Annotated in this window: 37 protein-coding genes, 2 pseudogenes and 1 other annotated feature; of the genes and pseudogenes, 11 read left to right on the forward strand and 28 right to left on the reverse strand. The window is 36.2% G+C overall.

The genetic code is table 11. The features are described 5' to 3' along the window. The 10 genes and pseudogenes from nikC to BTHG_RS14600 all read right to left on the reverse strand — a co-directional run. Window positions 1-890 (reverse strand): nickel transporter permease (gene nikC, locus BTHG_RS25055; RefSeq protein ID WP_010677463.1); only part of this gene is annotated, 890 nt, incomplete at its 3' end. Window positions 891-909: 19 nt separating this feature from the next. Beyond that, complete coding sequence (locus tag BTHG_RS14555; RefSeq protein ID WP_010677464.1) at window positions 910-1,914, reverse strand: ABC transporter permease; 1,005 nt, start codon at window positions 1,912-1,914, stop codon at window positions 910-912. A 266-nt stretch (window positions 1,915-2,180) separates the two neighbouring features. Continuing rightward, complete coding sequence (locus BTHG_RS14560) at window positions 2,181-3,815, reverse strand: ABC transporter substrate-binding protein (RefSeq protein WP_010677465.1); 1,635 nt, start codon at window positions 3,813-3,815, stop codon at window positions 2,181-2,183. A 95-nt stretch (window positions 3,816-3,910) separates the two neighbouring features. Further along, entirely contained in the window at window positions 3,911-4,876 is a 966-nt protein-coding gene (locus BTHG_RS14565) for an ABC transporter ATP-binding protein (protein ID WP_010677466.1), read from the reverse strand. Further along, on the reverse strand, window positions 4,848-5,864 hold the full coding sequence (locus BTHG_RS14570; RefSeq protein ID WP_010677467.1) for an ABC transporter ATP-binding protein: 1,017 nt from the start codon (window positions 5,862-5,864) through the stop codon (window positions 4,848-4,850). Before BTHG_RS14570 ends, BTHG_RS14565 begins: the two co-directional genes overlap by 29 nt. Before the next feature lie 297 nt (window positions 5,865-6,161). Next, complete coding sequence (locus BTHG_RS25060; protein ID WP_010677468.1) at window positions 6,162-7,433, reverse strand: hypothetical protein; 1,272 nt, start codon at window positions 7,431-7,433, stop codon at window positions 6,162-6,164. A gap of 432 nt (window positions 7,434-7,865) precedes the next feature. Beyond that, on the reverse strand, window positions 7,866-9,614 hold the full coding sequence (locus BTHG_RS14585) for an ABC transporter ATP-binding protein (RefSeq protein WP_010677469.1): 1,749 nt from the start codon (window positions 9,612-9,614) through the stop codon (window positions 7,866-7,868). A 277-nt stretch (window positions 9,615-9,891) separates the two neighbouring features. Further along, the gene (gene ntdP, locus BTHG_RS14590) at window positions 9,892-10,422 is read right to left on the reverse strand and encodes a nucleoside tri-diphosphate phosphatase (RefSeq protein WP_010677470.1); all 531 of its coding nucleotides are present in this window, start codon (window positions 10,420-10,422) and stop codon (window positions 9,892-9,894) included. A gap of 219 nt (window positions 10,423-10,641) precedes the next feature. Continuing rightward, window positions 10,642-10,896, reverse strand: coding sequence for a YgaB family protein (locus BTHG_RS14595; protein WP_010677471.1), 255 nt, complete (start codon window positions 10,894-10,896; stop codon window positions 10,642-10,644). A gap of 304 nt (window positions 10,897-11,200) precedes the next feature. Next, window positions 11,201-11,368: pseudogene (locus BTHG_RS14600) on the reverse strand (gamma-type small acid-soluble spore protein); the annotation flags it as partial. Window positions 11,369-11,563: 195 nt separating this feature from the next. Between BTHG_RS14600 and BTHG_RS14605 the strand changes: the two are divergent. Next, entirely contained in the window at window positions 11,564-11,785 is a 222-nt protein-coding gene (locus tag BTHG_RS14605) for a hypothetical protein (RefSeq protein ID WP_010677473.1), read from the forward strand. A 26-nt stretch (window positions 11,786-11,811) separates the two neighbouring features. Here BTHG_RS14605 and mutY read toward each other — a convergent pair whose 3' ends face one another. After that, complete coding sequence (gene mutY, locus BTHG_RS14610; RefSeq protein ID WP_026021831.1) at window positions 11,812-12,891, reverse strand: A/G-specific adenine glycosylase; 1,080 nt, start codon at window positions 12,889-12,891, stop codon at window positions 11,812-11,814. A gap of 221 nt (window positions 12,892-13,112) precedes the next feature. Here mutY and BTHG_RS14615 point away from each other — a divergent pair, with 221 nt between their 5' ends. The 3 genes from BTHG_RS14615 to BTHG_RS26305 all read left to right on the forward strand — a co-directional run bounded on the left by BTHG_RS14615 (window position 13,113) and on the right by BTHG_RS26305 (window position 14,659). After that, window positions 13,113-14,096: a metal-dependent hydrolase gene (locus BTHG_RS14615; protein WP_010677475.1), complete on the forward strand. Its 984-nt coding sequence runs from the start codon at window positions 13,113-13,115 to the stop codon at window positions 14,094-14,096. A gap of 198 nt (window positions 14,097-14,294) precedes the next feature. After that, window positions 14,295-14,453 carry a small, acid-soluble spore protein K gene (locus tag BTHG_RS14620; RefSeq protein WP_010677476.1) on the forward strand — a complete coding sequence of 53 codons (159 nt, stop codon included), beginning with the start codon at window positions 14,295-14,297 and terminating at the stop codon, window positions 14,451-14,453. Between the two features lie 53 nt (window positions 14,454-14,506). After that, window positions 14,507-14,659: a YpzG family protein gene (locus BTHG_RS26305; protein ID WP_010677477.1), complete on the forward strand. Its 153-nt coding sequence runs from the start codon at window positions 14,507-14,509 to the stop codon at window positions 14,657-14,659. Between the two features lie 52 nt (window positions 14,660-14,711). On the opposite strand, the gene BTHG_RS14630 is transcribed toward BTHG_RS26305, so the two are convergent. Both BTHG_RS14630 and recX read right to left on the reverse strand, forming a co-directional pair. Next, complete coding sequence (locus BTHG_RS14630) at window positions 14,712-15,026, reverse strand: YfhH family protein (protein ID WP_010677478.1); 315 nt, start codon at window positions 15,024-15,026, stop codon at window positions 14,712-14,714. A 1-nt stretch (window position 15,027) separates the two neighbouring features. Then, complete coding sequence (gene recX / locus BTHG_RS14635; RefSeq protein ID WP_010677479.1) at window positions 15,028-15,843, reverse strand: recombination regulator RecX; 816 nt, start codon at window positions 15,841-15,843, stop codon at window positions 15,028-15,030. Between the two features lie 146 nt (window positions 15,844-15,989). Between recX and BTHG_RS14640 the strand changes: the two genes are divergently transcribed. The 6 genes and pseudogenes from BTHG_RS14640 (at window position 15,990) to BTHG_RS27690 (ending at window position 19,742) form a co-directional block, all read left to right on the forward strand. Next, window positions 15,990-16,910 (forward strand): TIGR01777 family oxidoreductase, encoded by a 921-nt coding sequence (locus BTHG_RS14640; protein ID WP_010677480.1) that lies wholly within the window; start codon window positions 15,990-15,992, stop codon window positions 16,908-16,910. Window positions 16,911-17,229: 319 nt separating this feature from the next. Further along, window positions 17,230-17,787, forward strand: a complete 558-nt coding sequence (locus BTHG_RS14645; protein WP_010677481.1) for a GNAT family N-acetyltransferase — start codon at window positions 17,230-17,232, stop codon at window positions 17,785-17,787. 324 nt (window positions 17,788-18,111) lie between these two features. After that, window positions 18,112-18,231, forward strand: a complete 120-nt coding sequence (locus BTHG_RS26310) for a YfhE family protein (RefSeq protein ID WP_010677482.1) — start codon at window positions 18,112-18,114, stop codon at window positions 18,229-18,231. 108 nt (window positions 18,232-18,339) lie between these two features. Next, on the forward strand, window positions 18,340-18,528 hold the full coding sequence (locus BTHG_RS14655; protein ID WP_010677483.1) for a YfhD family protein: 189 nt from the start codon (window positions 18,340-18,342) through the stop codon (window positions 18,526-18,528). Between the two features lie 164 nt (window positions 18,529-18,692). Beyond that, window positions 18,693-19,205 (forward strand): annotated as a pseudogene (locus tag BTHG_RS27430) (peptidoglycan recognition protein family protein); the annotation flags it as partial. Between the two features lie 72 nt (window positions 19,206-19,277). Continuing rightward, window positions 19,278-19,742 (forward strand): peptidoglycan-binding domain-containing protein, encoded by a 465-nt coding sequence (locus tag BTHG_RS27690; protein WP_269719508.1) that lies wholly within the window; start codon window positions 19,278-19,280, stop codon window positions 19,740-19,742. Between the two features lie 164 nt (window positions 19,743-19,906). On the opposite strand, the gene larC2 is transcribed toward BTHG_RS27690, so the two are convergent. The 10 genes from larC2 to BTHG_RS14710 all read right to left on the reverse strand — a co-directional run bounded on the left by larC2 (window position 19,907) and on the right by BTHG_RS14710 (window position 33,250). Next, the gene (larC2, locus tag BTHG_RS14665) at window positions 19,907-20,380 is read right to left on the reverse strand and encodes a nickel pincer cofactor biosynthesis protein LarC2 (protein ID WP_010677485.1); all 474 of its coding nucleotides are present in this window, start codon (window positions 20,378-20,380) and stop codon (window positions 19,907-19,909) included. 21 nt (window positions 20,381-20,401) lie between these two features. Continuing rightward, window positions 20,402-21,634, reverse strand: coding sequence for a multidrug effflux MFS transporter (locus BTHG_RS14670; RefSeq protein ID WP_010677486.1), 1,233 nt, complete (start codon window positions 21,632-21,634; stop codon window positions 20,402-20,404). A 429-nt stretch (window positions 21,635-22,063) separates the two neighbouring features. After that, on the reverse strand, window positions 22,064-23,566 hold the full coding sequence (locus tag BTHG_RS14675) for an MFS transporter (RefSeq protein WP_010677487.1): 1,503 nt from the start codon (window positions 23,564-23,566) through the stop codon (window positions 22,064-22,066). A 438-nt stretch (window positions 23,567-24,004) separates the two neighbouring features. Next, window positions 24,005-25,477 carry an MFS transporter gene (locus BTHG_RS14680; RefSeq protein WP_010677488.1) on the reverse strand — a complete coding sequence of 491 codons (1,473 nt, stop codon included), beginning with the start codon at window positions 25,475-25,477 and terminating at the stop codon, window positions 24,005-24,007. 640 nt (window positions 25,478-26,117) lie between these two features. After that, a complete protein-coding gene (locus BTHG_RS14685; protein ID WP_010677489.1) occupies window positions 26,118-27,593 on the reverse strand; it encodes an MFS transporter in 1,476 nt (491 codons plus the stop codon). Between the two features lie 440 nt (window positions 27,594-28,033). After that, window positions 28,034-29,107: a Gfo/Idh/MocA family protein gene (locus BTHG_RS14690; protein WP_010677490.1), complete on the reverse strand. Its 1,074-nt coding sequence runs from the start codon at window positions 29,105-29,107 to the stop codon at window positions 28,034-28,036. Between the two features lie 159 nt (window positions 29,108-29,266). Beyond that, the gene (locus BTHG_RS14695; RefSeq protein ID WP_010677491.1) at window positions 29,267-30,127 is read right to left on the reverse strand and encodes a sugar phosphate isomerase/epimerase family protein; all 861 of its coding nucleotides are present in this window, start codon (window positions 30,125-30,127) and stop codon (window positions 29,267-29,269) included. Next, window positions 30,124-31,134: a Gfo/Idh/MocA family protein gene (locus BTHG_RS14700; RefSeq protein WP_010677492.1), complete on the reverse strand. Its 1,011-nt coding sequence runs from the start codon at window positions 31,132-31,134 to the stop codon at window positions 30,124-30,126. Before BTHG_RS14700 ends, BTHG_RS14695 begins: the two co-directional genes overlap by 4 nt. A gap of 82 nt (window positions 31,135-31,216) precedes the next feature. Further along, on the reverse strand, window positions 31,217-32,377 hold the full coding sequence (locus BTHG_RS14705) for a Gfo/Idh/MocA family protein (RefSeq protein WP_010677493.1): 1,161 nt from the start codon (window positions 32,375-32,377) through the stop codon (window positions 31,217-31,219). A gap of 15 nt (window positions 32,378-32,392) precedes the next feature. Continuing rightward, a complete protein-coding gene (locus BTHG_RS14710; protein ID WP_042342114.1) occupies window positions 32,393-33,250 on the reverse strand; it encodes an AraC family transcriptional regulator in 858 nt (285 codons plus the stop codon). 311 nt (window positions 33,251-33,561) lie between these two features. Here BTHG_RS14710 and BTHG_RS14715 point away from each other — a divergent pair, with 311 nt between their 5' ends. After that, window positions 33,562-34,752 carry an ROK family transcriptional regulator gene (locus BTHG_RS14715; RefSeq protein ID WP_010677495.1) on the forward strand — a complete coding sequence of 397 codons (1,191 nt, stop codon included), beginning with the start codon at window positions 33,562-33,564 and terminating at the stop codon, window positions 34,750-34,752. A 40-nt stretch (window positions 34,753-34,792) separates the two neighbouring features. Here BTHG_RS14715 and BTHG_RS14720 read toward each other — a convergent pair whose 3' ends face one another. The 5 genes from BTHG_RS14720 to BTHG_RS14740 all read right to left on the reverse strand — a co-directional run bounded on the left by BTHG_RS14720 (window position 34,793) and on the right by BTHG_RS14740 (window position 40,169). Continuing rightward, window positions 34,793-35,716, reverse strand: a complete 924-nt coding sequence (locus tag BTHG_RS14720; RefSeq protein ID WP_010677496.1) for an AEC family transporter — start codon at window positions 35,714-35,716, stop codon at window positions 34,793-34,795. Between the two features lie 95 nt (window positions 35,717-35,811). After that, window positions 35,812-37,209 (reverse strand): glucuronate isomerase, encoded by a 1,398-nt coding sequence (gene uxaC, locus BTHG_RS14725; RefSeq protein WP_010677497.1) that lies wholly within the window; start codon window positions 37,207-37,209, stop codon window positions 35,812-35,814. 249 nt (window positions 37,210-37,458) lie between these two features. Continuing rightward, a complete protein-coding gene (locus BTHG_RS14730; protein ID WP_010677498.1) occupies window positions 37,459-38,637 on the reverse strand; it encodes a DEAD/DEAH box helicase in 1,179 nt (392 codons plus the stop codon). Window positions 38,638-38,801: 164 nt separating this feature from the next. Then, window positions 38,802-39,527, reverse strand: coding sequence for a polymer-forming cytoskeletal protein (locus tag BTHG_RS14735; RefSeq protein ID WP_010677499.1), 726 nt, complete (start codon window positions 39,525-39,527; stop codon window positions 38,802-38,804). A gap of 15 nt (window positions 39,528-39,542) precedes the next feature. Next, window positions 39,543-40,169, reverse strand: a complete 627-nt coding sequence (locus BTHG_RS14740) for a YhbD family protein (RefSeq protein WP_010677500.1) — start codon at window positions 40,167-40,169, stop codon at window positions 39,543-39,545. Window positions 40,170-40,512: 343 nt separating this feature from the next. Next, window positions 40,513-40,751 (forward strand) — a binding site (T-box leader). Window positions 40,752-40,797: the final 46 nt, after the last annotated feature.

The following is a 40,797-nucleotide window of genomic DNA, read 5'->3' on the forward strand; positions in this document are numbered from 1 at the left end:
TATTGTTTCATTTTTGGATCTAATGCATCCCGCAAGCCGTCCCCCATTAAATTAAATCCAAGCACTGCTAACATAATTGCAATTCCTGGAAAAATCATTGTCCATGGTGCCTGTGTTAAATAATTTTTTGAATCGGCTAACATTTTTCCCCATTCTGGATTTGGAGGTTGGGCACCCATTCCTAAAAAACCAAGTGCAGCCGCCTCAATTATTGCTGTCGCAATCGCCAATGATGCCTGGACAATAATTGGCGCCATACTATTTGGTAGTATATGATGAAATAAAATTCTACGATCCTTCATCCCAACAGCCTTTGCTGCGGTTATATATTCCTCTTCCTTTACACTTAACACCCTCGAACGAATTAGCCTTCCGAAATTTGGTACATTGATAATTGCAATTGCAATCAAGGCATTTCTTAGTGATGGCCCCAAAATCGCAACAATTGCAAGGGCTAGTAAAATACTTGGGAAAGCGAGTAAAATATCAAATATGCGACTGATTAGGTTGTCTACCCATCTACCGTAATATCCTGCTAGGATTCCAAGCAGACTTCCAACTATCGCTGAACCCAAAACTGCAAAGAAACCAACCCGTAAGGAAATACGTGCCCCATAAATGATTCTTGATAAAATATCTCTCCCAAAATCATCTGTTCCAAGCCAGTGGTCAGCTGAAGGCGGTTGAAGTCTATTTGCTAAATTTTTTTCATCAATCCCTTGAGGGGCGATGAGCGGTGCAAAAATTGCTAGTAGAATAAAAAGAAAAACAATACAAGTTCCAACTAATGCTAACTTATTTTTTCGAAAGCTTCGCCACGCTTCCTTCCATGGTGACACAGCCCCATCGCTGTTTTTTAACGTTGCATCCGTTTGTGCTAACTCAGCCATTATCTCACCCCTTCCTTTTTTAACGGTATTTAATTCGCGGATCGATGACCGCATATAAAAGGTCTACGATTAAATTAATAAAAACAAAGAAGGTGGCGACCACTAAAATACCTGACTGAATGACTGGATAATCTCGGTAATTAATTGCTTCATAAATATATCTCCCGATTCCTGGCCAACCAAAAATGGTTTCCGTTAGGATGGCTCCTCCAAGCAAGAGACCAGTTTGTAAACCAATGACCGTTAAAACAGGGATAATCGCATTTTTCAGGGAGTGCTTGTACACGACCCAAAACATTTTTACTCCCTTTGCACGCGCTGTTCGTACGAAATCTGAACGCATTACTTCAAGCATACTCGAACGTGTAATACGTGCGATTATTGCCATTGGAATGGTTGCTAGCGCAATACTTGGGAGAATCAAATGTTTTAACACGGTTACAAATTGGTCGGTTCTTCCGTTCATAAGTGTATCTATTAAGTAAAGACTAGTAACCGAATCAACAGGATCACGCACATTTTCTCTACCTGTTGTTGGAAGTAGATCAAGTTGAATCGCAAACGCCCATTGCTCCATTAATCCTAGCCAAAAAATTGGCATCGATACACCAATTAATGCAAGAACCATTGCAATGTAATCAAACCATGAATTTTGAAACCAAGCGCTAATGATGCCTGCGTTAACTCCGATTACAATTGCAATAATCATCGCAACAATGGTTAGCTCGATTGTTGCTGCTAGGTATGGCCAAATTTCTTCACTTATTGGTGTCTTAGTTCGGATTGATTCCCCTAAATCTCCAGTCAACAACCCTTTAATATACTCGTAGTATTGAATGTATAGGGGTTGGTCGAGACCCAGTTTCGTTGTGAGTGCGGCAATGGATTCCTCAGTAGCGCGCTGGCCAAGAATGATTTGTGCCGGATTTCCCGGAATTAAGTGAATAATCGAAAAAACAACGAGTGTCATGCCGATTAACACAGGAATAACCATTCCAATTCTTCGTAGCGTATATGCGAACAAGGTTATCACCCCTTTTGTTTAGACAGTAAAGGGGAGGCTATGAATGAAGACTCCCCTTTTAACAAGAATCAAATGCGCCTTGGCGTGTTTGTTGCCCGATTTTTTTCGACTTGATCGAAAAATTACCTTTGAAAAATCGTGGCATCCGCCGGAGGCTTTAACTTTATTCAGTCTTAATTTGAACTCCCTACTAAATTATAAAATCTATTTACATTCAGCCCACCACTTATAGAAGGAGAAGACTTCTGCTGAATAAAGTTAAACTACTATTTGAATTCAACCTTTGTTAAATGATCAGAACCAGTTGGGTGTGGTAAGAAATTCGTAATGTTTTTCTTACCAGCGAGTAGTGGTGTTGAGTGTACAAGTGGTGCCCATGGTGCATCTTCATGGATAATTTCTTGTGCTTTTTTGTACAAGGCATTGCGTTCTGCTTGATCAGTAATTGTTTGGGCTTCAATTAAAATATCATGGAGTTCGTCATTGCTATATCGGGAGTAATTGTTACTTCCGATTGCATCTTTATCTAATAATGTATAAATAAAGTTATCCGGATCCCCATTGTCCCCTGTCCATCCTAGCATGAAGGCATCAAAATCACCTTTTGCGGCTTGCTCTAAATACGTCCCCCAGTCAACCGACTTAATTTCTGCTTTTACTCCAATCTCAGCGAAGCTTGATTGAAGGACTTCTGCGACCTTCATTCCATCTGGCATATATGGACGTGGAACAGGCATTGCCCAAAGTTCCATTTCAAATCCATCAGGATAGCCAGCTTCTGCTAGTAATTCCTTCGCTTTTTTCAGGTCATATGGATATGGGTCAATCTCATCATTGTAGCCTTCTAATGCAGGTGGAAGTGGATTTTTTGCAGGCTCAGCAAGTCCACCGTAGAATGCAGCAATGATTCCTTCTTTATCGATAGCATGGTTAAGTGCTTGACGAACGAGCTTGTTATCAAACGGCTCTCTAGTGACTGTAAATCCTAAATATCCAATGTTCATTGAAGGACGCTCGAATGTTTGAAGGTCAGGATTTCCTTTAATCTGATCAAGGTCCGATGGATTCACACCATCCATTAAATCGATTTCACCCGCAAGCAACGCATTTAGGCGTGCAGAGTTTTCTGGGATGGATCTGAAAATGACCTTTTCTAACTTCGGATATCCTTCCATCCAATAATCAGGATTCTTTTCAAGGACAATTCGGTCGTTCTCCTTCCACTCTACAAATTTGAATGGACCAGTTCCAACAGGATTTTTACTTAAATCATCCCCATACTTCTCAATTGCTGCTGGGCTTGCAATAGCAAATGGAGACATCGCAAGGTTTTTCAAGAATGGAGCTTGTGGACGATTTAATGTAAATTGTACAGTTAACTCATCGACAGCTTTTACCTCTTTAATGACGTGCCCTTCGTCCCCTTTGAATCCGCCAAACATTGTATAATAAGGGAATTGTTCAGCATCCCCATTCATCCAACGTTCAAAGTTAGCTACAACAGCCTCTGCATTAAAATCAGTACCGTCATGGAATTTCACACCTTCACGAAGTTTAAGCGTGTACTGAAGGCCATCTTCAGAAGGTGTCCATTCCGTCGCTAATCCAGGTTGCAATGTTGTATCTTGATCACCATAGTTTAATAATGTATCAAAAATGTTTTTTGTAACTTTAAATGTTTCTCCTTCAGTTGTTGTGATTGGATCTAACGTTACAGAGTCCCCTCCACGTCCGAATACAAGTTCATTTTGTACTTCAGCTGTTGGTGTTTCTTCTTTTGAATTTCCCCCCTCGTTTGAACTTTCATTTCCTTCTTTACTTCCTCCACTACAGCCAACCAATGCTGTCGATAATAGAAGAAGGAATAAAAGTGAGAGTATGACGCCTTTCCTTTTAAACAAAGAAATTCCCCCTTATATGCATTTTTTTATCATGAATGCTGCAAGTCATTCTACTGGTTGTTAAAAAGGGATAAACCGGACTTTTTGAACTTCCTCTAATAGAGATGACAAGCAACATAATGACCATCTTCTACCTCTTTAAATACTGGGCGTGTTGTCTTACAGATTTCCATACAGCTACCACATCTTGTATGGAACGCACATCCTGTAGGTGGATTTGACGGGCTAGGGATTTCACCGGTAATCTCAACCGATTCATTTTTATAATCTGGATCAGGAATCGGCACTGCTTCTAGTAATGCTTTTGTATATGGATGCAAAGGCTTATTGTAAAGTTTCTCGCTATCTGTCAATTCTATGATTCTTCCTAAATACATAACGCCCACTCTATCACTTATATGCCGTACTACCCCTAAATCATGTGCAATAAATATGTAGGTCAGGCCATATTTCTTTTGTAAATCCTCCATCAGATTCAGCACCTGTGATTGAATCGATACATCGAGGGCAGAAACTGGTTCATCGGCAATGATAAGAGATGGATTGGTCATTAATGCCTTTGCAATACCAATCCGTTGACGCTGTCCTCCACTAAATTGGTGCGGATATCGTTTTGCATGATAACTACTTAAACCGACAACCTCTAGCATTTCTTTCACTTTACGGATTCGTTCTTTTTTATCGCCAATTCCATGGACAATAAGGGGTTCCTCTAGTATTCTTTCAACTGTATGTCTTGGATTAAGGGAAGCATATGGATCTTGAAAAATAATCTGCATTTCACGTCTAAGCTTCCTCATTTCTGACATTGATAGTTTTGTAACGTCCTTGTTATCAAATAGAACCTGACCTTCAGTAGGTTCCAAAAGCCGTAAAATAAGTCTTCCTGTAGTGGACTTTCCACACCCACTTTCTCCAACAATTCCAAGTGTTTCGCCCTTATTCACAAAAAAGGATAGTCCATCAACCGCCTTTACGTCTCCTATCTTCTTTCCAAACATGCCACCCTTAATTGGAAAATATTTTTTTAAATTACGAACTTGAAGTAAAGGCTGTATCATGATTACTTTCCTCCTCTTTACTTTGTAAAAAACAGCGAACACGATGGCCCTTATCGTCAACTTCGTATAGTTCAGGGGTATCTGAGAAGCAGCGGTCAAAGGCAAATTCGCACCGTTCAGCAAATCGGCACCCATTCTTAATCGACCCTGGTCTTGGAACATTCCCAGGAATTGAATAAAGTCGTTCATTTTTATTACGGATATCAGGAACTGATTTTAATAATCCTTTCGTATATGGATGCTTTGGATTTTTAAAAATGGATGAGACTGCGCCTTCTTCTACAATTTTTCCGGCATACATGACAACTACTCGTTCACAAATTTGTGCAACAACACCTAAATCATGTGTAATTAGCATGATGGCAGTATTCAATTCGGCGTTCAATTTCTTCATCAACTTTAAAATTTGTGATTGAATTGTAACGTCTAATGCAGTTGTAGGCTCATCGGCGATTAATAGCTTTGGATTGCAAGCCATTGCCATTGCAATCATTACTCTTTGACGCATGCCTCCTGATAGTTGATGCGGGTATTCGTCCATTAACTCTTCCGCTCGTGGGAGGCCTACCCGTTTCATGACTTCAATTGCCCTAGCACGTGATTTTTTCTTATCCCATTTCATATGTATCTTTATTCCCTCTATCATTTGATTTCCAATTGTAAGTAAAGGATTTAGAGATGTCATGGGCTCCTGAAATATCATTGCAATATCATTTCCACGGATTTGACGCATTTTTTTTTCAGAGAATTTGGCGATATTTTCACCATTAAACACAATTTCACCATCGACAATTTTTCCTGGTGGAGAAGGAACTAGTCCCATAATCGATAACGATGTGACACTCTTTCCGCAACCTGATTCTCCAACTACTCCGAGGATCTCGCCTTCTTTTATATAAAAATTAACATGATCAACAGCTGGTATTTCTCCTTCATCCGTAAAAAACGAGGTACGAAGACCCTTTACCTCAATTATCTTTTCCGCCATCTTTCACACCTGCCTTTACAAGAAGTTTTATTAATAAGTTGTCTTAATTATTACAACTACGTAAAAAAAGGATTCGAGTATCAAAGACGTTTTCTACTATTTTTCGACACCATTTCCCTGGAAATAACAAAAAAGGCAGTAATGGTTGAAATTTGCCGAATCAGAAGATAAAAAAAACCGGGCTTAGCCCGGTCCAATTTTAATGTATATCTGATCATTTATACTTAATACTACATACACATTACTTTAGTTTGTTATATCAGTTTCATAAGAAAGGTTTTTCACCATCTTTAGAGACTAGTGATTCTTTTCTACTGTTGATAGTCTTTTGAACGGAAACATCGTTGCTTTCCCTTCTTTACGTTCTATGGCATAAATGAATCTGCTTACCACAATTAATTCAGCTAAAAGTCCAAGTGAGATACCTATTCCGCCAATTATCCCGTTCCATTGAGAAGCAAAATTTACGCCGATAACTAAGGCAATTAACGTAACGATTAGGTTTGCAGACTGAGAAAAAATCGTAATTTTTGTTTGTTTATAGTACATTAATAATCCGTTATAGAAATCTACAAATGGAAACACAAGCGCCATTAGCATTGTGACTTTTAATACTTGGACGCTTGCATCCAATAACCTGCCCTCAACCCCAAGCACATGCTCAAAAAAGAGTCCGCCAAGTGGAGTATATGATAATATCGCAATCAGAATAAAAGGGATAAATCCAATTACAAGTAAAAACTTTTTCACAATCGCGTTATGTTCCCCATAAAAATTGATGACAATTTGGTGGATAAACATAAAAAAACTTAGTACCAATTGGGTCACGCTCATGGCAATTGCATAACTTGCAATGGCGAGCTCAATATCATCTGTTTTCCCTAAAGAAACATTGATTGCAGGCCCAATCATTACGACAATTACTGATGAAAACATCAGTGGACTATAAAACTTAAATATACTTGTCTTCGATTCTACTTGCTGTTCCTCATGCTTCTCAGGCATTTTACGAACCAATTTCCTTGCTTCAATGATGCTGATTAAACACTCAATCATCATGCCTAATAAGAAAATAATCGCACCAGTTGTTCCGGTAATCTGATCACTCTGAATGAAGTATAAGGACAATAAATACATAGCAGCAATCCTTATGACCATTCCTATCGTTAACCATTTAGTTTGTCGGTTATATATAATAACTCCTTGGGCTACACAACGTGATGCGGAGAAAATTGTAACAAAAATAAGGACCTGGTAAATTTCCTTAATTTCATCCACCATGTTCACTTTGGCCCCAAAGATTTTTGAGAAAATAAAATCCCCAACTGGTGTATATGCAACACCAATGGCAATCAGCATTAATCCGAATATTAAGTAAAAGGAAAAACGTAATATTAACTGATACGAAGTTCTATCCCTTACAAGTGAAGAGCAAGTTTGCCGAAGCAAATTTCCCAAACGTTCTGTAATACCAAATAAACTCATAGCGATTGCATAGCTTGCTAGTATAAATTCAGAATTATCCGCTCTAACTAGTGTACTATTGATGATAATATGGGATAAAGTCATAAGACTAGCAGATAATCCTAAGGGAATCTACATTTATTTCGATACTCGAGATATATATTTAAGCAAAATCCCCCCTCTCCTATATCGGAGAAGGAGGAATTTAATTACCTATTAATTAAATATAGTGCTAATTTATTTAATATTTATTATAGTATAAAATTACCAAAAAGGTTAGGAATTTTTTAAATTGGTCTACTACTTTCATTTCCTTATTCCAAAACAATTTGTTTTTCAGCTATATTATTGACTTCATTATATGGTTTTGAACTTTCAACCTCTTTAAAAAGAAATTTACAAAAAAAGACACGGAATTTTGTTTCCATGTCTTGATCCTATCACTTAAATATGCCTTGTCTTATGGCTTTACTGATTTGAATATCTCACGTCTTTAGCAGGAAGTTCAGCCCGGAAAGGGCACCTTAACTGAATTAGTTAATTATCAAGTTGTTGAACTTGGAAAAGGTTAAAATAATGTCCTTTTTCACTCATTAATTCAGCATGTGTACCGATTTCAACAATTTCCCCATGTTCAATCAGAACAATTTTATCTGCATGTGTAATAGTCGATAATCGATGTGCAACGATAAATGTAGTTCGATTCTTAGCGAGTTCCTCTAACGATTCTTGGATGAGGTGCTCACTTTCAAGATCCAATGCTGAAGTCGCTTCGTCCCAAATCAATAATGGTGGATTTTTTAAAAATACACGTGCAATGGCTATCCGTTGTTTTTGTCCACCTGAAAGTTTTACGCCTCTCTCTCCAACTTTTGTATCATACCCCTGTGGGAGATTTTCAATAAATTCATGAGCATTCGCAGCTTTTGCTGCTTCGATTATTTCTTCGTCAGTAGCTCCTGGCTTTCCAAGTAAAATATTATGCTTTACAGATTCACTAAATAAAAAAGTGTCCTGATGGACCATACCAATTTTATCACGTAGACTTCTTACCTTATAGGAACGAATATCGGTCCCATCTAATAGAATTCTTCCTTCCGTTACATCATAGAACCTCGGTATTAAGCTTACAAGCGTAGACTTACCTCCACCACTCATTCCAACTAATGCAACGGTCTCTCCATTTTTTATTTCAAGGTTGATATCCCTTAATACGATTTGGTTATCGTCATCTCCATACGAGAATGAAACATTTTCAAAGCTCATACTTCCGGATACATTCTTACATTCAACAGCATCCGGCCCGTCGACAATATCATATTTTTCATCGATAAATTCAAACACACGATCCATTGAAGCAAGTGCCTGAGTCAATGTAGTCGATGAGTTAACAAGTCTTCTTAACGGGTTATAAAGTCGGTCAATATAAGCGACAAAAGCTACTAGAGTACCGACAGTTAAATTTCCTTGAATGACTTGATAGCCTGCAAACCCAATTACTAGCAATGGAGCGATATCCGTAATCGTATTAACGACTGCAAATGTTTTTGCATTCCAACTGGTATGGTCTATTGCCTTCGTTAAGAAATTGCTGTTTTGTTTATCAAAAAGCTTTTGTTCATGATCTTCTATAGCAAAGCTTCGGATAACCGGAATCCCTTGAACACGTTCATGAAGGTAGCCTTGTACCTCTGCCAATGCCTGTGATCTTGCTCTTGTAAGATGACGAAGTCTCCCGTAAAAATACTTAATCGAAAATCCATAGAGTGGGAACAAAATGATAGATACAATTGTTAAAGGAATATCTAGTGTCAACATAATGCCAATTGCAATAACAATGGTAAAAAGGTCCAGCCATAAATTCATTAATCCGGTAATTACAAATGTTTTCGTCTGTTCTACATCATGAATAACCCTTGAAATAACTTCACCCGCTCTAGTATTCGCGTAATACCTAAGACTAAGCTTTTGAATATGATCAAAAAGCTGATCACGGATATCGTATAGGATCTTACTGCCGACCCATTGTGCATAATATTGACGGTAATACTCAACAGGTGGTCTTAAAACAATGAAGATAAAGAACATGATTCCCATTGCAAGGAAAAGTTTCGATAGTTTTTCGTCCTGCGTAAGATCTGCAGCGATTACATCATCCAACACATACTTTAGTAATAGTGGAGTGAGCATCGGAATTGTAAATTTAATAATACCAATGATAATGGTAATAAGGATTTGAAACCGGTACGGCTTCACAAATTTCATATAACGTCTAGTACTCCCCAAACCCTGACCCTCTTTCTAGTTGTAGTACTATGTATAAAGCTATAAACAATTAAGTTTATAAAATTTGAAAACCTGTTGCTAGTTTCAACAGGTTTGCTTAATCACATGCGCCCAGATTTTTTATGCCCACACGAGGTGGGTCACAAAGACGAAGACATCAGGACGTGGCGCTCTTAGTCTTAGATCCCATGGCTCGAAAAGTTTCCTTTGAAAATCGCATGTCTCCGCCGGAGGCTTAATATTATTAAGCAGAAGTTGGGGATTTTGCTTAATAATGTTAACTTCGATAAGTTAAATAACGCTCATACCAGGTATCGATAAAGTCTGGTGCAAACGGACCTTTTCGACCACGTATCCATTGGATTAGCTTGTCTACATTATTTTTTAAAATCTTATCAATTACATCAGGATAATTCATTTCGCGACGATGTTTTTCATACTCATCCTCGTCTAATAAAATAAATGTCATATCCGGAAATACTTTGATATCCAAATCATAGTCAATATATTTCAACGCTTCATCATCCGAAATGAAAGGTGAACTGATATTGCAATAATAATACACCCCGTCCTCACGTATCATTCCGATAATATTAAACCAATGTCGCGCATGAAAATAACATATAGCTGGTTCACGTGTAATCCAGGTCCTACCATCAGATTCCGTCACAGTAGTACGATCATTTCCGCCAATTACAAGACTTTGTGTGCCTTTAAGCACTCTCGTTTCTTCCCAAACACGGTGAATATGACCATTATGTTTATAACTATGGATTTGTATTTTATCTCCTTCCATGGGAATACCCATTCTCTCTCCCTACTTTCACTATTGGGCAGCTTTGTTTTATACTTTTCTATATTCTTACAAGAAAAATATAGAATTTGTGCTTCTCTCGATAGGGTTTATACCGTCCTCCCATATCGTAAGTATAAATCCAAAGAAAAACCTTTTTCTATTATTATAACGGTAAGTCGGATTTTTTAAAACAAAAGAGCCATCGTTATTTTTCGATGACTCTCTCATTCCTTAAACCGTTTGATGGATTTTCTCCTGATAGGATCGGATGACTTCTTCGGTTTGTTGCTGGAATAATTCATGGATTTGTGCTAACTCCTCATGCATTCGTCGAATTTCTTCTTGTATTGTTTTAAGCTCTGTTTCTTTTTGTAATTCTAAAATTTGCGTTTCGATTTCTTGACATCTTTCAATTTCGGATTGAATGAAAAGTAACTTGTCCATTGTTTTTAGCTGTTCACCAACAAGGTCATTAAAATTGCTCATAATGCTTTTCCTCCTAAATGTCTATGAAGAATCATTACTGTTATAACCTAATATTTCTGTAAATAGACTCAATTTCCTTTGTCTTTGTATGTAGTAATATAGGAGGTTTTGTCAAATAAAAGAAGCAAGTGCCTTCACAAAATACTTTATCTAGGTTATGAAAGACTTATCGGATAGGGTTACTGGTTGGAATGGTCTTCATCTTCCATAGTGGTGGACTGGATAAACGTGAAAAAACACTTCCTTATCGAACAAGGAAGTGTTTTTTCTAGTTAAGTAATTAAGTAACGTGTTTATGTTAGCCTTGGCCTTTGTTAGACTGTGACTGTTGGTTTTGACGTCTTACTTCTTGAGCATTTGTTTCGCTAGCAAACTCAGTACCGAATTGACCAGCACCTTGAGATTGAGCGTTTTGTTGTCTTACTTGTTGTACGTTAGTTCCAGCTGAAGTTTTGTTTGGTTGTTTAGCCATTGTAATCACCTCCACGACCATTAATTTGTCCCAGATACGAATGTAATATCCCAAATAATTTTAATTAAATTTATTAAATCATAGGATAATTTTTCATCGTTTGGATAATCTTATTAATTGAACAAAGTAACTAAATGTGTATGCTTATAAAGCTGGTCATTTTTGGGCATCCAATAAAAAGGAGGGTAATTGAAGATGTATTCTGGTCGTGACATGACTCATTTATCAATGCTCCCAAAAAATGAATGGAAGGAAAGCGAGCTTGCTTTTTTCCACCATTCTTTCCAACAAATTGTTCCATATTTGAATGCGGAGGGTAGGTCCCTTCATAATGAAATCGTCCAAGAAATTGAAGCCAGAGGCGGTTTTTACCGTAACAATGACTATACAAGTGATATTAGATTATCGTACGATTAATCTTTTTTGGTAAACAAAGAGCTTTCTCATTGTAAGAGAAAGCTTTTTCGTATTTTTTGATGGGAAACCGGGAATGTGTACTCATCCAATTCCTCTAAATGAACAAGTTTTAGATTGTCCGTTTCTTGGATAGTATTCACTATTTTCCCTTCAAAAACGGTTATATTCCAAATCAAATGGGAAAACACATGCTGTATGGTTGTAAACGCTTGTCCAATCTTTGCTTCCACCTTATATTCATTTTTCAAAAAGTCTCCAAGCTGTTCTTTAGGAGTTTGAATGTTTAAAATGGTTTCGTGGTTTGGAAACTCCCACAAGTTTGCCAAAAGACCTTTTTCAGGTCGTTTATGAATTAAAAATTGACCGTTCTCATTCTGTAGAACTACCGCGGCCATTGAAACAGCTGTTGGCGCTTTTTTCTTGTTTTTTACCGGAAGTTCTTTTTGAACACCCTCAGCAAAAGCTCTGCAATGTTCCCGAACAGGACATAATAGACAGGCTGGGTTTCCAGGAACACAAATTAATGCACCTAATTCCATTAATGCCTGATTAAATGCAGAAGGGTTTTCCTTAGAAATAATTTCTCTGACAATGGCTTCAAAAATCTGGCGAGTTTTTGGTTTAGCAATATCATCCCAAACAGATAAAATTCGTGAAAGTACCCGCATTACATTTCCGTCCACCGCTGGCTCTGGTACTCCATATGCGATACTTAGGATAGCTCCGGTAGTATAAGGGCCAACACCTTTCAGACTCGAAATTTCATCAACTGTATCTGGAACCTTGCCATCATATTTTTCAGCCACTTCTTTTACTGCTGCATGAAGGTTTCTTACACGAGAATAATACCCCAAACCTTCCCATGCTTTCAGTACCTTATCTTCCTCCGCTTTAGCAAGGTCTTCAATTGTTGGAAATTTAGAAACGAAATTCTCAAAGTAAGGGATTACCGTGTCAACTCTTGTTTGCTGAAGCATAATTTCCGAAACCCACACTTTATAAGGATCCTGGTCCTGCCTCCACGGAAGGTCTCTTTGCTCTTGTTCGAACCAGTCAATTAAATCTTTTTGAAATTCATTTATCAAAAAATCGTCCAATATTTTCATTTCCTATTACCATTCCCTCTCCCAAGGTGTTATTATTAAAATAATTTATCTAAATGATGTTTGTTGGTTACATTAATCTTAGATACGTATAAAAGCGTACGCGCCTTGACCAGCCCTGAAAAGCACAAGACAAGTTGGCGAAAAAGTCGCTATTTGACCTTCTTGACGGATTGATGGGCTAGGCGCTGAGCTAGACATATAAAGTGAAGGAGGTCTCATTTTTGGATACAGGAACACATATTGTTATGGGTCTTGCATTGGGTGGTATTGCCACACTTGACCCTGTCGTTACAGTGAATCCCGCTACCACTCACGCTGTTATCTTTGGAACACTGATTGGTTCACAGGCGCCAGACCTTGATACCATCCTCAAATTACGAAATAATGCTCATTATATAAAAAATCACCGAGGAATTACACACTCTATTCCGGCTGTATTACTCTGGCCAATTTTAATAACAGGAGCCCTGTTATTGTTTTATCCAGAAGCTAATCTTTTTCATCTGTGGATGTGGACCTTTATCGGGGTCATTCTCCATGTGTTTGTTGATATTTTTAACGCATATGGAACACAAGCATTACGACCTTTTTCTCATAAATGGGTGGCATTAGGTGTCATCAATACATTTGACCCATTCATTTTCTTACTTCACTTAGCAGGAATAATTGTGTGGAAGCTTGGCTTACATGCAGGCGTTACTTTTTTTTCAGTCTATGCTATCCTTTTGGTCTATTATATCATTAGGTTTCGCATGCGGAACAAGGTCGAAGCAGCGGTTCGTGATAAAATCGACGAGAAAATCACAGAGATCATCATTTCTCCAACCTATCGCTTCAATCAATGGCATATTGCTGTCGTGACTGAAACATACTTTTATGTCGCACGCGCCAAAAACACTGAAATAATTATACACGATCAATTTGTAAAGCGCCCGATACCTGATACACCTGTTATCAATGCTGCAAAAAAGGACAAAAACTTAGCTGCGTTTCTGCACTTCTCCCCAGTTTACCGTTGGGAAATCGATGAATATGATGACTATTACGAAGTTCGTTTTATTGATCTCCGTTATCGAAGTAAAGGTCATTATCCATTTATCGCAGTAGTACAGTTAGACCTTGATTTAACCATTATTACTTCCTATACCGGTTGGATTTTTAGTGAAGAAAAATTACGTAAAAAACTTGAGCTTATTCCAAGTTAAACCATTTTCTCTCCATAACAATGTTTGTTATGGGGCTTTTTTTAATCCAAATGCACCATGTTTGATTATCTTTACCATTAATTCACGATGCCCATTTTACATGAAATGAATCCAAGAACTCCATACTAGTAATACGTGTTTAAAGGCATGTAATCCCTTTTTACACGATGTCCACGCTTTTTAATAGGAGGTATTCGCATGCGGAACAAAAAACGAGGATTTCCAAACCAGAATCGTAATAAGTTTCAGGGTGAACCTAGAGCAAAAGCTGAATACGCCTCAACAAGAGCAGATGGTTCCATTAACACACATCCACAGGAACGAATGAAGGCTTCAAGTGAACGACACGATTTTTAAATCTAAACACGAACCAAAAAAATCGAATCGACTAAAACTTGGAGGTGCGTGTAATGGGTAAAAAAGGATATAAGAAAAACGAATATTCAAATCCGTTCCAACAAGCATGGGCGAATCCGAAACATGCTTGGGCACAAGTAAATGGAGAAACAAGACGTACACAAAACCTCATTATTTTAGAGCATCAAACAAGAAAACAATCTTAAAAAAGAACAGGTTATCTAGACAGAATAAAAACCAGAGAATTTTCTCTGGTTTTTATTTAAGAAGTAGTGAAATTGGTAATGCCTCTTCTTTGTTCTCTTGCCCTACACGATGTCCCCAAGCAAATACCCCATTAATGTAGTTGATTTTAAAATAGCTTCCAGGGTCGCCATCAATTTCATATGATTCACCTGAGTGAAAATCCTTTGGATTAAGTAGATATGCCTTTGCCATCGCTGCTTTTCGTTCTAGTACAGCCAGCTCATTTACAATCCCAAGTTGTTCCGCTTTTCGAGCTTGTTCCTTTAAGCTAGCGATTTCTTGTCTTAATTCAAATTCTGTCATTTGGCTATATCGTTTTTCTTGCATATTAACTCTCGCCATCCTTTATGTAGTTGATGAATTTTTCAATCATGTCTAAATCGAATCCTTTTCGAAAAAGGGCTTGCTTCATTTTTTGTTCATAATCCCATCCATCTAATTTTTCATATTTTCGATGGGCTTTCATTCCATGATGTTGAAGCGCTACCCACTCTTCATCCGTGTCCTTCTCTATTGTTGCCTCGTCCATGGCAATTTGGATTACATCCCATGCAAAACCTTTTCGTATGAGGGTTTGCTCGAGCTTCTGTTTTATTTGCCGCTCTGACGTTTTGCTGTTCTTTGGAATTGTTTTTAAAATAAGCTTAATGGCTTTTTCTATCTGCTTGTCCATTGTAAAAAGCGTAAGACTTTTCGTTACTATGTCTTTATTAATCCCTTTTTCAAAAAGCTCTTGTTTAATAACTTCAGGACCCTTTGTAGTAGTATTGATTTGAGTTCGGACATATGCCTTCGCAAATTCTTCGTCATTAATATATTTATATTCGGAAAGCTTATGAATCACATCCGGTATTATCGGGTCATCCACTTCTTTTTTCTTAAGGTAATCAATAATTTCTTTCGTCGAACGCATTCGATAAGATAAAAAATTTAATGCCAAATTAAAGGCCTTTTTCACTTCATCTTCAAACTGGATTTCAGAAATATCTAGCTCATCCAGCTCCATCCCCTTTTTTAACTGAAAGGAAATGAGGATGTCCTGATCGACACTAAACGCATATTCCTCGCCCTTGCCGTAATCAAGAAATATATTATATCGTTCTACATTTTTCTTTTGAGTTGTGATTTTCGCTATAATTGCCATTTGAATTACACCTCCCTTTTATAGTAGCACATGATGAATAAATCCGTCTCCCACCACTTTACAAGTTTCTGGTTTTCACTAAATTAAAAGGATATATGAAAAACTTATTGAATTATGTAGGAAAAGACATGGAAAGGAAGAACTGAATGAAAATCGTGATTGCTGGCGGAACTGGCTTTGTCGGGAAAAAGCTTACGGAATATCTTTTAGATCAACGTCATGAAGTATTTGTTTTAACAAGAAACGCAACACCACAACCAAGTCAACATCCAAATCTACACTATGTAGAATGGTTGTCAGCAACTAGTGCCCCTGAAAACCAACTACCGGAAATAGACGCTTTTGTTAATCTTGCAGGTGAGTCGTTGAATAGTGGTAGATGGACGGAATCTCGAAAAAAACAAATTATGGAAAGTCGATTGATTACAACAAAAGAACTTGTCCGCATAATTACTTCATTGCCTGCTAAGCCGGCAATCTTGCTAAATGCAAGTGCAATCGGGATATATGGAACTTCAGAGGTCAAAACCTTTACGGAAGATTCTACGGTAGTAGGAGATGACTTTTTAGCAAGAACAGTGGCTGCTTGGGAGAAGGAAGCAAGGAAAGTCAATGACTTTGGGGTTCGGACTTGTTTTTTACGACTTGGTGTTGTCCTGGGTAATGATGGGGGTGCCCTCACTCGTATTGTTCTTCCTTATCGTTTTTTCATTGGCGGAACGATTGGTTCAGGTACACAGTGGCTATCATGGATTCATATTGATGATGTTGTGAAAGGGATAGATTTTCTTTTACATCATGAATCAGTAAGTGGGCCAATTAATTTTACTGCACCAAATCCAATACAGATGAAATCTTTTGGACATGTTGTTGGAAAAGTCATGCACCGCCCACATTGGCTCCCAGTACCAGGCTTCGCCCTAAAACTATTACTCGGAGAGATGAGCATCTTAGTTTTGGAGGGCCAACAAGTAATACCTAAAAAGCTTCAAGAACACGGTTTCTCCTTTACTTATGAAACACTTGAGAAAGCGTTGAAGCACATTTTAATGGCAAAATCGACATAATCCACCACGATTCATATAAAAGCGTCGAAATTACCAATAATTTGATACAAAAATTTCACAAAAAACCTATTTATTTTTACAAAAGATTCGAGTATGATACCTAGAGTGAAGTAAAAAAAGACTCAACACAACAATAAAATACAAACTTAAAATTGGCTAATTCAAGTTGGCTAACTTTAGGGAAGGCAAATGGTGCGCCACCAGTTTCACTGGTTCTAGTGGGTTCGATTCCCACCCCGAAATTTTTTATTCATACAAAAAATTTCGAGGGTGGATCTTACCACAGGTCTGGTCTGTCCTCAGGTTGGAGGGGAAACTGATGCTAAAAAAACGTGAACTTCAAGATTGTCAAGCTCTTTATGAGCTCATGGTGCACCCGGATGTCTTCCCATTTGTGCGTCAAAAAGCATATTCCTATGAAGAGTTTTTATTTATTACTAAGCAAACGATTGAGGCAGAAGAGCGAGGTGAATTGATTTCACGTACCATTTTAGATGAATGGGGCTCCCCAATTGGCACAATTAATCTATACGATATTGCAGACAACGCTGGTTTTCTTGGAACATGGCTTGGTAAGCCATATCATGGGAAAGGTTATAATCAAGCTGGCAAGGATGCATTTTTTGCAGAACTCTTTTATGAGCTGGGAATTGAGACAATTTTTATGAGAGTTAAAAAAGTAAATCTTCGCTCTACGAAAGCAGTTCAGAAGCTACCTTATGTTAATTTCGCTAATGAAACTCGAAAATCTTTACTTGACCAACTTAACGCAAACGGTGATATTTATAATCTCTATGAGGTTGCCAAAGATTTATACACCATGCATACTCTACGTGCCGTAAGTAGTGCTGAAGAAGAACATTTGAAAGAAGCGTAAATACACATATATGTTAAACCCGTTTTTTAACGGGTTTCAGACTGTTGACAAACGCTCGCATCCTGCGTTGCTTGCCTCGCTCGTCCGCTCATGAAGGCAACTTCTATTCGCGTCTTCACTCAGCTGCGCGCCTTGTCTGACAAGCGCTCTCAAGACAGTCTGGGACTTGAGTTTAAATTTAGATATCCTTAAAAATTCATGTAGACAAAGTCAGTACTGACTTTGTCTACACTCTGAAAACCCGTTTTTTAACGGGTTTTTTGTTTGGATTTTTTTGGGATGGATAAAATAATACTATATTACTTAGAAAGTGAGGAATCTTCGATGGCAAAAGAAAAAAAGCGTGACAATAAGTCAAAAAGCACATTAAGTAGCATGCAGGAGGTTACATATTCTAGGGAATTCAAAATGGCTGATCGAGCCGGAGGATTTACGAAAAAGTAGGAAATACATATTAAATTCTTCCACTTATTAAGTTGATTTTCAAGGTCATCCTATAATTGAGAAGGTTGCTTTGCAGCCTCTCCATTTATTTTAGGGATGGTGTTTATAATGGGAAGATCAAGAGGGCAAAAAACTCGAGATAAGAACAAAGGGAACTTACCACAAGTCCCGAAAGACATGAAATCGGATGGTCGTGATGTCGAGTTCTCACGTGAACTTGCTGACCAAGACGATTTAGAGGCTCTTGCACGCTCTAATGCAGCAGATGCTAGAGCGAAAAAACGTAAAAAGAAATAAGCATGGCATGAGAAAACCGAAGGACAGCCGTCCTTCGGTTTATTGTTTTGGCTGCTTGCCCCCCTCGTCCCTTTTATCCTGCAACATATTTATGACACATTACATAGGTTTAACGCATAAAATGAATCGATTGCATATACTCATTATTCATGGAGGTGAATGAAATGGAGTATTCAATTACAAGAGATTATATTCGTTTTGGAAATTCTCGTTCAGGACAAAAAATTTCAAAGGTCCGTTTTATTGTGAGTCATGATACAGGTAATCCTGGTTCAACTGCCTATGGAAATAGAAATTATTTTGATCGATCACAGCCAAGTGCGTCTGCCCATACTTTCATTGATGATAAATATATATTAGAAATAATTCCACTTAATGAAAAAGCATGGCATGTTCGCTACAATATAACAAAAGACAACGCAATGTATGGGGATGATGCAAATGATGCAGCAATTGGTGTAGAGTTTTGTCATGGTGGGAAGATTAATTTCCAGGAGGCATATAATCGATACGTTTGGTACCATGCTTATTTATGTGACAAATACAATTTAGATCCGAAAAGACATATTGTTGCACATAGTACATTAGACCCTTCAAGAAGATCAGACCCACAAAATGCATTGCGCCCACATGGTATATCTTGGGAAGAATTTATAAATGATGTACAGGAGTCATATAATCGTGACTTTAAAGGGATTCCAACCAGCAAACCTAAGCCTGTTGTTGCTGGAGTATCTACACGACTTCCAATTCGAAGAGGTAATAAAGGTCCATTTGTAAAGGAGATTCAAGAAGACTTAATTCATGCTGGTTTCCCGATGCCTGGTTATGGTGCCGATGGAAGTTTCGGTCCTGCAACCGAGCGTGCAGTCATGCGCTTCCAAAAACGATATGGATTAGCTGTGGATGGACTAGTAGGACCAGCCACTTTGAAAAAGCTTGGAGAAGTCATAAAGCAGAATATTTCTACCCACGAGGAGTTTCCACTTCCGGATGGAGTTTGGGGACGAGGAGACAAGGGTGAAGAAGTTCGTATGATTCAACGTGCATTAAAGCATATCAATTTTGACCCTAAAATGATTGACGGTAGCTATGGTCCATTAACCGAAGATGCCGTTCGAAGATTTCAATCGATGTATGCTGCTCTTGCAGATGATGGAATATACGGTCCAAACACGAAAAAATATATACAGATGGAATTAAATGATATGTAAACCCACTGGCTTCAGTGGGTTTTTATTTATTGACTTTAGTTGTTCTGTCGCAAATTGAACGATTAGCCATAAGTGATTGACTAACAGCCATAAAACTTAATTAACAGCCATATACAGTTTGCTAACGGCCATAAAATTTAAATAACAGCCAAAAGGCAAGTAATTCACTGTTTATGGTACTCTTTCCAAACCTCTTCATATACTTTTTTTAGGGGAATTCCATATTTTTCTGCTATCTGGCGGCAATCCTCGTACTCTGGAGACTTTTGAACGGATTTTCCCTCGAAAATTCCTTCTTTTACTGTGACTTTGCCCCATTTTGTAATAACTTCTGTAAAAATTCTCTCTAGTCGATGAACGGTCAGTGGATAATACCGCAAGCCTAACGTCGTTGTTTCCCTAAACAAAATTTCTTTTATTTTGTCTAAATTGCTTTTTGAACAAAGTAGCTGTAAAAGAACTGCTGGCCGATTTTTCTTCATATAAATTGGAGTATAATAAACGTCATTTGCCCCTGCTTCAAATAATAAATCCATACAAAAGCCCAACCATTCGCCGGACATATTATCAAGGTTTACTTCAAGCTTGATCATTTCATTATCAATATGTTCATGATTGGGAGGAAGCTTTTTATCCATGATTCCTCTACCTTTCGTTTTCTATATTTTAAACTCTTTTCGTACCTTATTAGTCTGTACACGTATCGTAGCTTTATGGATTAATCCATAATAAGATAAGAATGCAAAAAAGCTTGCTAAAAAGATAATGATCCCCATTGGTACTGCTGAATACTCACCTGCTAAGCCGACAAGTGGAGCCGTTAACGAGCCAAAGAAAAATGGCAAAACCCCCAATAGCGCAGAAGCACTACCTGCAATATGACCTTGAGATTCCATTGCTAACGAAAAGGATGTTGTCGAAATGATAGAAATCGAACAAACAAAAAAGAAAATTGGAATTGCAAATAAGAATAGCGGTGCTTTTAGGAAAATGGCCACGAGTAATAAAGCAGCAGATGTATTAGCCATAATCAAACCAATATTTAAAAACGTTTTTTCAGATATGATATCAGAAAGACGGCCAACTGACTGACTTCCGATGATTAAAGCAATACCATTTACGCCAAATAATAAACTAAATCCTTGAGGAGATACACCGTAAATATTTTGATACACAAACGAAATACCTGATACGTATGCAAAAATTCCTGCGATGATAAATGATTGTGTCAGTGTATATCCAGCAAACTGACGATCCTTTAAAAGCGTTCCGAAATTGTTTACTATTTGTGAAAGGTTACTAGGAACTCGGTTCTCTTGTGGAAGTGTTTCTTCTAGTTTCCACACAATAGTTAATAATAACACGAGACCTATAACGCTCAAAACGAAAAACACCCAGGTCCAATCTCCGAATGCCAAGATTCCCCCACCAGCTATTGGCGCAACAATTGGTCCAAGATTTCCGACTAACATTAACAATGCGAAAAACTTCGTAAGCTCCCTGCCACTATAAACGTCTCGAACAATGGCTCGAGAAATCACAAGCCCTCCGGCTGCCACAAATCCTTGCACAAACCGAGAAGTGATAAAGAAATAAATATTGGGAGCAAATGCACATGTTAATGAAGCGAGAAAATATAAACCTAGAAAAACAAGCAATGGTTTGCGTCGTCCATGAACATCACTCATTGGCCCAATGATTAATTGCCCTAGTCCTAGTCCTAAAAGGCATGATGTCAAACTAATTTGAACAAGTGATGCATTTGTATGATAATCTTCAACTATAGTAGGAAATGATGGCAAATACGTGTCAATGGTAAATGGACCTAAAAGTCCGAGCGCTCCTAAAATAAGCGCAAGTTGTATACGTTTCGTTCCTGTTAAATTTTTCAATATAAATTTACACCTTTCTGTCAATACTTATTGAGGCTTATGGATGTTGGTGGTGTCCATGTCCTTTTCCCTTTAATCAGGTATCATTTTTTATATAACTTCCATTCTATTTTAGTTAATGTTATAGAATTTCAGTACAGTAATATTGAAAACTTGTTAATGCTGCCTCCCTTTCATGTAACCCTTTTCATCATAAAATAAAAAAATATTCGTTTGCTAAACAAACTATTTTTTTGGTAATTTATTGGTCTAATAAACTTTTTATGAATTGAACTTTATCACCTATTGCATATTATTGTCAATAGACTTTGAATACTATTAATAGAATAATATTTTACTACTCCTATATGAGGCAATATTCTCCTCCTCGATACTACTAGAATTATAGGAAATAAAAAATAGCCCATCAAGCTGGGCTACTTTTTCCAATTATTTAGCTATCCCTGAATCCGGTGTAAATGGAGTTGGTGGAAAATCGCCATTTCCTTTTCTTTTCTTCTCAGAAATGCCCTTTTGGATTTCTTCCATTCTCTTTGCATCTAACTTATAGAATTTCATTGCGACAAGAGATACAACTAAACAAAGAGCTGGTAGTCCAAATGCTAACAATAATGTTGTATAGAATAAAGGTGTAGTTAAAGCTTCGCCAACCTCTGGGAATTTTTCTTTGTAACCAATAAAACCAACAACAAAACCAACAATTGTCGGAGCTAATGATGAAACAAGTTGGTCAATAAATGAGAAAATGGTTCCCATCATTCCTGGTACATATCGGCCAGATTTATGTGTTTCATAGTCAGATACATCAGCAATCATTGGAATAACAAACGTTGATGGTACACCTGCAAACGCTCTTGCCACTGCATATAAAATTAAGAATAATACAGTCGTAACTCCAATATCGCTAAGTGAAATTGAAGTTGGATCAATTAATGTAAATAGAGCTATCAATCCTGTAAAGGCTAGTATTGCAATCCAACATGATATTATATATGATTTTCTCAATCCAACTTTTCTAGCAACTATAACTACAAGGAACGTAATTAGCAGACCTGGTACTAATGTTATAAGACCTATAGTACCACTTAAAGAATAGTCCCCTAACAGGATACCGAATAACATTACCCCAACTACCGAATACCCAAAGATAGACATTCCCAACTTATCAAAAGAAGCAGAAATGGATAACAATTGCAATGGTCTATTTCCTTTAATAACACCCCAATATTCACGAAGCGTTGTTTTCGTTGTCTCTTCTCCTAAACCATAGTACTCTTTTTTATCCTTCGACCAAATTCCTCTGATTGCTAGAGCAGCAAACACTGCCGAAAGGATAAGTGCAACAATATTTAATTCGGTAAACAATGGTAGAGTAAAGCCTCCATATTTCCCTATCAAATAAGAGGAAACGTAAATTTGCCCACCTGTAAAAATTACTGCATTAAACACCCCATCAAATATTGAAAAGATTGGACGTTGTTTTGGATCATTTGTTAAGACTGTTTGTGCTGCTTTTGTAACACTCGTTTGAAGGGAATATCCAATTTTATTGACAATTAACATTGCTGTAAAGAAAAGAAACTGCATGGATTCTGGTAATAAATGAGTTACACTGTAGATTGTGATAATAGTACCTGCCGAAATCACATTCCCTACGACAATTAACGGTGAAAATTTCCCAAACTTACCTTCTGTTTTATCAATGATATAGCCAATTGCGGGATCAATTAATCCATCAAATAAACGTGCAGCCATTAAAAGTGTGCTTACCAACATAACTGCAAGACCAGCTACTCCTGTTGCATAATAAGTTACGAAACCTAATGCAAACAAATGAAGATTCGATGAAGTATTATTTAGTGTGAAAAAACCGATTTGCCATAACCTTGCCGTGTGGTAACTCTGTCCATTGTCTATTGTTTTATTAGACATTTTTTCCCCTCCTCTTTATAAAAACGCATTCATTTTGCTCATTTTCGAATCAGCTAATTCGTACCCATGACTCCTCCTCACCCCGCATGTAAACCCTTTCATATTTTGTAAAAAAAAATATTTGTTCACCCAACCAACTAAATATTGGTAAATAGTTGGTTGGATAAATTATATATGAAAGTAGTCTATCACCCAACTTAAATAGTTGTCAATATATTTTGAAAAATATTAATTTAAGTAATTTTTAAACTTCTACATTTGCAAGACTGTACGATTTCTATAATGAAATTAACATGAATGAACAAAGAAAAATCGATGAGAAAGCTTTACATAGTATTAGAATTAAATAAAACCAAAAAGCCCCTTTGTCTTCGTGAGAACCACTTAGACAAAGAGGGCTTAATTTAAACTTAAACGGTTACAAATAAAACCGAAATATTAGTTTGCAATTTTTTGTTCAGTTGTATGCTTTGATTTTTTAGCAGCAATTGTTGCTTGAATTTCTTCCATTTTCTTATCATCAAGTTCATAACGGCTCATAATTAAACCAGAGATGACTAAAGCTAAAGCAGGAATACCAAATGCTAAGAGAATTGTAACTACTTTAAGTTCTGGTGTTAATGAATCTGTAACAGTTGGGAATGCATCTTTAAATCCGATTAGAGCAACTGCAAAACCAACGATAGCTGGTGCTAAGGATGTGATTAGTTTGTCTATGAATGAGAACATTGTTCCAATCATGCCCGGTACATATCTTCCTGACTTACTAGTTTCATAGTCAGAAACGTCAGCAATCATTGGGTTTACAAGAGTTGATGGAACACCGCCAAAGCCCATTGCCATCGTATATAAAACTAGGAATAAGATTGTTGCGAACCCTAAATTACTCATAGAAATTGTTGAACCATCAACAAACATGAACATACCAATTAATACGACGAATGTTCCTAATGCAATCCAAGTTGAGAATAGGAAAGCTTTTTTCATACCCGTTTTTCTTGCTTTTGCTACTGCCCAGAATGTAATTAATAAAGTTGGAACAATGGTAATCATTGATACTGTACCACTTAATGCATAATCACCAATTAAGATACCAAATAACATAACAACTACTACTGCGTGACGTAATAGGGAGAACGCTAATTTGTCAACGGTTACAGCTGTAATCAATTTTAATAATGGTTTGTTGTTTTTTAGTATTGGCCAGAAGTCACGGAATTTTGTTTGAACTGTATCTTCTGCTAATCCGAAAAATTCCTTCTTATCCTTACTTGATATTCCAATTACAGCCAATACTGTAAATACACCAGCAAGGATAATAGCAAGAGTATTTAACTCTGTGAATAGGCCCATTGTGAAGTCACCATATTTTTTAACTAAGAATGAAGCAACATAAACTTGTCCGCCTGTGAAAAGTAATGTGTTGTAAACACCATCAAACACTGCAAATAATGGACGTTGTTTCGGATCATTCGTTAAAACAGTTTGTGCTGCTTTTGTTACAGATGTTTGACATGTATAACCAATAATGTGGATTGCATAAATTAGAATAAAGAATAGTAATCGAAATGATTCAGGTAATAAGTGTGTTACATTGAATAATACTAATACCGAACCAGCTAAGATAATATTTCCTATAATCATAAATGGTCGGAACTTACCAAACTTACCATCCGTTTTGTCTACCATAAATCCAACAATTGGATCTGTAATTCCGTCAAAAATTCTCATAGAAGTTAAAATTGTACTTACTACAACGACTGAAATTCCTGCAAATCCAGCTGCATAATAGGATACAAATGCCATGATAAACAGATATAAGTTTGTTGCGGTATTATTTAGCGCGAAGAAACCAATTTCCCAAAGCTTTGCTTTGTTATACTGCTCATTATTTACAGCTACTGTTGCCATATCGAGTAACCTCCCTAGCGGTTCAACCGCTTTCATAAAAAGTTATAAAAACATTCTTTCATTTTATACGCTTTCAAATAACGCTTTCATTTTTGTATCTATTAAATTTGTTCGGCCAACAAATTAACTTTATAGACTTATAATATATGAAACCGTTTTTATTTACAAGACTTTTTTCTACAAATTTTTTATTTTTTTAAGACTAATGTACCACTTTTGGCGGTATTTCGTTTAATGAAAGCCTAAATAAAGGTTGATTCTATTTAAAAAATATAGCCTTTCATTTGTTAGTCAAACTAATTAACAATTGCAGTTTTTATTTACATAAACGGAAAATTTAATCTTAAATAGTCACATACAGGGGTTTTACTCTCCATCTATCAATTCTGCCGCAAATGCAGTAAAGATAATTGGCTTTTATCACATCTTTTCCTAGACCTCTTCCTATAATAACACTTCAATTTTTAATGGTTTCAACTGTAGATTTTCATTTTATATGGTTCATATAAAAATATCGAACCCCACCAACATCTTATAAAAGGCATTAAATAGACAAAGATTAGATTATCTAGCGCAAAAAAAAAGAGGCTGATGTTATAAACAGCCTCTTTCAAGAAAACCTTTTCAATTTTAACTATTATTACATTGCGATTGTGTTATCTTTATTTTTTTTGTTTGCTTTTGCTTTAGCAATTTTTTCTTGAACGCCTTCCATTGTCTTGCTGTCTAGTTTATAGAAGTGCATTGTGACAATTGAAATTAATAAGCACACTGCTGGTATTCCGAATGCTAAGACTAATGTTGCTGTAAACAGAGGTGTTGTTAAAGCATCATTTACTGTTGGAAACGCATCCTTAAAGCCAATCGCTGCAACCACAAAACCGACAATTATTGGTGCAAGTGAAGAAACTAATTGATCAATAAATGAGAAGATTGTTCCAAACATACCTGCAACATAACGTCCAGATTTTGAAGTTTCATAATCTGAAACATCCGCAATCATCGGAACTACTAGAGTTGTAGGAGCTCCTCCAAATGACTGGGAGAGAATTCGTAATAGCATGAACATGATTGTTGCAAAACCAATTGATTCCATTGAAACAGCGGTAGTTGTATCATCTAATAACAAGAAAAACGGAATATATGCAAGTAGTCCAAACATACCTAAATATGCAGAAGTTAAATATGCTTTTCTCAAACCAGTTTTTCTTGCTAACCATGTTACAAAGAATGTAACTAATAATCCAGGAACTAAGATTGCTGCACTAATCGTACCACTTAATGCGTAATCTCCAAGTAAGATTCCAAATAGCATAACTGTTACTACTGATTCTCTCATTAAAGATGTTGCTAACTTATCTGTTGAAGCTGAAAGTGTGAGTAATTGTAATTGACGATTACCTTTAATAACTTTCCAGTATTCGCGAATAGATGATGTTTCAACTGTATCTTCACCTAAACCGTAATACTCTTTTCTATCCTTCGAAGAAATACCTATTACTGCTAGTGTTGTTAAAATAGCTGATAGAATGATTACTGTGATAACAAGTTCAGTGAATAGTGGTAATGTAAAATCACCGTATTTTTTAATTAAATAGCTCGCAACATAAATTTGTCCACCTGTAAATACAATCGCATTGTAAACGCCATCAAAAATCATGTAAAGGGGGCGTTGTTTCGGATCATTTGTCAAAACTGTTTGCGCCGCCTTTGTAACAGACGTTTGAAGCGAATATCCAATCTTATGAACAACTAAAGCGAAAATAATAAAAGCAATACGTGCAGGTTCAGGCATTAAGTGAGTAATAAAGATTAAAACTACAGAAAGCGCTGTCACGATATTACCAATTACCATTAAAGGTCTAAACTTTCCAAATTTAGATTCTGTTTTATCTATTATCCATCCAATTGATGGATCTATTAATCCATCAAAAAATCTTGCAAATCCTAGTAATGTACCTACTAACACTACAGCTAGTCCAGCAATACCAGCTGCATAGTATGATAAAAATCCGATTAAAAACAAATACACGTTTGTGGCAGTATTATTAAATGTAAAAAATCCAATTTGCCAAATTTTCGCTCTATTGTATTGAATCTCTTGAACTGTTGACATATAGGTTTTCCCCCTTAAAAACAGATTATAAAACTAGAATAATTGCTACTAAACTTCCATCCCCACTAATTGTACTCTCTCTTTATTGATCTTAGGCTTGTACGATTGTTTTCATATTTGTCTAACACACAAACAAAATATTCTAAATATTTATTCATATATTAAACATTCTGTGCATCATCCTCCTAAAAGCGATGAAACGCTTTCAATATTCTTACATAAGGATTAACAAAATATAATTCTAAAAAAATAGTTTTCAAAATCGTTTGTTTTGCAATCAAACTATCTATACCTATATATTAATTGGAAGCGCTTTAAAACGCAATACTTTTTTAAAATTTTATTAATTGTTTGTCTATATTTTTCAGTATTTGTCGAACTCTGTAGGTTCCCGTCCAAAAAAACTGGTCAAACTCTTACGTTGACCAGTTTTTCGCTCATTATTTACTTACAACAATTGCTTGTTCCTGTGCTTTTAAGCATAATTCAGCTGCTTTAAATGCATGTTCTTGTGTCATAGCATTTTCTGTACGATTTACACAATCTAAGATCAGTTGGCCGAAGAAAGGAAATCCAACCTCTCCTCGTAACTCATAATGTTTTTCACCTTCTTTATTCACTAAGAATAAGTGATCTCCTGATTCGTTTTTAGCAACATCAATATACTTTCTCAATTCGATTGTACCTTCAGTTCCTGTAATGAAAGTACGTCCATCACCCCATGTGCCTAAACCATCAGGTGTAAACCAGTCCACTTTAAAAATAAATGTTGCACCATTATCTCCAACTAATGTTGCGTCACCATAGTCCTCTAATTCAGGATACTCTGGGTTATTATAGTTCCCTACTTTACTATGAAGAACTTTTGCATCTTTATTATCTGTGTAATATAAGAACTGTTCGATTTGGTGACTTCCGATATCGCAAAGGATGCCTCCATATTGTTCTTTGTTAAAGAACCAGTCCGGGCGACTATCAGCATTCAAGCGATGTGGGCCAAAACCTGTTACTTGAATAACCCTGCCAATTGCTCCTTGCTTTATTAAATCTCCAGCAAAAACGGCAGCTTCAACATGAAGTCTTTCACTGAAATAAACCATATATTTTCTACCTGTGCGTTCCACAACCTTTTTTGTTTCCTCTAATTGTGCCAAGGTTGTAAACGGAGTTTTATCGGTAAAGTAATCTTTACCTGCCTCCATTACTTTAATCCCTAATTCACTACGCTTATTTGGGATTGCAGCAGCTGCAACTAATTTAACTTCCTCATCCTCTAATACTTGCTCTAATGACTCTGCTACTTGTACACCTGGAAAAGCTTCAATGAAGTTTGCAACTTTTTCAGGGTCTGGATCATATACCCATTTTAGTGTGGCCCCAGCCTCTACTAATCCGTTACACATACCATTGATATGCCCATGATCAAGTGCAACAGCCGCAATACTGAATTCTCCCTCTTTTACGACAGGATTTGGTTTCCCTTTTGGTGCATAATTCATTCCATCTTTACTCATTTTGTTAAATCACTCCTGTTAGTTAAAATAGCAAAAAATGCAAGCACCAAAAATTAAGATTTTTCATCCTCACCAGGTGCTTGCCTATTTGATTTTTCATTGTTACATCCAGTTTCAGTGCCTATCCTTGACAAGTACAAGGCGCTTGCACATTAGTTTTTAAAACAAGTCAGCATAACCAATTTTTCTTAAATGTTGTGCAGATACTTCTATACATTCAAATGGATCACGTCCATATGTGTCATCTTGCTCAATTAAGAAATATTGTACTCCACTTTCCTTACCAGCTTCAATCATAGCCGCAATATCCATGTTTCCTTCACCAAGCTCCGCAAATTCGATTAGGTTTGTGAACTTGTTAAAGAATCCAGCCATATCTTTGAAATCTTCTTCATTAAATTGAAGAGAACCAATACGGTAGTCTTTTAAGTGTAGTAATGAAATGCGATCTTTATACTGCTCAATGATTTTAACAGGATTTTCACCAGCACGTTGAATCCAGTGTACATCCAATTCAAATCCTAATTTTGTTGTGTTTTGTTTGATAAGGTCTAATAAATATACTCCATCATATTTTTCGAATTCAACATGGTGAGTATGATAGTATAACTCAATTCCATATTCCGCTAAACGATGTGCCATTTCTTCTGCTCTTTCGATAAAGCCCATGATTTTTTCTTTGTCACCCATAACAGTAAAAGGAAGCATACCAATACGAACAAAATTACAATCTAACGTTTTGCAGTCATTTACGATTTTCTCAAAATGTGTAGATAAAGCTTCACCTGGTGCGTTTTCATACATCGGCTCTAATGCTCCAGATAAAGCAGCAATTTTTATATTAAAATCTTCACTTGCTCTTTTTAATTCTGCAACATTTTCTTCAGTCATTGGAATTTGTGAAACCTCAACTGCACCTATTCCAAGTTCATGAAGTTTTTTCATTGTTTCATAAACACCAATTTCTTCTACTTTCTTTTTAAGCATCATCATTTGAACGCCAATTTTACCTTTTGTCATTTGTATACCTCCATTTTAATAGGAATTTTCACTTCAGAAGATCTTCTGATTGCACTAATCATTTCCATTGATTTTTGAGCTTCTTGGACATGTATATAATCTTCTGTATTGTTAATAATTGCATCATAAAATTGATTGATTAAAGTATCATGGCTGGCACCATAGTAAAACTTGCTTCCTGGAAGCTTTGAATCCTCAACCAATTTCTTTTTAACGCCTTCGCTGTCTGTAATAGAAAGAACACTGTCTTTAATCGTTAATTTACCTTTTTCAAGGATAACCTGAAATTCAACAGACGAATTTGTTGCATAAGTCGTAGTTGCAAAGAATAGGCCAGTTGCACCATTTTTAAATCTAATGTTAGCAACAGCAGTATCTTCTACTTCATAGCCATAATCTACTAATTGATCGATAGATCCTCGAATTGTATCAATTTCGCCACCGATGATTTGCATTAAATCTAAGGTATGGATGGATTGATTGATCATTACACCTCCACCAGCAAGTTTCATTTTGCCGCGCCAAGGTTTTACATCATAATAGGATTTTGGACGGAACCATGTCACAAGACCTTTGATACCTGTAACATTACCTAATTCTCCGCTCTCCACGATTTCTTTAAGCTTGATAAATGACTCGTTAAGACGATTTTGCAAACTCACACAGACTTTTACGTCTGGATGTTGTTCTGCCAAATCAACTACGAACATTCCTTCTTCCGCACTTCTTGCTAATGGCTTTTCTAAAAAGACATTGACACCCTTTTCCACGACTGCCTTTGTTGCGGAGTAGTGAACATAGTGTGGCAAACAAATATGAACACAGTCTAAGTCTTCATTATTCAGCATTTCGTCAATATCTGCATAAAAATTCACATTTTTTACAGAATTGCGAAGTTCTTCATTTACATCACAAACTGCCACTAGTTCTGCCTTAGAACTATTTTGAATAGCAGGAATATGAATTTTTGAAATATCGCCTAAACCGACTACTGCTACTTTAAGCATAATATCCTTCCTCCTAATAGAGTGGAGATAAAAAATAGTTAGGAGAAACCGACAATTGCCGATTCCTCATTGCATTATTTTATTATTTTTTAATAGGATTCTTTTTTTCTTCTTCAATGCGTTTATTTAACTCTGCTAAATAAACCTCTTCATCAACTGGAATTTCTACTTCTTTTCCTAGGAAGCTAGATAAGTGAATAGCATTCGCTAATGCTACACCATTAATACCATCGCTACCTGGAGCAATTAGTGGAGTTCCATCTAGAATATTAGCAGCAAAGTTTTCTAATACAGATGAGTGCTGAGCGCCCCATACACTTTCAAATTCAATAACTTCTTCTGTAAAGATATTGTCATCAGATTGACCCATGAAAATTTTCATAACATCTTGCATGCTCATGGTGTTACTCATTTCATTTTCTGGTTTAGTTAGACGTTTAATCGTTACTTTCTTACTGTCATCAACGACAATTTTTCCTTTGTCCCCTAAAATTTCGAAGCGATCTGTTCCAACAACATCATGTGTACATGTTACAAATACACCTGTTGCACCATTACCATAGTCTAGTAATGCAGTTACTTCATCTTCAACAGCAATATTTCTTTGGTATCCGTATTTTACATTTGAGTAAACTTTCTTAGGCATACCGCAAATCCATTGAAGTAGGTCTAATTGGTGAGGAGCTTGGTTTACTAGTACACCGCCGCCTTCACCTTCCCAAGTTGCTCTCCATGCACTTTGGTCGTAATATCCTTGTGGTCTCCACCAAGTTGTAATGATCCAATTGGTACGACGAATCTCACCAATTTCGCCATTATCAATAATTTCTTTTACTTTTTTGTAAAGTTCATTTGTTCTTTGGTTGAACATAATAGCAAATGTTAATTCTGGCTTAGAAGCAGCAAATTCGTTCATTTCTTTTACTTGTTTTGTATAAACACCTGCAGGTTTTTCAGCTAGCACATGAATATCTCTTTTCAATGCTTCAATTGCCATTACAGGGTGTAAGTAATGTGGAACAGTTGTAACAACTGCGTCTACATCTCCGCTTTCTATCATTTCAATATAATCTTCATAAAAAGGTACATTTGGATACTTTTCTTCTGCTACCGCTTTTTTCGCTGGGTCAATATCACAAATCGCGCCAATTTCCATATTAGGAACTCTACCTTCTGCGATAAAACCAGCGTAAGCTCCTCCTTGTGCACCTAAACCAATGATACCTAATCTTACTTTTTTCATTTTTATACTTCCCTTCTATTTTTCAGTTTCTGTTACATGTTTCTTACGATAATCCTTTGGATTTTCACCAACTTTTTGCTTGAAATAACGGCTAAAATGCGAGGCGCTTTCAAAACCGCAATCAAAAGCAACATCCTTTAAAGGTTTATCAGGCTCCATTACAAGCTTTATTTTTGCTTGTGTTAATCTAGTAGCCATCAAATACTCCATAACTGTAAAACCTGTCATTTCTTTAAATAAATGTGAGAGGTACGACTTACTTAAATTAAGTGATTGTGCAATTGAATCAACTGTGAGCTTGTCCATATAATTTTCCTGAATAAAGGTAACGATATTTTCAACATAATCGGTTTTTTCATCCTTTTTATCCGGCTTCCTATACGAATTTGCTCGTCCCATCTTATTAACAAGAAGTAAAATCTGAATAAGAAGGATCTTCATTTCCGTTTCAGCCATAAATGACTCATTGTCATCTGACGTTCGGAATAATTCGTCTAATCGACAAATTAATTTTTCCAATTGCTTCGATTGCTGATTTTCATTCGTTCTAATAAAACAATGGTGTAATTTCCGGAATACATCAAGCAAATATAACGCTTTTAATTCCTTCAAAACGCTTTCAATCCATTGTGGAGAAAAATGAACCACACTTCGAATATATTCCTTATCCAAGGAAACAATTGGTTTGTGAAGTGATTTTCCATCCATCAGAAGAATGTCACCAGGCTCCAAATCATAAATCTGATTTTTGATTAAGTAACGACAGGAACCACTATGAAAAAAATAAATTTCATATTCTTGATGAGAATGGTAGTCTACCATTATTTCTTGTGTACCGGTCATACGATACAACGGTAATATTGGATATTTCAATCCCACCATCCTTTCCTTCTTGATGACATCACTATCATATCACAAAAAATGTGAAATTATTTGACTGTAACGCTTGTTTTTTTATAAAAAATTGACTGAGAGAACTTTTTCTATAAGATTTTAAGAAAATTTTACTTATGTGTGTATTCCATTAAAAGTGAAAAAAAGTTTTTCGTGGCTAAATTTCACAAATCTGTTATAATTAGATTATCTATTAAACTAATTAAGTCAATTTATGTAAGCCTTTACAAAACGATGAATACTCATCAAATTACTCTATAAACTTTTAATTGACAAAAGGGGTTAGTCAAATGGTCACAGGGGACAGTGCATATATTAAAAAGATAAATAGAAGTTTAATCATTCAAAAAATCGTTGAACACGGTTTAGTATCTAGAGCGGATTTGTCAAAGATAACAGGGCTAAATAAAGCAACTGTTTCCGTCCAAGTCGCTGATTTGTTAAATGAAGGGTTAATTTATGAAACCCAGCTAGAGCATAGCTCAATCGGCAGAAGACCAATCATGCTTTCTATTAATGAAAATGCCGGTTTTGTATTAGGAATTGATTTAGATTATAAATCTATCATTTACACAATATCGAATTTAAAAGGAAAAACAGTGCATGAGAATGAAGAAAAATTTGATACTGAAGAATATGAGTCTGTCATTAAGTCTATTATTACTAAGATTAAAGAATATCAACATGACTTTTCAGACCGACCATACGGTATTGTAAATGTTGTAATTGGTATCCACGGGACAGTAAACAAACAAAACGAAAGTATACGATTTATCCCTAGATACAAGTGGCTTAAAAAAAATATAAAAGAAGACTTACAAAAGGAATTGAACATACCGCTATTTATTGAAAACAATGCAAACTTATCTGCTTATGCAGAAAAAGTTTATAAACATCATCACAGCAATAACCTTCTTACCGTCATTTTAACTTCTGGGATTGGTTCTGGAATGATAATTGATGGTGACTTACAAAAAGGTTTTCACGGTTACGCTGGAGAAATGGGTCATATGATTATCTACCCAAATGGCGAAGCATGCAGATGCGGGAACCATGGTTGCTGGGAGCTGTATGCTTCCGAACCTGAATTTATTAAGAAATTAGAAGCTGAGCTGCAGCAGACAAACTTATCGATATCTGAGATTCAGAATTTCTTAGAAGCTAATCATTTCATTGTTAAAAGTTTTTTAGACCGATATCTCCAATACGTTTCTATTGGACTTAACAATATTATTAATTTATATAATCCTGAAACAATCGTTCTTAATAGCCGGTTATTAAACATTTACCCTGATTCTCTTGAAAAATTAAAGGGACACTTAATTTCTTCTGTCAGTGAATATGGAGAAATTGCTCTATCAGATTTAGGCAATCAAGCTTGTGTGCTCGGTGCCTGTGCATTAGGAATTCAGAGATTCTTAGAAGTACCTGAAATCCTTTTATCAGCACCAGAAAACCAAACCTTTTTAACAATGAAATAAACCCTGTCACGAGACAGGGCTTTTTTATGTTTTAAGTTTATTAAAATAATAATCTCGCCAAATAAATCACAATTGAAACGGTTATCGAACTAAATAATGTTGAAAACAGAACAATTTGGGCAGCGAACCCCGGATAATTATTATATTCCTCAGCAATAATCGCACTATTCACAGACGTTGGCATACTAGAAGCGATAAACAGGGCCTGGGCAAAAGTTCCCTCGATATCAAATAGAAAAATGAGGCCCAATGCAATTGCCGGACCAACTAGTAAGCGAAAAAATAGACTCCAGTATACCTTTGATAAACCCGCTTTAAAATCGATTTGAGCAACCTGAGCCCCTAGAGTAAATAAAGCCATTCCTACCATGGCATTCGCAATATAGTTCACAGGAACTTCAACAAAAGTTGGTAGCGGAATACTGAAATAGTTTAATAGAATACCGGTTAACATGGCGTATAATACTGGTATTTTTAGATATCCCTTTATCGCGTTTACCTTCCCTACCTTAGCAGATTGTAGAGAAAACACTCCATATGAAAAGATTAATATATTTTGTAGTGTTAGAACAATGACCTGTATAGACATTGCAAATGGGTCACCTTTGAAAACGAGATCATTTACAGGGACACCGTAATTTCCTGAATTAAAAAAGATAGAACTATTCGAAAACGTGGTCTTTTCTCCATTTTTAAGGCCAATTAACCTTGCTGTTATAGTTGAAAGTACGTACAATGCGATTATGATAATAATAAAGAATAATAGCACATAACCAAATAATTGAAATGATAATTCCGTATTATATAATTTCACAAAGATAAATGCTGGAACCAAAAAGAACATATTAATTTTCGCAAGTGTTGGAACATGCATATGAAACTTTTTTTGAAGGGAATATCCAATCGCAATAATGAAAAATATGGGTAAAATAATATCCTTAACTATCGAAAGAAACGCAGTCATCCTTCCTCACTCCCTTCCATTTATGAATCCCTCATATTAAAAAGGCAGTCTTTGAAAATTTCTCAAAAACTGCCTTTTCATTCTTAAAAGATTAATTAGATTGAAAAATAGCGTTTCGCATTCTCATAACAAATGCCACGTACATATTTTTCTAATAGAGCCATATCTTTTGGAGCTTTTCCTTGTTCAACCCAAGTTCCTAAAAGATTACATAAAATTCTTCTGAAGTACTCATGTCTTGTAAATGATAGAAAACTTCTAGAATCTGTTAGCATTCCAATGAAATTACTGATTAATCCCATGTTAGCTAATGTTCTCATTTGGTCTTCCATACCATCAATTGTATCGTTAAACCACCATGCTGTACCAAATTGTACTTTTCCTGGAACTTCAGAACTTTGGAAGTTTCCAGCCATAGCAGCTAATACATTGTTGTCATTTGCATTTAAACTATATAAAACTGTTTTTGGAAGTTTGTTTTGTACATCTAGTGCATCTAAAAGCCTAGATAATTTATCAGCAACTTTGATATCACCGATAGAATCAAAACCAGCGTCAGGGCCTAATAGCTTGAACATACGGGTGTTATTATTTCTAGTTGCACCAATATGAAGCTGCATTACCCAGCCTTTTTCTGCATAAAGTTCGCCTAATGTTACTAATGTATATGTTTTAAATTGGTCAACTTCTTTTTGTGTAAGCTGTTCACCTTTTAATTTCTTAGCGAATATTGCTGATACTTCTTCTTTTGTTGCTTCTTCAAAGAAAAGTAAGCTTAATCCATGGTCAGAGCTTTTGCAACCATTTTCGTTAAAGAATTCAACACGTTCAGCCAATGCACTTAGGAATGTTTCGTAATTTTCAATGCTTTGGTTTGTTACTTGACCTAATTTTTCAACCCATGGTAAGAAATCATCTTTTTCAATTGTTAACCCTTTGTCAGGTCGGAATGAAGGAGATACATTCACTTTATAACCTTCATCTTTAAGTTTACTATGACTTGCTAAGTCATCAGTTGGATCGTCAGTTGTTCCAACAAATTCAACTTTGAACTTTTCAAAAATAGAACGTACTGATAATTCTGGTGAAGCTAGTTTTTTATTCGCTTGCTCCCAAATTGCTGGTGCAGTTGATTCGTCTAATAAATCGTCAATGCCGAAATAACGTAGAAGCTCTAAATGAGTCCAATGATAGAGTGGATTTCCAATTGTATTTGGAACAGTTTTAGCCCATGCCATATACTTCTCATAATCAGGCTTGTTACCTGTTATGTAGTCTTCACTGATTCCGTTCGCTCTCATCAATCTCCATTTATAATGGTCGCCACCAAGCCAAATTTCAGATAAGTTATCGAAGTTTTTGTTCTCTAAAATTTCAACCTGGTTTAAGTGGTTATGGTAATCGATTATTGGCAAGTTTTTTGCCACATTATGATACAACTCTCTAGCAGTATCGTTGTACAAAAGAAAATCATCGTTAATAAATGTTTTCATTTCCTTCACCCTTTCTAATACTCTAGCTTGATACATCTTTTTAAAACTATACAAAAATTCTATCACATATTAATTAGGTTATTAAACAAACTAACCAATTTAATAATAATTGAAAACGCTTTGTTTTTCAATAGAATTAAATTTGGTTTTATTTGGACTTATACTATTTATTATCACAATTTTTATAAAAAGAGGCAAAACAAGCGAAATCTGTGCTTATTTTGCCCCTTATCATGTGACCAATTTCAATTATTTTTTATTCTTGCGCATTCTAGGTACTGGAGTGTTTTTTTTCTTTTCCTGGGCATCTACAATTTCTCCTTTGTAGAAATCCTTCTTGGTGAACGTAATCCCAAGTTCATGCCCCATTTTTTTGAGGAAACTTTCCTCACGTGCATTTACGATGGAAATAACAACCCCTTTTTTCCCCATTCGTCCTGTTCGCCCTGAGCGGTGAACATATTGACTTGTAGTTTTAGGAAAGTCAAAATGAATCACATACGTGACGTCTTGGATATCTAAACCTCTAGCAGCAACATCTGTTGTTAACAACAACGGAATTTTTCCGGCACGAAAATTTTTCATTGATTGCTGACGCTCCTGCTTATTCGCTTCACCAGCAAGAACCGCTACATCAATGTGATTATAGGTTAACTTTGCTTCGAGTTCTTCTACCTTCTCGAGACTTTTTATAAAAGCAATCGCCTTATCTGGTTCGGTAAACATTATTTTGCGAAGCACATCAATTTTATCCCGCTGCTCACATAGGAAATAGATATGTGATGTATTTTCTTGCTGGATCGCTTCTTTGACACGGATGACTTCCGCATTGTTCATTAATGATTTTGCTATCTTTTCGGTTTGTTCCGAAATGGTTGCTGAAAAAAATAAAATTTGACGATCTTTTAAAGTTGCTTTAATAATACTTTGAACATTTGATAAATGTTCGTTTGAGACAAGTTGATCGGCCTCATCTACGATTACCGTTTTCACTTCATGCATTTTCATTTTTTTCATTTTAATTAATTCGACGATACGTCCTGTAGTTCCAATGACGATTTGTGGACGGTCTTTTAGTTTCTCCACCTGCTTCTTAATATTTGCTCCACCGATAAAAGACGTACTGACAATGTTGGTGCCTTTCGTCCACTTTCGGACCTCTTCTAGGATTTGCATCACTAGTTCACGGGAAGGAGCAAGGATTACCATTTGAATGGTGTTCTTTGTTTCGTCAAGATTTTGGATGGCTGGAAGTAGATAGGAAAGGGTCTTCCCTGTTCCAGTCGGGGATTCACATATGACATCCTTCCCCTCTATTATCGCGGGAATCGCCTTTTCTTGAATCTTTGTTGGTGCGTTAAAGCCCGATTCCTGCCAGATTTCCTTTATAAAAGGTTTCATATTTTCTAATTGTGACCAATTTGACATATCATGTACCTACCTTAAATATTGTTAAATAGACTATTGTTTATTTTAAACTATATCCAATGCAAGTACAAAAAAGTTCATGGGTAAAAATCTAGAACGGTACTCGCTTTCAATAGTAAAAGGCCTTCATTACTAAAATGAAAGCCTTGTGTAACAGTATTCTATTATATTTTTCTCGTTTCTTTTATTGTTGCAGATGGGTCTTGTGAGAATGTCTCTTTGTATTCAACAACATCAATTTCGCAATTTGGACCGATGTTAACGTTATTTCCTCTTACCATTTTGGCGTTTGTAAACTCGATATCAATGTCATCTGCCTCGATTATTTCAGTTTTCAGGGAGACTGGATAGACAGACTTAAAAATATGATTTAAGAAACTAAATATTCCTTTCTTGACCTTAATCGTATGACCACCAATTTCTTCTGCACGACATTCTCCAGCAATGGAGATATCGATTACATCCGCATTTAATAATCCTCCAATTACAAAGCCACCTTCACCTTTGAATTCTTCAGCCTCACAATCGTTTTCTATCGTTGCTCTACCTTTGATTCTTATTTCTTCCCCTTTTAAGCTACCACCGATTTTTCCCTTACCTGAAATTTTCATTTTATTTACTTTTGCATCACCATCAATTCCACCAGTTCCTTCAATTGTAAAACGATCAAATTCGATGGAGCCTTCAATGTTTCCACTTCCGTTAATTTTTCCTTCATTTCCTTTAATATTACCCGTAACCGTGCCCGTACCATTAATCGTAAAATCATTGCATTCAATGTCACCTTGTACATTCCCTTTTCCGTTGATTAATACTTTATTAAAGCTGCCACCACCGGAAGACCCCATTCCATTGATGTGTAAATTACCTTGATTTTCTACGTTCACCATACTTTACCCTCCAACTTACAATAATTTAGTTCGCAGTTCTTCTATTTCGTTAGAAAAAGCCATTTTGACAATTTGTTTAGTTCCTTGTTCGATAACCAAATCGGTTGCACTTTGTACAATAAAACACGTAGAAACACCGAGTTTGCGAATGATGATTAAATCACCATAGCTTTGTTTTTCCTTTGAAAAATAATCGTTTGAAACTTGGATGACCATCTTTGCTTCGTCAAGACTGATCTCCCCAGATTGAAGGAGTTTTTCAACGATGTAAACGGTTAAGATTCCCTCAAACTGAAAATGTTCTGGACTTTCTGTACTCTGCTCTAAGTAAAGATTGATTGTTGTTTCAGAGGCAAGACCCCTGTTCACCAATTCTGTTTTACTAAGGTTTAACTCTCCGACACTTGGGGAAAACATCTCCGACATCTCATCAAGAGACAGATTTTCTTTCATCTTTTGAATCTTATCGATTCTTTCCAAGATCTTTTCTTTTGGAAAAAATGTCTCTTGACCAGTAAACGTAGACTTTCGGATAAACCACTCCTCAGGAATCAGATCCTTTCGCTTCCATCTGTAGAGCTGTCCATAAGAAATGCCTGTCGCTTCAAGTAATTCCTTTTTCGATAATAACTCTTCACTCATTTCTATAAGCTCCTTTCTTTGATAATAATGTAACATAACACTGTTACGTTAATCAATGCGAAAAATAAAAAATAAAAATAAAAAATAAAAAATAGGTCCTCCCCTTTACATATCGAGGACAGGAACTATTCATTTTGTTATATTGGTTAAGTTATTCTGATACTTACTTGCTTTACGATTTAGTAATTTTCGTCAAGTCTCTATTCAGTAGAGTGTTTAACACTCTTCCTTTTATAAAAAAAGAAAGAGAATAAAGACAAAATCATGATTATGTTTTCACTTGTAAAAACTATCAAAAAACTTATTGACCGTTTTTCCCTCTTCTGTTACTATACCAATATATTAAAAATCGACGAAGAGAAAGAGTAAGATTGGAATGCTGTTCCCCAGAGAGTCGACAGTTGCTGAAAGTCGATGTTCAGAGCCATCCGAAAATCATCTCTGAGATGCAAAGCTGAAATAAGTAGGCTTTGACGGGAGTCCGCCGTTACAAGGAACACGTATGTTGGTACGTTAGTGAGTGTCGTGCATGTTAATGCTACGGAAGTCAGGGTGGTATCGCGAGTTAACCTCGTCCCTATTTTTAGGGGCGAGGTTTTTTATTTAGCATTGGGACGCTGAACCTGTG

It is taken from the genome of Bacillus timonensis (genome assembly GCF_000285535.1).
In the GTDB taxonomy this organism is placed as follows: Bacteria; Bacillota; Bacilli; order Bacillales; family Bacillaceae_L; genus Ferdinandcohnia; species Ferdinandcohnia timonensis.

Excerpts from the sequence above, each read along its gene's own strand:
- BTHG_RS14565 (WP_010677466.1), bottom strand. The coding sequence starts at position 4,876 with ATGATACAGCCTTTACTTCAAGTTCGTAATTTAAAAAAATATTTTCCA.
- BTHG_RS14570 (WP_010677467.1), bottom strand. The coding sequence starts at position 5,864 with ATGGCGGAAAAGATAATTGAGGTAAAGGGTCTTCGTACCTCGTTTTTT.
- BTHG_RS25060 (WP_010677468.1), bottom strand. The coding sequence starts at position 7,433 with ATGACTTTATCCCATATTATCATCAATAGTACACTAGTTAGAGCGGAT.
- ntdP (WP_010677470.1), bottom strand. The coding sequence starts at position 10,422 with ATGGGTATTCCCATGGAAGGAGATAAAATACAAATCCATAGTTATAAA.
- BTHG_RS14595 (WP_010677471.1), bottom strand. The coding sequence starts at position 10,896 with ATGAGCAATTTTAATGACCTTGTTGGTGAACAGCTAAAAACAATGGAC.
- BTHG_RS14605 (WP_010677473.1), top strand. The coding sequence starts at position 11,564 with ATGTATTCTGGTCGTGACATGACTCATTTATCAATGCTCCCAAAAAAT.
- mutY (WP_026021831.1), bottom strand. The coding sequence starts at position 12,891 with ATGAAAATATTGGACGATTTTTTGATAAATGAATTTCAAAAAGATTTA.
- BTHG_RS14620 (WP_010677476.1), top strand. The coding sequence starts at position 14,295 with ATGCGGAACAAAAAACGAGGATTTCCAAACCAGAATCGTAATAAGTTT.
- BTHG_RS26305 (WP_010677477.1), top strand. The coding sequence starts at position 14,507 with ATGGGTAAAAAAGGATATAAGAAAAACGAATATTCAAATCCGTTCCAA.
- BTHG_RS14630 (WP_010677478.1), bottom strand. The coding sequence starts at position 15,026 with ATGCAAGAAAAACGATATAGCCAAATGACAGAATTTGAATTAAGACAA.
- recX (WP_010677479.1), bottom strand. The coding sequence starts at position 15,843 with ATGGCAATTATAGCGAAAATCACAACTCAAAAGAAAAATGTAGAACGA.
- BTHG_RS14640 (WP_010677480.1), top strand. The coding sequence starts at position 15,990 with ATGAAAATCGTGATTGCTGGCGGAACTGGCTTTGTCGGGAAAAAGCTT.
- BTHG_RS14645 (WP_010677481.1), top strand. The coding sequence starts at position 17,230 with ATGCTAAAAAAACGTGAACTTCAAGATTGTCAAGCTCTTTATGAGCTC.
- BTHG_RS26310 (WP_010677482.1), top strand. The coding sequence starts at position 18,112 with ATGGCAAAAGAAAAAAAGCGTGACAATAAGTCAAAAAGCACATTAAGT.
- BTHG_RS14655 (WP_010677483.1), top strand. The coding sequence starts at position 18,340 with ATGGGAAGATCAAGAGGGCAAAAAACTCGAGATAAGAACAAAGGGAAC.
- larC2 (WP_010677485.1), bottom strand. The coding sequence starts at position 20,380 with ATGGATAAAAAGCTTCCTCCCAATCATGAACATATTGATAATGAAATG.
- BTHG_RS14675 (WP_010677487.1), bottom strand. The coding sequence starts at position 23,566 with ATGTCTAATAAAACAATAGACAATGGACAGAGTTACCACACGGCAAGG.
- BTHG_RS14680 (WP_010677488.1), bottom strand. The coding sequence starts at position 25,477 with ATGGCAACAGTAGCTGTAAATAATGAGCAGTATAACAAAGCAAAGCTT.
- BTHG_RS14685 (WP_010677489.1), bottom strand. The coding sequence starts at position 27,593 with ATGTCAACAGTTCAAGAGATTCAATACAATAGAGCGAAAATTTGGCAA.
- BTHG_RS14690 (WP_010677490.1), bottom strand. The coding sequence starts at position 29,107 with ATGAGTAAAGATGGAATGAATTATGCACCAAAAGGGAAACCAAATCCT.
- BTHG_RS14695 (WP_010677491.1), bottom strand. The coding sequence starts at position 30,127 with ATGACAAAAGGTAAAATTGGCGTTCAAATGATGATGCTTAAAAAGAAA.
- BTHG_RS14700 (WP_010677492.1), bottom strand. The coding sequence starts at position 31,134 with ATGCTTAAAGTAGCAGTAGTCGGTTTAGGCGATATTTCAAAAATTCAT.
- BTHG_RS14705 (WP_010677493.1), bottom strand. The coding sequence starts at position 32,377 with ATGAAAAAAGTAAGATTAGGTATCATTGGTTTAGGTGCACAAGGAGGA.
- BTHG_RS14715 (WP_010677495.1), top strand. The coding sequence starts at position 33,562 with ATGGTCACAGGGGACAGTGCATATATTAAAAAGATAAATAGAAGTTTA.
- BTHG_RS14720 (WP_010677496.1), bottom strand. The coding sequence starts at position 35,716 with ATGACTGCGTTTCTTTCGATAGTTAAGGATATTATTTTACCCATATTT.
- uxaC (WP_010677497.1), bottom strand. The coding sequence starts at position 37,209 with ATGAAAACATTTATTAACGATGATTTTCTTTTGTACAACGATACTGCT.
- BTHG_RS14730 (WP_010677498.1), bottom strand. The coding sequence starts at position 38,637 with ATGTCAAATTGGTCACAATTAGAAAATATGAAACCTTTTATAAAGGAA.
- BTHG_RS14735 (WP_010677499.1), bottom strand. The coding sequence starts at position 39,527 with ATGGTGAACGTAGAAAATCAAGGTAATTTACACATCAATGGAATGGGG.
- BTHG_RS14740 (WP_010677500.1), bottom strand. The coding sequence starts at position 40,169 with ATGAGTGAAGAGTTATTATCGAAAAAGGAATTACTTGAAGCGACAGGC.